The sequence below is a fragment of the Corynebacterium sp. HMSC063G05 genome (assembly GCF_001810555.1).
GTDB classification, from domain to species: domain Bacteria; phylum Actinomycetota; class Actinomycetes; order Mycobacteriales; family Mycobacteriaceae; genus Corynebacterium; species Corynebacterium jeikeium_D.
Map to the genome: position 1 here is coordinate 1 of NZ_KV801831.1, position 57,671 is coordinate 57,671.

53 protein-coding genes (1 of these 53 running past the window's edge) are annotated in these 57,671 nt (G+C 58.9%); 10 read left to right on the top strand and 43 right to left on the bottom strand.

Annotated elements, in window-relative coordinates; genetic code table 11:
- From HMPREF2751_RS00475 to mqo, 5 genes are all read right to left on the bottom strand, one after another.
- Positions 1-1,047, bottom strand: a 1,047-nt coding sequence (locus HMPREF2751_RS00475) for a cobyrinic acid a,c-diamide synthase CobB (RefSeq protein WP_070595119.1), incomplete at its 3' end; no start/stop codon positions are given.
- Positions 1,041-1,661 (bottom strand): cob(I)yrinic acid a,c-diamide adenosyltransferase, encoded by a 621-nt coding sequence (gene cobO / locus HMPREF2751_RS00480; protein WP_042389270.1) that lies wholly within the window; start codon positions 1,659-1,661, stop codon positions 1,041-1,043. The genes cobO and HMPREF2751_RS00475, both read right to left, overlap by 7 nt.
- Positions 1,642-2,319, bottom strand: a complete 678-nt coding sequence (locus HMPREF2751_RS00485; RefSeq protein WP_016422575.1) for a vWA domain-containing protein — start codon at positions 2,317-2,319, stop codon at positions 1,642-1,644. Before HMPREF2751_RS00485 ends, cobO begins: the two co-directional genes overlap by 20 nt.
- Before the next feature lie 106 nt (positions 2,320-2,425).
- Positions 2,426-3,577, bottom strand: coding sequence for a magnesium chelatase ATPase subunit I (locus tag HMPREF2751_RS00490; protein ID WP_048735587.1), 1,152 nt, complete (start codon positions 3,575-3,577; stop codon positions 2,426-2,428).
- A gap of 93 nt (positions 3,578-3,670) precedes the next feature.
- On the bottom strand, positions 3,671-5,167 hold the full coding sequence (gene mqo, locus HMPREF2751_RS00495; RefSeq protein WP_016422573.1) for a malate dehydrogenase (quinone): 1,497 nt from the start codon (positions 5,165-5,167) through the stop codon (positions 3,671-3,673).
- Between the two features lie 163 nt (positions 5,168-5,330).
- On the opposite strand from mqo, the gene HMPREF2751_RS00500 reads away from it, so the two are divergent.
- Positions 5,331-6,371 (top strand): alpha/beta hydrolase, encoded by a 1,041-nt coding sequence (locus HMPREF2751_RS00500; protein WP_070595121.1) that lies wholly within the window; start codon positions 5,331-5,333, stop codon positions 6,369-6,371.
- A 67-nt stretch (positions 6,372-6,438) separates the two neighbouring features.
- Positions 6,439-7,878: a mycothione reductase gene (gene mtr / locus HMPREF2751_RS00505; protein WP_070429299.1), complete on the top strand. Its 1,440-nt coding sequence runs from the start codon at positions 6,439-6,441 to the stop codon at positions 7,876-7,878.
- On the opposite strand, the gene HMPREF2751_RS00510 is transcribed toward mtr, so the two are convergent.
- From HMPREF2751_RS00510 to HMPREF2751_RS00525, 4 genes are all read right to left on the bottom strand, one after another.
- Positions 7,875-9,338 (bottom strand): cobyric acid synthase, encoded by a 1,464-nt coding sequence (locus HMPREF2751_RS00510; protein ID WP_069358763.1) that lies wholly within the window; start codon positions 9,336-9,338, stop codon positions 7,875-7,877. The two genes, mtr and HMPREF2751_RS00510, sit on opposite strands and share 4 nt — an antisense overlap.
- 3 nt (positions 9,339-9,341) lie before the next feature.
- Positions 9,342-10,253, bottom strand: a complete 912-nt coding sequence (map, locus tag HMPREF2751_RS00515; protein WP_070595122.1) for a type I methionyl aminopeptidase — start codon at positions 10,251-10,253, stop codon at positions 9,342-9,344.
- A gap of 68 nt (positions 10,254-10,321) precedes the next feature.
- The gene (locus HMPREF2751_RS00520; protein ID WP_070595123.1) at positions 10,322-12,169 is read right to left on the bottom strand and encodes a penicillin-binding transpeptidase domain-containing protein; all 1,848 of its coding nucleotides are present in this window, start codon (positions 12,167-12,169) and stop codon (positions 10,322-10,324) included.
- Positions 12,170-12,228: 59 nt separating this feature from the next.
- Positions 12,229-13,461, bottom strand: a complete 1,233-nt coding sequence (locus HMPREF2751_RS00525; protein ID WP_070595125.1) for a M50 family metallopeptidase — start codon at positions 13,459-13,461, stop codon at positions 12,229-12,231.
- Between the two features lie 215 nt (positions 13,462-13,676).
- Here HMPREF2751_RS00525 and HMPREF2751_RS00530 point away from each other — a divergent pair, with 215 nt between their 5' ends.
- Positions 13,677-14,078, top strand: a complete 402-nt coding sequence (locus HMPREF2751_RS00530) for a DUF2631 domain-containing protein (RefSeq protein WP_016422566.1) — start codon at positions 13,677-13,679, stop codon at positions 14,076-14,078.
- A 117-nt stretch (positions 14,079-14,195) separates the two neighbouring features.
- On the opposite strand, the gene rlmN is transcribed toward HMPREF2751_RS00530, so the two are convergent.
- Positions 14,196-15,293 carry a dual-specificity RNA methyltransferase RlmN gene (rlmN, locus tag HMPREF2751_RS00535; protein ID WP_049189669.1) on the bottom strand — a complete coding sequence of 366 codons (1,098 nt, stop codon included), beginning with the start codon at positions 15,291-15,293 and terminating at the stop codon, positions 14,196-14,198.
- A 117-nt stretch (positions 15,294-15,410) separates the two neighbouring features.
- Here rlmN and HMPREF2751_RS00540 point away from each other — a divergent pair, with 117 nt between their 5' ends.
- Positions 15,411-15,839, top strand: a complete 429-nt coding sequence (locus tag HMPREF2751_RS00540; protein WP_065421645.1) for a lipopolysaccharide assembly protein LapA domain-containing protein — start codon at positions 15,411-15,413, stop codon at positions 15,837-15,839.
- A gap of 21 nt (positions 15,840-15,860) precedes the next feature.
- On the opposite strand, the gene HMPREF2751_RS00545 is transcribed toward HMPREF2751_RS00540, so the two are convergent.
- The 5 genes from HMPREF2751_RS00545 to rpsB all read right to left on the bottom strand — a co-directional run bounded on the left by HMPREF2751_RS00545 (position 15,861) and on the right by rpsB (position 20,059).
- Positions 15,861-16,766: a phosphatidate cytidylyltransferase gene (locus HMPREF2751_RS00545; RefSeq protein ID WP_049170784.1), complete on the bottom strand. Its 906-nt coding sequence runs from the start codon at positions 16,764-16,766 to the stop codon at positions 15,861-15,863.
- A 39-nt stretch (positions 16,767-16,805) separates the two neighbouring features.
- Positions 16,806-17,363 carry a ribosome recycling factor gene (frr, locus tag HMPREF2751_RS00550; protein WP_038628675.1) on the bottom strand — a complete coding sequence of 186 codons (558 nt, stop codon included), beginning with the start codon at positions 17,361-17,363 and terminating at the stop codon, positions 16,806-16,808.
- Between the two features lie 83 nt (positions 17,364-17,446).
- A complete protein-coding gene (gene pyrH / locus HMPREF2751_RS00555) occupies positions 17,447-18,172 on the bottom strand; it encodes a UMP kinase (RefSeq protein WP_005509726.1) in 726 nt (241 codons plus the stop codon).
- Between the two features lie 182 nt (positions 18,173-18,354).
- Positions 18,355-19,182 carry a translation elongation factor Ts gene (tsf, locus tag HMPREF2751_RS00560; RefSeq protein WP_048735543.1) on the bottom strand — a complete coding sequence of 276 codons (828 nt, stop codon included), beginning with the start codon at positions 19,180-19,182 and terminating at the stop codon, positions 18,355-18,357.
- Positions 19,183-19,237: 55 nt separating this feature from the next.
- Positions 19,238-20,059 (bottom strand): 30S ribosomal protein S2, encoded by an 822-nt coding sequence (rpsB, locus tag HMPREF2751_RS00565; RefSeq protein WP_070595128.1) that lies wholly within the window; start codon positions 20,057-20,059, stop codon positions 19,238-19,240.
- 377 nt (positions 20,060-20,436) lie between these two features.
- On the opposite strand from rpsB, the gene HMPREF2751_RS00570 reads away from it, so the two are divergent.
- Positions 20,437-20,958 (top strand): murein hydrolase activator EnvC family protein, encoded by a 522-nt coding sequence (locus HMPREF2751_RS00570; protein WP_065421647.1) that lies wholly within the window; start codon positions 20,437-20,439, stop codon positions 20,956-20,958.
- A 14-nt stretch (positions 20,959-20,972) separates the two neighbouring features.
- Here HMPREF2751_RS00570 and HMPREF2751_RS00575 read toward each other — a convergent pair whose 3' ends face one another.
- The 9 genes from HMPREF2751_RS00575 to HMPREF2751_RS00615 form a co-directional block, all read right to left on the bottom strand.
- Entirely contained in the window at positions 20,973-21,827 is an 855-nt protein-coding gene (locus HMPREF2751_RS00575; protein WP_049170927.1) for a tyrosine recombinase XerC, read from the bottom strand.
- A gap of 291 nt (positions 21,828-22,118) precedes the next feature.
- Positions 22,119-23,255 (bottom strand): DNA-processing protein DprA, encoded by a 1,137-nt coding sequence (dprA, locus tag HMPREF2751_RS00580; RefSeq protein WP_049189671.1) that lies wholly within the window; start codon positions 23,253-23,255, stop codon positions 22,119-22,121.
- Positions 23,256-23,284: 29 nt separating this feature from the next.
- Positions 23,285-24,817: a YifB family Mg chelatase-like AAA ATPase gene (locus HMPREF2751_RS00585; protein ID WP_070595130.1), complete on the bottom strand. Its 1,533-nt coding sequence runs from the start codon at positions 24,815-24,817 to the stop codon at positions 23,285-23,287.
- The gene (locus HMPREF2751_RS00590; RefSeq protein WP_049194021.1) at positions 24,818-25,240 is read right to left on the bottom strand and encodes a YraN family protein; all 423 of its coding nucleotides are present in this window, start codon (positions 25,238-25,240) and stop codon (positions 24,818-24,820) included. It lies immediately after the preceding gene.
- Between the two features lie 211 nt (positions 25,241-25,451).
- On the bottom strand, positions 25,452-25,754 hold the full coding sequence (locus tag HMPREF2751_RS00595) for a DUF2469 domain-containing protein (RefSeq protein ID WP_005509529.1): 303 nt from the start codon (positions 25,752-25,754) through the stop codon (positions 25,452-25,454).
- A 54-nt stretch (positions 25,755-25,808) separates the two neighbouring features.
- Positions 25,809-26,513 carry a ribonuclease HII gene (locus HMPREF2751_RS00600; protein ID WP_224783775.1) on the bottom strand — a complete coding sequence of 235 codons (705 nt, stop codon included), beginning with the start codon at positions 26,511-26,513 and terminating at the stop codon, positions 25,809-25,811.
- On the bottom strand, positions 26,488-27,285 hold the full coding sequence (gene lepB / locus HMPREF2751_RS00605) for a signal peptidase I (RefSeq protein WP_049189674.1): 798 nt from the start codon (positions 27,283-27,285) through the stop codon (positions 26,488-26,490). The genes HMPREF2751_RS00600 and lepB overlap by 26 nt, the downstream gene beginning before the upstream one ends.
- A 74-nt stretch (positions 27,286-27,359) precedes the next feature.
- On the bottom strand, positions 27,360-27,701 hold the full coding sequence (rplS, locus tag HMPREF2751_RS00610; protein ID WP_070595132.1) for a 50S ribosomal protein L19: 342 nt from the start codon (positions 27,699-27,701) through the stop codon (positions 27,360-27,362).
- A 139-nt stretch (positions 27,702-27,840) separates the two neighbouring features.
- On the bottom strand, positions 27,841-29,250 hold the full coding sequence (locus tag HMPREF2751_RS00615; RefSeq protein WP_049170763.1) for an HNH endonuclease signature motif containing protein: 1,410 nt from the start codon (positions 29,248-29,250) through the stop codon (positions 27,841-27,843).
- Between the two features lie 342 nt (positions 29,251-29,592).
- Here HMPREF2751_RS00615 and HMPREF2751_RS00620 point away from each other — a divergent pair, with 342 nt between their 5' ends.
- On the top strand, positions 29,593-30,576 hold the full coding sequence (locus tag HMPREF2751_RS00620; RefSeq protein WP_049171516.1) for a DUF1648 domain-containing protein: 984 nt from the start codon (positions 29,593-29,595) through the stop codon (positions 30,574-30,576).
- A gap of 38 nt (positions 30,577-30,614) precedes the next feature.
- Here HMPREF2751_RS00620 and HMPREF2751_RS00625 read toward each other — a convergent pair whose 3' ends face one another.
- The gene (locus HMPREF2751_RS00625; protein ID WP_070595135.1) at positions 30,615-32,930 is read right to left on the bottom strand and encodes a Tex family protein; all 2,316 of its coding nucleotides are present in this window, start codon (positions 32,928-32,930) and stop codon (positions 30,615-30,617) included.
- A gap of 82 nt (positions 32,931-33,012) precedes the next feature.
- Between HMPREF2751_RS00625 and HMPREF2751_RS00630 the strand changes: the two genes are divergently transcribed.
- A complete protein-coding gene (locus tag HMPREF2751_RS00630; protein ID WP_049171521.1) occupies positions 33,013-33,507 on the top strand; it encodes a DUF1877 family protein in 495 nt (164 codons plus the stop codon).
- Here HMPREF2751_RS00630 and HMPREF2751_RS00635 read toward each other — a convergent pair.
- The 4 genes from HMPREF2751_RS00635 to rpsP form a co-directional block, all read right to left on the bottom strand.
- The gene (locus tag HMPREF2751_RS00635; protein ID WP_070439622.1) at positions 33,467-34,114 is read right to left on the bottom strand and encodes a phosphatase PAP2 family protein; all 648 of its coding nucleotides are present in this window, start codon (positions 34,112-34,114) and stop codon (positions 33,467-33,469) included. The two genes, HMPREF2751_RS00630 and HMPREF2751_RS00635, sit on opposite strands and share 41 nt — an antisense overlap.
- Positions 34,114-35,001, bottom strand: coding sequence for a tRNA (guanosine(37)-N1)-methyltransferase TrmD (gene trmD, locus HMPREF2751_RS00640; RefSeq protein ID WP_049171525.1), 888 nt, complete (start codon positions 34,999-35,001; stop codon positions 34,114-34,116). Before trmD ends, HMPREF2751_RS00635 begins: the two co-directional genes overlap by 1 nt.
- On the bottom strand, positions 34,998-35,492 hold the full coding sequence (gene rimM, locus HMPREF2751_RS00645) for a ribosome maturation factor RimM (protein ID WP_049171609.1): 495 nt from the start codon (positions 35,490-35,492) through the stop codon (positions 34,998-35,000). The genes trmD and rimM overlap by 4 nt, the downstream gene beginning before the upstream one ends.
- A 144-nt stretch (positions 35,493-35,636) precedes the next feature.
- Positions 35,637-36,119: a 30S ribosomal protein S16 gene (rpsP, locus tag HMPREF2751_RS00650; RefSeq protein WP_038628648.1), complete on the bottom strand. Its 483-nt coding sequence runs from the start codon at positions 36,117-36,119 to the stop codon at positions 35,637-35,639.
- Between the two features lie 298 nt (positions 36,120-36,417).
- Here rpsP and HMPREF2751_RS00655 point away from each other — a divergent pair, with 298 nt between their 5' ends.
- Positions 36,418-38,568: an acyltransferase family protein gene (locus HMPREF2751_RS00655; protein WP_070595137.1), complete on the top strand. Its 2,151-nt coding sequence runs from the start codon at positions 36,418-36,420 to the stop codon at positions 38,566-38,568.
- 16 nt (positions 38,569-38,584) lie between these two features.
- On the opposite strand, the gene ffh is transcribed toward HMPREF2751_RS00655, so the two are convergent.
- Positions 38,585-40,198 (bottom strand): signal recognition particle protein, encoded by a 1,614-nt coding sequence (gene ffh / locus HMPREF2751_RS00660; RefSeq protein WP_049189530.1) that lies wholly within the window; start codon positions 40,196-40,198, stop codon positions 38,585-38,587.
- Between the two features lie 605 nt (positions 40,199-40,803).
- Here ffh and HMPREF2751_RS00665 point away from each other — a divergent pair.
- Together HMPREF2751_RS00665 and HMPREF2751_RS00670 are read left to right on the top strand one after the other, a co-directional pair.
- Complete coding sequence (locus HMPREF2751_RS00665; protein ID WP_070595139.1) at positions 40,804-41,655, top strand: hypothetical protein; 852 nt, start codon at positions 40,804-40,806, stop codon at positions 41,653-41,655.
- Between the two features lie 479 nt (positions 41,656-42,134).
- Positions 42,135-42,884: a hypothetical protein gene (locus HMPREF2751_RS00670; RefSeq protein ID WP_048735495.1), complete on the top strand. Its 750-nt coding sequence runs from the start codon at positions 42,135-42,137 to the stop codon at positions 42,882-42,884.
- Between the two features lie 167 nt (positions 42,885-43,051).
- Here the strand turns inward: HMPREF2751_RS00670 and ftsY are convergent, their stop codons facing one another.
- From ftsY to HMPREF2751_RS00735, 13 genes are all read right to left on the bottom strand, one after another.
- Positions 43,052-44,611 (bottom strand): signal recognition particle-docking protein FtsY, encoded by a 1,560-nt coding sequence (ftsY, locus tag HMPREF2751_RS00675; RefSeq protein WP_049171536.1) that lies wholly within the window; start codon positions 44,609-44,611, stop codon positions 43,052-43,054.
- A gap of 47 nt (positions 44,612-44,658) precedes the next feature.
- Complete coding sequence (gene smc / locus HMPREF2751_RS00680) at positions 44,659-48,153, bottom strand: chromosome segregation protein SMC (protein WP_070595141.1); 3,495 nt, start codon at positions 48,151-48,153, stop codon at positions 44,659-44,661.
- A gap of 88 nt (positions 48,154-48,241) precedes the next feature.
- Positions 48,242-49,564 carry an ammonium transporter gene (locus HMPREF2751_RS00685; protein ID WP_070595143.1) on the bottom strand — a complete coding sequence of 441 codons (1,323 nt, stop codon included), beginning with the start codon at positions 49,562-49,564 and terminating at the stop codon, positions 48,242-48,244.
- A 255-nt stretch (positions 49,565-49,819) separates the two neighbouring features.
- Complete coding sequence (locus HMPREF2751_RS00690) at positions 49,820-50,101, bottom strand: acylphosphatase (protein ID WP_049171546.1); 282 nt, start codon at positions 50,099-50,101, stop codon at positions 49,820-49,822.
- On the bottom strand, positions 50,091-51,551 hold the full coding sequence (locus HMPREF2751_RS00695) for an alanine/glycine:cation symporter family protein (RefSeq protein WP_070595161.1): 1,461 nt from the start codon (positions 51,549-51,551) through the stop codon (positions 50,091-50,093). Before HMPREF2751_RS00695 ends, HMPREF2751_RS00690 begins: the two co-directional genes overlap by 11 nt.
- Positions 51,552-51,569: 18 nt before the next feature.
- On the bottom strand, positions 51,570-52,433 hold the full coding sequence (mutM, locus tag HMPREF2751_RS00700; RefSeq protein ID WP_070595145.1) for a bifunctional DNA-formamidopyrimidine glycosylase/DNA-(apurinic or apyrimidinic site) lyase: 864 nt from the start codon (positions 52,431-52,433) through the stop codon (positions 51,570-51,572).
- A complete protein-coding gene (gene rnc, locus HMPREF2751_RS00705; protein WP_038628630.1) occupies positions 52,433-53,161 on the bottom strand; it encodes a ribonuclease III in 729 nt (242 codons plus the stop codon). The genes mutM and rnc overlap by 1 nt, the downstream gene beginning before the upstream one ends.
- 42 nt (positions 53,162-53,203) lie before the next feature.
- Positions 53,204-53,764 carry a YceD family protein gene (locus HMPREF2751_RS00710; protein WP_070595147.1) on the bottom strand — a complete coding sequence of 187 codons (561 nt, stop codon included), beginning with the start codon at positions 53,762-53,764 and terminating at the stop codon, positions 53,204-53,206.
- 29 nt (positions 53,765-53,793) lie between these two features.
- Entirely contained in the window at positions 53,794-54,555 is a 762-nt protein-coding gene (locus tag HMPREF2751_RS00715) for an SPFH domain-containing protein (RefSeq protein WP_049171555.1), read from the bottom strand.
- A 10-nt stretch (positions 54,556-54,565) separates the two neighbouring features.
- Positions 54,566-55,039, bottom strand: a complete 474-nt coding sequence (gene coaD / locus HMPREF2751_RS00720) for a pantetheine-phosphate adenylyltransferase (RefSeq protein ID WP_049189535.1) — start codon at positions 55,037-55,039, stop codon at positions 54,566-54,568.
- A gap of 45 nt (positions 55,040-55,084) precedes the next feature.
- Entirely contained in the window at positions 55,085-55,651 is a 567-nt protein-coding gene (gene rsmD / locus HMPREF2751_RS00725) for a 16S rRNA (guanine(966)-N(2))-methyltransferase RsmD (RefSeq protein ID WP_049189536.1), read from the bottom strand.
- The gene (locus HMPREF2751_RS00730) at positions 55,652-55,924 is read right to left on the bottom strand and encodes an acyl-CoA carboxylase biotin carboxyl carrier protein subunit (protein WP_049171558.1); all 273 of its coding nucleotides are present in this window, start codon (positions 55,922-55,924) and stop codon (positions 55,652-55,654) included.
- Positions 55,925-55,948: 24 nt separating this feature from the next.
- On the bottom strand, positions 55,949-57,671 hold the 3' portion of the coding sequence (locus HMPREF2751_RS00735) for an ATP-dependent DNA helicase RecG (RefSeq protein ID WP_049171560.1). The gene runs 428 nt beyond the window's last position; the window shows 1,723 of its 2,151 coding nt (coding positions 429-2,151); its start codon lies off the right edge, out of view; it ends in the stop codon at positions 55,949-55,951.

Genomic DNA, 57,671 nt, shown 5'->3' on the forward strand with positions numbered 1-57,671 from the left:
ACGGCGCCCACCGAGATCTTCAAGCAGCCAGAGCAGCCCCGCGCATTCGCCGTGGATCAGCGCACCATCGTCGGCAGCCTGACGTAGATCGCGGCGAATGTCATCACGAATAGATAGCGCGTCGGCATGCTCTTCCGGGAATCCACCGGGCACGATGTAGCCTTCGGCTTCCGGCAGTTCGTCAACCAATGGGTCAAAATCCACGACCTCGGCTCCAGCGGCCTGCAATAGCTCACGGTGCTCTGCATAGGTAAACGAGAACGCAGGACCCGCCGCGACCGCCACGCGCACGCGGCGATTAAGAGCCAGCGGTGCAACGAACTGTGCAGGGGCCCATGGTTCAGCTGGATAGGGCTGCCGGGCAAGCTGGATAATCCGGTCGATGTCGATGTAGGTTTCCACCAAGTTGGCCATCGATTCAATGACCGCTTCTAGCTGCTCACCCTGCTCGACTGCAGTGACCAGCCCCAAATGCCTGCTGGGCACCTCAATATCAGTCACTCGCGGAATAGCGCCGAGCACCTCGACCCCCATGGCCTCCACAGAACGGGTAATGATGTCCGCATGCCGCGGGCTGCCCACCTGATTAATAATCACGCCACTGACACGGACGTCAGTGCGAAGCGTGGAGAAACCGTGGACAACAGCCGCCGCCGACTGCGACATATGCCGGGCATCAATCACCAACACCACCGGAAGGCCCAACAGTGAGGCAATCTCAGCCGTCGAGCCCTCCACCGATAGCGGGTCGTCACCAATGCGGCCGTCGAAAAGCCCCATAACCCCTTCGACCACCGCAATATCGCTGTCGGCAGCTCCATGTGCGTAGAGCGGCCCAATCATCTCAGGCGCGCACATAAAGGAATCCAGATTGCGCCCGGGACGACCAGCGGCTACCCCGTGATAGCCAGGATCAATATAATCGGGTCCGACTTTGAAAGGTGCCACCGCGTGACGACGCGACAGTGCACGCATCAGCCCCGTGGAGATTGTCGTCTTTCCCGTGCCTGAAGCTGTCGCCGCGATGACAATTCCAGGCGCTACCACTCGATGCCCTTTTGTCCCTTACGTCCGACATCCATCGGGTGCTTAATCTTGGTCATCTCCGTCACCAGATCCGCGACCTCCACGAGCTTCGGATCCGCATCGCGGCCAGTCATCACCACATGCTGGCGGCCGGGACGGTTCCTCAATGTCTCCACCACATCGTCGACATCAATCCAACCCCACTTGATTGGGTAGGTGAACTCGTCGAGGACGTAGAAGTCGTGCACCTCATTTTCCAGGCGCCGTTTAATCTCCTGCCATCCCTCGGCAGCAGCTGCCGCATGGTCCTCCTCAGTGCCCTGCTTACGCGACCAAGACCAACCTTCGCCCATCTTGTGCCATTCGACCGGGCCGCCTTCCCCCGTGTCGTCGTGAAGCTCGCCCAACCGGCGCATGACAGCTTCCTCGCCAACCTTCCACTTTGCCGACTTTACAAACTGGAAGACACCGATATTCATCCCCTGATTCCACGCGCGCATCGCCATACCGAATGCCGCGGTGGACTTGCCCTTACCTGGGCCCGTATGCACCGCAGTAATCGGAATCATGCGACGCTGCCTGGTGGTCAGTCCATCGTTGGGAATTGATTTGGGGTCAAGCTTTCCTTGTGCCATGGTCTCGATGATAGGCATGGACCACGCCCGCCACGGCTTCGGCATTGAGTTCGGAGAGATTTATGCAGGTCGCACCCAATTCCACGCTGAGTTCCTGTGCCAGCCCCAGCCGCACGCGAGAGCGCTCACAGTCGATAACCACCGTCGCCGCCAACGCTTGACGACGGATCTTTGCGGCCACAGCCCTCGCCTGCTGCAGGCCATTTTTACCCGTTGCTCGGCCGTCGGAGAGCAAGACCATGATTGCGCGCCGTGTGGGCTCCCTATGGGCTTCCCGAACTACCACTTCGTGTGCCTTCAGCAATCCTTCGGCCAATGGAGTTCGGCCACCAGTGCGGACATCTGCGAGGCGACGTACTGCGGTGTCGATAGACTTCGTCGGCGGTAAAACTAATTCGGCGTTATTTCCGCGGAAAGTAATGACAGCGACTTTATCGCGGCTTTGGTAGGCATCACGCAGCAGCGATGTGACCGCGCCGGTGACGGCTGCCAGACGGTCGCGTGCTGCCATGGAACCCGAGGTGTCCACGACAAAGACGACCAGATTGGACTCAGTTCCCTGTCGAATAGCGCCGTGAACGTCCTCCGGTTCCAGGGGAATCATGGAGTCGCCCATGCGGGCGCCACGATTGGCCGCCGCCAGCACTGTCGCCGGCACGTGGAGACCATGGCCTCCCCGCTCGGCACCAATGGTGCTGCCCCGCGGGCCAATGGCCTTGGAACGCCGACCGGAATCCCCTTGGCCGACACCGTCAACGCTGATTTTACGAACGGCGAAAGGGGGCGCCTTCAGCGGCGCGACCTCCCTTCGATCCCGAGGAATTCGACTGTTGTGGCTCCTGAGGTTCGGAGTTGGAGTCGAACTGGGAGACCTGCTCAGCATCGGGCTCTGGATCCGACTCCGGACTCGACTCTGGCTGATTCTGGTCATCTCGGAACTGCTCCTCTGCATCCTGCAGAGCATCGTCGAGCTGTTCCTGGTCCAGTCCTGGTTCATCAAAGGGGTCACGGCGACGACGGTGCGGCAGTGCCATTTCCGCAGCTACCTTAATGTCTTCCGCAGTGATCTCAATTGGATTGCCGGGTGCCGGCTGCGCCGACTCGTCCCCGGCTACTCGCCAGGCAGCGTGAGCGCGGGCGGTACGTGCAATGACGATGTCGGCACGCATCCCGTCCACATCAAAAGCAGCGCACACTGTGGCAATTTGACCAAGAATGTTGGGGGTCAATTCGACGTCGTCAAGCAGTGCGCGCGCGCGATCGATGCGAGCGTGTAGCGCATCGTCGTCGGCGGCGAACCGCGTGACAAAGCTCTCCGGGTCGGCGTCAAAGTCGAGGCGGCGGGCGACGATTTCCGCGCGGACAGCCGGATCCTTGGATGCGGTGACGTCGATGGCGAGACCAAAGCGGTCGAGAAGCTGGGGACGCAATTCGCCCTCTTCCGGGTTCATCGTGCCGACCAACACGAACCTGGAGGTTGCGGAGTGCGAGATGCCATCGCGTTCAACAACCACGCGACCGGTGGCTGCGGCATCGAGAACGGAGTCAACGAGATGATCCGGCAGCAGGTTAATCTCGTCGACATAGAGAATGCCACCGTCAGCCGCGCTGAGTAGTCCCGGGTTGAACTGTGCGTGTCCGGTAGTCAGGACGGTCTCCACATCGATGGAGCCTACGACTCGATCTTCCGTAGCGCCGAGTGGCAGGTTTACCAACGATCCGCTGAGAAATGGCGCCAACGCGCGGACCGTAGTGGTCTTCGCTGTGCCCTTCTCACCGCGGATGACGACACCACCAATCTCCGGGGATAGCGCGGTCAGAATCAACGCAAGCTGTAGTCGCTGCTGCCCGACGATCGCAGTAAAAGGAAAAGTGGGCTCTGTTTGTGCAGTGGTCGCTGACGTGATTTTTTCCATAAGCACAGTTCTACCCCACTGCGAACGGATGGCTCACAGCGGGGTAGAACAATGTTGGCTTAATTGAACTCTTTGAAGCTCTTCAGCGAGTTACTAGCGCTCCAACTTCAGGGCCTTCTGGGAAGCCTCCCAGACCTCCTTGAACAGAGCCGGGTCATCAGCCAGGTGCGTACCGTAGGACGGGACGAGCTCCTTCAGCTTCGGAGCCCACTTGCCCATGTGGCGACCGAAGCAGCGCTCAATCAGGCTGATCATCACGGCCGGAGCGATGGAAGCGCCCGGGGATGCACCCATCAGGCCGGCAATGGTGCCGTCCCACGAGTTGATGACCGCGGTACCGAACTCGAGGGTACCGAAGACCGGAGCCTTCATCGGCTTAATGACCTGGACGCGCTGACCAGCGACGATCAGCTCCCAGTCCTCTGGGCGAGCGTTCGGGACGTACTCACGCAGGGACTCAATACGTGCGTCGAAGTCCTTCAGAACCTCAGTAATCAGGTACTTGGTCAGCCCCATCTCCTGGACACCAACACCCATCATGGACGGCAGGTTGGCCGGACGCAGGGACTTAATCAGGTCCAGGTTGTTACCGTTCTTGAGGAACTTCATGTTCCAACCGGCGTACGGGCCAAAGAGCAGGCCGCGCTTGCCGTCGATAACACGGGTGTCCAGGTGCGGAACGGACATCGGCGGCGTGCCGACGGAAGCCTTACCGTAGACCTTGGCGTCATGCTTAGCAATGACTTCCTCGTTGGTGCAGCGCAGCCACTGACCGGAGACCGGGAAGCCACCGAAACCGCGAATCTCGTTAATACGAGCCTTCTGCAGCAGCGGCAGTGCGTCACCGCCGGCACCGACGAATACGAAGTTGGCAACCAGGGTGCGAACGTCCTTGGTGTGCAGGTTCTTCACGGTGACGATCCACTTGGAACCGTCGCGCTTCAGACCGGTGACCTCGTGTCCGTAGCGAATCTCAGTACCCATATCGGACAGTGCGGCCAGGTACTGCTTGGTCAGTGCACCGAAGTTAACGTCCGTACCATTCGGGTTACGAATAGCGGAGACCGGCTTGGAGAAGTCACGACCCTCGGACATCAGCGGAAGGTACTCAGCGAAACGGTCCGGATCCTCAATGAGCTCCTGACCGTGGAACAGTGGCTCCTTCTCAAGTGCCTCATAGCGACGACGCATGAACGCCATCTGCTCCGGACCCTGAGCGAAGGTGGTGTGATCAACTGGGTTGATGAATTCCTTCGGGTCAGTCAGGGTGCCGTTTTCAATCAGCGAGGTCCACAGCTGGCGGGAAACCTGGAACTGCTCATTAATGAGCTTAGCCTTGGTGACATCGACCTTGCCGTTCTTCTCCGGCGTGTAGTTCAGCTCACACAGAGCAGAGTGGCCGGTGCCAGCGTTGTTCCACGGGGAGGAAGACTCCTTGGCGGGCTGATCGAGACGCTCGAACAGAACCTGTGACCAGGATGGCTCGAGCTCCTTGAGCAGCACACCCAGCGTCGCACTCATTACACCTGCACCAATGAGGACGACGTCTACCTCGTCGCCACTGGAAGCAGGAAGCTTGTTATCAGCCATTTTGCTGTCAACATCCTTACTAACTTGATTAGTGATTCAAACTAGCGCTCGCTCACATGCGCGCACACAACTAAAGACGCAAAAGAGAGCTACCGTCTCAGTCCATAATCTATTGTGGCACACATTCCCACTACCCCCGGTAATCGGCGCTAGGCTTGACCCTGTGACTACCGATATTCCCGATTTCGTTACCCCCACCTTTAACCCCGATAACCTAGGCGAAGACTACAGCCAACATGTCATCGAACTCGGCCAGGACCCCGACGGTGAGGGATCCGTACACGCGGTATTGGTCCGCTACTGCCCCGACTCGTCGGCAAGCGACTTCCAAAAACGTCCGGCGGTTCTATGGATTCACGGGATGTCGGACTATTTCTTCCAGAAGCACGTAGCGGAACGGTACCACGCCGAAGGCTACGCCTTTTACGCTATTGACCTGCGTAAGTGCGGGCGCGCGCACCAACCTGGGCAGACTTGGCATGGCTGCAGCGATCTGACGAATTACTTCGAGGATCTCAACAGGGCACTCGCAGTGTTAGACCACGCCGGTCATACAACTGTCACTGTTAATGCGCACTCCACTGGTGGTCTCATTGCCGTGCTCTGGCTCGATTGGTTACGAAGCACAGGCGGCCATTGCCCGCAAGCACCCAATATTTCCGTCACGGCTGCCGTCTTGAACTCACCGTGGCTGGCTCTGCACGTTTCCCGGGCAAAGGCTCCCGTGTACTCGCTGGTGACTCGTGTTATGTCGCGGATTCGCCCCAACAGTCTTATTCCAGTGCAGTCTGCGGGCGGCTATGGAAAATCCATTAGCGCCGACCACCAGGGGCGTTGGGAGTACAACCGCACTTTCAAGCCGCTGGCTGGCCATGACAAGAACTGGCGTTGGCTCAATGCCATCATCGTCGGCCAGCAACGTGTCAGCCGCGGTATCGATACCGGCGTGCCGACGCTCGTCCTCCACTCGGACAACTACCTTCTCGGCTCCGACTACACACCGGAGCACAGCCGCGTTGACTCTGTCCTCAACACTGAGCAAATTGCCGATGCCACTGCCCACTTGGGACCGCACGCTCGCAACGTCGCGATTCCGGGTGCTCTCCATGACGTCTACCTTTCCGCACCCGAAGCACTTGACCGCGCTTTTAATGAGACCTTTCAGTTCCTTGCCACAGTCAATCCAGGAGACAGCTCAAAATAGGAGCACAGAATAGGAACTCGGAATAAATCAGCATTCAGTACGGTTGAACCAAACTAGTTTGACCAGAATGCTAGGAGTGCTTGTGACCACTGAGAATTCGCCTGAGACTACCCCACGCCACTACGACGTCATCATTATCGGAACCGGGTCCGGCAATTCCATTCCAGCCCCAGCCTACGACAATGTCCGTATCGCTCTGGTGGAGGAAGGACGCTTCGGCGGTACTTGCCTCAACGTTGGGTGTATTCCCACCAAGATGTTCGTTCTGGCCGCTGATGCCGCCCGCAACATCCGCGAGGCCAGCCGCCTGGGTGTGCACGGCACCTTCGACTCCGTTGATCTCAAGCAAATCCAGGATCGCGTTTTTGCCCAGCGCGTCGACCAGATTGCCGACGGCGGCGAGGCATACCGCCGCGGGGACGAGACTCCCAATATCGATGTCTACGACCGGCACGCAACGTTCGTCGGCCGCCGCACTATTCGCACTGGCATCGGCGAGGAAACCGTCGACATCACAGCCGACAACATCATCATCGCTGCAGGCTCCCGCCCTCACGTTCCGGGCCTCATCGCAGACTCCGGGGTCGATTACTACACCAACGAGAACATCATGCGCGTCGACAAGCTCCCGCGCGAAATGATCGTCGTCGGCGGCGGCTACATCGCTAGCGAGTTCGCGCACGTCTTCGCCTCCTTCGGTACGAAGGTGCACATGCTGGTGCGCTCCGATGTCATGCTGCGTGGCTCAGACGCCGCTATCTCCGAGCGCTTCCACGAGGTTGCCGCCCGCGACATTGACATCCGCATGAACACCTCCATCACTGAACTCTCCCAGGAGGGCGAGATCGTCACGGCCACGCTTGACGACGGCACGGAGATCGCAGCCGATGCCCTGCTCGTGGCAACCGGACGCATTCCCAACGGTGACCGTATGGACCTTGCAGCCGGTGGTGTGGAGATGCACGACGATGGTCGCATCAAGGTTGACCAGAACGGCCGCACCTCTGCCGAAGGTGTGTGGGCGCTGGGCGATGTCTCTAGCCCGTACCAGCTGAAGCATATTGCCAACCATGAGGCCAAGGTTGTCTTCCACAACGTGCTGAACCCGTCGGACCTGCGCGAATTTGACCACCGCTACATTCCGTCGGCAGTCTTCTCACATCCGCAGATTGGTCAGGTCGGTATGACCGAGGATGAAGCTCGCGCCTGGGCTGCGGAAAATGGCACGGAGATTACCGTGAAGGTACAGAACTACGGCGATGTCGCCTACGGCTGGGCGCTGGAGGATCGCGACGGCTTCGCTAAACTGATTGCGGACCGCTCCACCGGCCGCCTGCTGGGTGCGCATTTCATCGGCGAGCAGGCTGCCACCCTAGTGCAGCAGTGCATCCAGATGATGAGCTTCGAAATGGATGTGCGCGAAGTTGTCAAGGGCCAGCACTGGATCCACCCAGCACTGCCAGAGCTGATTGAAAACGCAATCCTGGGCCTGGAGTTCGATAACTAGCCCAGCTGTTCAATACCTGTGGCCTGGGCCAATGCGGGCCCAGCCAGGTACTTCTCGACTGCATTGGCCAACAGGTCGACCTGCAGCAGCCGTTCTCCGGCAAACGAAGTATTAGGACTGACCTCAAAGCCGTCCCGACCGACGGCAACTGCAACTTCCATCAGCAACTCACGGCGCGCCTGATCATTTTCCAGGTAGCCGTGGCGGTGCGTGCCCATCACCATGCCACGCCGCGCCCCTTCTTCAGGCTCAGTGATAAAAGGCGCCTCGCTGCTTCGCACAACCTGTCCATTGTGGACTTCGTAAGAGCCATCCGGGTGGCTCACCAGCGTCTTCGTCCCCGCGAATTCAATGTCGGTATCGAACACGCCAAGCCCGTTCACTGTCCCGGCTACCGACTCCACCGAGTCAGTGATGGTGGTGCAGAGCATTTGGAACCCACCGCAGATGCCAATCAGCGGCAGCCCTCGGGCGGCTCGGTTCTCCAGTACGTCGTCAAGCCCACGCTCGCGCAACCACTTGAGATCGGCGACCGTCGACTTCGTCCCGGGCAACACGACCAGGTCGGCGCGAGCAACGACCGACGGATCGACCGTCCACTGCACGTGTACCCCTGGTTCACAGGCAAGCGCTTCGATATCGGTGGCGTTGGACACGCGCGGCAAGCGAATGGCGGCCACGGACAACGTTTCCGTACCCAGCGGTGCGTTCGCCGGCCCTACCGACGCACCAGCGACTGTGCCGAGCGAATCCTCCGCATCGATCCACAGCCCCGGAATAAAAGACACTACGCCGAGTACGGGCACGCCGGTGTGCTCGCGCACCACGTCCAATCCCGGTGTCAACAGCGAAACATCGCCCCGGAACTTGTTGACGATAAAACCGGTAATCCGCGCGCGGTCTTCGGGGCTCAAAATTGCATGCGTGCCGACGAAATGTGCAAGCACCCCACCGCGGTCGATGTCGCCGGCGACCACAACCGGCAAATCAGCGAGCTCTGCCAAGCCCATGTTGGCGATGTCTGACTCTCGCAGATTGACCTCGGCAGGACTACCAGCGCCTTCGCACAAGACGACATCGAACTGCCCCCGCAGCTCTTCCAATGTCTCCGCGACTACCCCGCGCAACGCTTTTCGACGCGACCGGTACGTCAGAGCGCTCACATGCCCATCGGCTTTGCCCTTCACCACCACCTGACTAGTGTGGTCCGAGCCCGGCTTGAGAAGCACCGGGTTAAAGGAGACATCCGGCTCCAGCCCACAGGCGAGCGCCTGCAGAGCCTGCGCGCGCCCAATCTCGCCGCCGTCAAGCGTGACAGCGCAGTTGTTGGACATGTTCTGTGCTTTGAAGGGTGCGACCTTCACGCCGCGGCGCGCGAGCAGCCGACACATGCCGGCGACCAGAACCGACTTACCGGCATCTGAGGTGCAGCCGGCAATCAGAGCTGCAGGGGCCTGCACGGGTTAGGCCTCGGGCTTCCAACCAGTTTGGAACTGACCTGGCACGTTCTGCTCATCCGGCAGAGTGAGGATTTCATAGCCGTCGGAGGTCACCAGCACCGTGTGCTCGAACTGGGCGGTGAACTTGAAGTCATCATTCTGCACAGTCCAGCCATTATCCCAGATGTGGTACGGCAGCTCACCAAGGTTAATCATCGGCTCAACAGTCAAGGTCATGCCCGGCTCGAAAATGGTGTCCTGGCTCGGCTCATCGTAGTGGAGAACGATTAAACCATTGTGGAACGTGGTACCGACACCGTGACCGGTGAAGTCCCGAACGGTGTTGTATCCAAAACGCTTAGCGTAAGACTCGATTACGCGGCCGATGACATTAATCTCACGGCCCGGCTTGATGACCTTAATGCCGCGCATGGTGGCGTTGTAAGTGCGCTCCACTAGCTGGAGGTGCTCCTCCGAGACATTGCCCGCGAGGAAAGTCGCGTTGGTGTCACCGTGGACGCCGTTCTTGTATCCGGTGACGTCGACATTGACGATATCGCCGTCTTCAATAACCTGAGTGTCCGGAATACCGTGGCAGACAATCTCATTGAGAGACACACAGCACGACTTCTCGAAACCGCGGTACCCCAGCGTGGACGGGTAGGTGTCGTGATCCAACAGGTACTCGTGCACCACCCGGTCAATCTCATCCGTGGTCACGCCCGGAGCTACGGCCTTGCCGGCCTCCACCAACGCGTTGGCAGCAATGCGAGAGACCTCTCGCATATTTTCAATATCTTCCGGAGTCTGTACCAGCGGCTCGCCGACGCCTTCCTGAACCTCGTCCTTCCAGGCGTACTCCGGCCGTTCAATATGTGCCGGAACGGTGCGAATCGGAGTGGACTTTTGCTGAGTAAGTGGAGAACGCTGAGTCATGGAACATACTCTACCCCTACCCCCGGATTAGCCTTTCGGCCTGTGCCGGTTTCAAAGCCAGAAATGCTCTAGCCCTCGTCCCCCGAACCTTCATCGATATTGGCGAAGAAGGCATCGGTAATCGCCACGGCATGCTCCGAGCCACCACCGCCAACGATAAGCGTGGCAAAGGCCAAATCATCGCGGTAGCCAGTAAACCAAGCGTGGGAGCCGCCAGCGTACTCGGCCTCACCGGTCTTTGCATAGACTTCACCTCGACCGGCAATGGCCGAACCAGTACCAGAGGTCACCACCGCCCGCATGAGTGTGCGAACCTCATTCAAAACCTCAGGCGGCAGTGGCTTTGATACCTGCGACTGCCAGGTTCCCGCGCTTGGCACGAGTGACGGTGTCGGAGTGCGTCCGGCCGCCACCGTCGCGGAAACCAGGGCCATGCCAAACGGGCTGGCCAAGTCATTGCCCTGCCCATAGCCCGCATCGATACGCTCGACTTCATCACTGCCATCAGACACGCTGCCGGTAATAGTGTCGAGGCCCGCGATGTGATAGTTGATGCCGATGCCGAAGTTCTTGGACTCCTCCTTGAACTGCCCTGGCTCCAACTTGTGAGAGATGTTGCCAAACGTGGTGTTACAAGACCGCGCGAACGCATCGCTCAGCGAGGTATTCCCGACACCACTTCCGTTGTAGTTGGTGACAATACGCGGCCCGATCTCCATCGAACCTGGGCACGGCACAGTCGACCCCGCATTTAGCCCCTCGTGCTGCACACCTGCGGCGGCAGTGACAATCTTGTACGTCGATCCCGGCGGGAACTGTCCCATCAGCGCAAGGTCGCCGTCCTTATCTGCTTCCGCCGTCTGTGCTACCGCCAGAATCTTGCCCGTAGACGGCTGCACAGCCACCAGCATTGCCTTAGCATCTTGCCGCGTATCGACGGCCTTTTGCGCTGCGTCCTGCACCTTTTTACTAATTGATGCCTGCACCGCCGGCGCTACATCCGGAGACACCTCATAGAGCGTGCCGACGACGGCTCCGCCCTCGTTGGCCGCCACGATATTCCAGCCATCGGCACCGTGATCACCGGTGTCCACTAGTCTTTCCACGCGGCTCATCAAATCGGGCGCGAACCCCGGGTCGGGTCGCACCATAGCGGCTTCATCGTTAACCGAAATTCCATCAATGTCAGCGAGATCATCTTTGACACGCTGTGGCGTGGATGCCGGCAGCACAATCAGTGAAAAGTTACCCTTCCCACCAGCTGCCTGCTCCCCTATAGCGCGCGCGTCAAGCTTCGGACCATCTTCCGGCATTTCATTATTGATGACCGTCGCCGCCCGGTTAATCGACGACTGCACATTCTCCGCCCCATCACGATTGAGAATTACCCGGTGCACAGTCCCCGGCTCAAGCAAGGCCGCACCGTCCGAACCAACCACAGACGGACGTGGAGCTGCGATAGTGCGCAATTCTGGGTGCTGATTACGCCCCAGCTGTGGATGCAGGGATGCTGGCGACCAGCGCAACGCCCAATCCCGTTGCCCAGCCTCAGTCTTGGTCAGCGTGAAAGTGGTGTCATATCCCCAGCGTCGCTGATGCGGCAGCTGCCAATTCATGGTGACTTCGGCCGAGGACTGATTCGAGCTGGAATCGATACCCGCAATCTCATACTCAAGCCCCTCCGGCTGGAGTCCGGCAGTGGCCGCCTTCAGATCTCCTTCAGCGGAGTCCGGGTGATCAGTCAGTGCCGCCGCCTTAGCAACGTCCCCTCCCGCCAGCGCCCCCAGGAATTCCTCGAGCACCTCGCGCCCGGTGTCAGGCCGCGGCGTACACGCGGCGGATGACAACACCAGACCCGTGATTGCCACAGCCGAGATACTGCGAAGCAGGGGCTTGCGGCGCGAAGTTTGTTCCATGTGGGCTGACGTTAGCACCGCTTTGCTTTACGACGACGCTGGCACGCCGCAACCTGCTATCAGCGGTTCAGCACAATTGGATTGACCACGTCAGCGGCCATGACCAGAACGCCGAATACCAGCAAAACCGCGGTAAAGGCCATAGTAACTGGCATGAGTTTGGTGTAATCGGCAGGCCCAAGCGCTGGCTTACCGAATGCCTTGCGAATCACGTCTCGAATGCGTTCATAAATAACAACGGCGATGTGGCCACCGTCGAGTGGCGGCAACGGCACGAGGTTGAACACGGCCAGGAAGTAATTGAGGTTGGCCAGCAATAGGAAGAACGACGGCCACTGGTTCATCTCCACCAATTCACCGCCGGCACGCGAAGCGCCGACGACGCTCATTGGGCTGGCCGGGTCACGCTGAGCACCGAAGATGGACGCAACCACACCGGGAACCTTCTCCGGGATGGAGAGCAGCCCATTCCAAACCGCCCCAAAAAGACTGCCTGTGAAGCTGGCCGCACCACCGATGGCAGTCACTGCGTTGTACTCGTGGAGGATGGTCTCTGGGCGCTGGAAGGCGATACCAATTGCTGGCTGGTCGATGTCCTGCCCGTCGTTAGTCTTGCGCTTGACGACTTCCGGGGTGACCGTGACCGTCTGGGTGCTGCCATTGCGGTCGATGGTCATTTTGATGTCGCCACCTGCAGAGCTACCGATGAGAGACACAGCCTCGGGGTAGGACGTGATCTTGGTGCCATTGATCTTCTCAATCACATCTCCGGCACGTAGCCCTGCGCGCTCTGCAGGACCGGAACCAGTGCAGGGCTCCAGCGTGCCGTCGGCACGCTGTGCCGGCGAGACGCACTGCACCGCCTGAATGCGTGGCGCCATTTCCTTACCCATGTTGGGCAAACCCCACGTCACGGCAATGAAGTAAAGAATGATGAATCCAACGATGAGGTTCATTGCCACCCCACCGAGCATCACGATAATGCGCTGCCACCACGGCTTCTTGTACATGGCGTAGGGTTCTTCGGCAGGAGCGATGGGATCCATTGCTGTCATGCCTGCGATGTCGCAGAATCCGCCAAAGGGAATTGCCTTTATTCCATACTCGGTGTCATGCCCACCTGCCGCAGCGTGATGCCGCTTGAAGGAAAACAGCGTTGGGCCGAAGCCAATGAAGTATCGACGCACTCGCATTCCACACAGGCGAGCTGCGGTGAGATGGCCCCATTCGTGAAGGGCGATTGTCACCGCGATGCCGATTGCGAAGAGTAAAACTCCAAGAAGAAATGTCACGAGTGCTCACCCTACCCCCACTTTGGGCAAACGAGCACACCGGCGAACAGTTTCCGGCCGGGCTAAGTCCCAATTTCAGCAAGTTCTAAGGTATCCTTACACCCGATACTCAAGATTGTCTGAAAATGCGCTCAGTCGCTTTCAGCAAAACCGCAGATAGACTGAAGTGCATATAGAGTGCAATTCGCCGAAAGTGTTAACAGGAGGACTTTCAAGTGAGCAACCACGAGCCAAAGGAAGAAATTTACCGCGGCGTCAGCACCCTCGACGAGCCGTCGGCGAAGTGGGGCTGGCACGGCATTAGCAAGAGCGCTATGCAGAAGGCCGGCTGGATTTCCGTAATCTTCCTGCTGGGCATGACCATTGGTAACCACAAGGGCAACGTCGAGAACTGGTGGCTGGTCGTCATCGCCGCCCTGATTGCTATTGGCCTGCTGTTGCAATTGTTCGCCCCGCAGGGTTCTCAGGTTCGCACCGTTACCGGTCACAACAAGCCGGAAGGCCACATTGAGCCGGAGTGGGCACGCGACCAGGTTAACGGCACTGGCGTCTACGCTAACCTGACCGACTCTCAGCTGCGCTCCTGGAACCGCCTGCCGGAAGGCCAGAACCAGTAGAGTTAGCCACTTTTGCAGAAAGTCTGGCCTAACAGCTCTATAGCAACAGCTCTATAGCGCTACAGCGCACAAGAAAATCCGCACCGAATTCGGTGCGGATTTTTTGCTATTTGTCGGCTAAACCTCTTCGGCCGCCAGCTGACCACACGCTGCCGCAATCTCGTTGCCACGGGTATCGCGGACCGTGCACGGTACCCCCTGCGCCTGTACGCGGCGGACGAACTCCTCCTGCTGCTTCTTCGGAGAGGCGTCCCACTTCGACCCCGGAGTCGGGTTGAGCGGAATCAGGTTGACGTGGACACGTGAGCCCAGAGCATTGTGGAGCTTCTTACCCAACAAGTCTGCACGCCAATCCTGGTCGTTAATATCGCGAATCAAAGCGTACTCAATAGATACGCGACGGCCTGTCTTGTCTGCGTAGTAGCGAGCTGCATCAAGCACCTCAGCTACTGTAAAGCGATTGTTGATCGGTACCAGCTCATCGCGAAGCTCGTCATCCGGAGTGTGCAGAGACACCGCGAGGGTGACTGACAAGTCCTCGTCGGCAAGCCGTCGGATGTTCGGCGCGAAACCGACCGTAGAGACGGTGACATTGCGCATCGAGATGCCGAATCCCTCCGGCGACGGCCGCGTGATGCGATGGACGGCGGCGAGAACGCGATTGTAGTTCGCGAGCGGCTCACCCATGCCCATGAATACGATGTTGGTCAGGCGACCGCCCTCGGCTGCCATAGTGGCAGCGGCCTCACGAACTTGGTCGACAATCTCCGCGGTGGAGAGATTACGCTGCAGACCGCCCTGACCCGTCGCACAGAATGGGCATGCCATACCGCAACCGGCCTGTGAGGAAATACAGAGGGTCGCACGCCCCGGGTACTTCATCAGCACGGATTCCAGCAGCGTACCGTCACCTGCACGCCACAGCGTCTTACGGGTTTCGCCGTCGTCACAGGTGATGTGGCGAACGGGAGTCAACAAAGGTGGGAAGAGACTGTCTTTGACCTTTTGACGGTCTGCTTCCGGCAGATCAGTCATCGTCATAGGGTCAGCCTCAAGCCGACCGTAATAGTGCCGGGCAATCTGATCGGCGCGGAAGGCCGGCAGGCCCAGTTCCTTGACCGCAGCCTTCCGTTCCTCAACATCGAGGTCCGCAAAATGGGTCGCGGGCATGCCGCGACGTGGAGCTTTAAGAACGATTGGAAGTGAAGATGCCATGATGGCACCCATTTTCGCATGTAATAACGGTTTTGGCCTAATGAGCGACTAGGCAGCCGCAACTAAGTGGACCTTTACAAGTGGTACATACCTGCCAAAACGTGTTGAATGATAGGTATGACTAACGCTAATCAGCCGAATAACGACAGTCCGCTTTTCGACGATACTCCGTCGTACTCTCCAAATGATTCCGTGGCTCCTGCACCAGAGCAGGACAACCTTCCAGAGCCAGTCGTTGACGCGCCCGCAGAGAAGGACTCCACACCGGAGCCAGCGCCCGCTCCTGGCCGGCGCAAGGTGAAAAAGACTACCGCGGGCTCGATGTGGGTTGGCCTGGTCATCAGTGCAGTTTTGCTGATCGTATTGCTTGTATTCATTCTGCAGAATCAGCAGGAGACCACACTAAACCTGTTCGGCTGGGCCTGGAACTTCCCGGTCGGTGTCGGAATGCTGTTCGCTGCTATCCTCGGCGCCCTCATCACTGCGCTAATCGGTGGCTGGCGAATGTTTGATCTGCGCCGCCAGATTCGTAAGGGCGACAACTAAAGCCCGACTGAACCAGCCAAATTAAACCAGGCTGAAAAGCTGCAATATCAGCCACGTCATCGCGGCTGATGGCAGCATGCCATCCAGGCGGTCCATCAGACCGCCGTGGCCCGGCAATATCGAGGACATATCCTTAATCCCCAGATCGCGTTTGAACTGGGACTCCATCAGGTCACCAAGCGTGGCGGAGATAACCAAGGCAATGCCCAGCACGATGCCCTGCCACCACGGCGCGTGCAACATAAAGATTGCACAGAGCGCTCCAGTAATAGTGGCGAGTACGAGAGAGCCGCCGAACCCTTCCCAGGATTTTTTAGGGCTTACCTTTGGGGCCATCGGATGCTTTCCGAACATGACACCGGCGGCATAGCCTCCGACGTCATTGGAAATCACCCCGATCATGAAGGTCACAATGACCAGACGGGGATCGACTTCCCAGGGATTGTCCATGTGCACCAGCTGCACAGCTAGCGCCGCAAAGAACGGAATCCACATCACCACGAAAACTCCGACTGCGACATCCCGCAGCCAGTTCCGTGGTGCTTCAGCCATCCCGTGCAAAAACAGACGGGTGACTAGTAAAAGCATCAGGGTAACAGTCAGGCCCATGACCAGACCGTCAATCCCCCAGTAGGCGGACAGCCACACCATCAGCTGTCCGCCGAAAATCAGAACCGGGCGAGGGACCTGCCAATCGGACTCGCGGAGCCGCTCGCAGACCTCCCAGGTTGCAAGGCCAACCGCCGCGGCGACCAGAACGGTCCAGGCGAGCGCCCCCAGCAGCAAGCCGATGATGACGACTGCACCAAGTGCTACGCCCACCGTAATTGCAACCGGCAGGTTCCGACCTGCCGAGTTACGCGGCTTAATAAGCCGTAGCTCGTCTAGAACACGTTCCTTATTGGACGCTGGCTTCGACGTTGGCATTGGCGCCTCAAATCCCCTCTCCCGGTTGAATATGAAGGCCTAAACCTCCATCAGTTCCGCTTCCTTGCGCTCAACCAAGGAGTCCACCTGCTCGACGTAGTTCTTGGTGACCTGGTCCAGCTCCTTTTCGCCTGCCTGCACCTCGTCCTCGCCAGCGTCGCCGTCCTTCTGAATCTTCTTCAGAGTTTCCATGCCCTTACGACGGACATTGCGAATCGCAATCTTGGCGTCTTCACCCTTCGAACGTGCGACCTTGACCATCTCACGACGGCGCTCCTCGGTCAGCTGCGGGATAGTTACGCGCAGAACCTGGCCGTCATTAGTCGGGTTCACGCCCAGGTCGGAGTTGCGAATCGCGTTTTCGATGTCGCCCATAACGCTCAGCTCATACGGCTTAATTAGCAGCATGCGCGGCTCCGGAACCGAAATGGTAGCCATCTGGGTAATCGGAGTCGGAACACCGTAGTACTCCGCAATAACGCCATTGAACATCGCCGGGTTCGCACGACCAGTGCGAATGTGCGTCAGCTCCTCGCGGCAGTGCTCTACGGAGCTACCGTACTTTTCTTCACAGTCAAGCAGGACTTCATCAATCATTGTGTTTTTAACCTCGGGTTTCTACTCGGGTTCTAGATAGTTCTAGAGCGCTCTGTGGAAAGAACGTATTACGAACAAATTTATCAGCTGTGGACGAGAGTACCGATTTGCTCACCGGCTACCGCGCGCGCAATGTTTCCGTCGGTAAGCAGATTAAACACGAGAATCGGCATGTTGTTGTCCATGCACAGGGAGAAGGCGGTGGCATCAGCAACGCGCAGGTCCCGTTCCAGAACCTCACGGTGGGTGATGTCATCGAACAGCTCTGCGTCCGGCACCTCACGTGGGTCGGCCGAGTAGACACCGTCAACGGCCTTGGCCATCAGCAGCACCTCGCAGCCGATCTCCAGGGCACGCTGGGCCGCGGTGGTGTCGGTGGAGAAGTACGGCATACCCATACCTGCACCAAAGATGACCACGCGGCCCTTCTCCAGGTGGCGCTTAGCACGCAACGGCAGGTACGGCTCCGAGACCTGTGCCATGTTGATTGCAGTTTGAACGCGGCAGTCCACGCCCTCCTGCTCGAGGAAGTCCTGCAGAGCCAGGCAGTTCATGACCGTGCCCAGCATGCCCATGTAGTCAGAGCGTGCGCGGTCCATGCCGCGCTGCTGAAGCTGTGCGCCACGGAAGAAGTTACCTCCGCCAATGACGACACAGACCTCGACGCCCTTTCGGGAAACTTCCGCAATCTGTCGGGCAACGTTTTGCACCACGTCCGGGTCAACGCCAACCTTGCCGCCACCGAACATCTCACCACCGAGCTTGAGCATCACACGTTTGAAGCCATTGCGCTCGACAGATTCTGCCATGACCATGCACCTTTCTCACACCGTTTAAAAAGTCGCAGACGAGTCTACCCGGTCACGACAGCAAGGCACACTTGACGCTCCGCATTGTCTGCAACATGGCAGCAAAATGCCCCACCCGAAGCAATCGGATGGGGCATTCACACTAGCTAGCAGCTAGAGGTTAGAGCACAAATTACAGCGAATTAGTGCTGACCAACCTCGAAGCGGACGAAACCGGTCAGGGTAACGCCAGCCTCTTCCATGAGCTGCTTAACGGTCTTCTTGCTGTCAGCGACGGACGGCTGCTCCAGCAGAACAACGTCCTTGTAGAAGCCGTTCAGACGGCCCTCGACGATCTTGGCGATAGCCTGCTCCGGCTTGCCCTCTTCGCGAGTAATCTTCTCGTAGACAGCGCGCTCTGCCTCGACGCGGTCAGCCGGGACATCCTCGCGGGACAGGTACTGAGCCTTCAGAGCGGCAACCTGCATAGCTGCTGCGTGAGCAGTCTCTGCAGCGCCCTCTCCCTCACCGGTGTAAGCAACCAGAACACCGACAGCTGCCGGCAGGTCTGCTGCACGGCGGTGCAGGTAGACAGCGATGTTGTCGCCCTCGAGAGTAGCAGCGCGACGCAGCTCCAGCTTCTCACCGATCTTTGCGGAGAGCTCCTGGGTAGCCTCAGCTGCGGTCTGACCGTCGAGGTCAGCTGCTGCGAGCTCTTCCGGGGAGTTTGCCTTGACTGCTGCGGCAGCGTCGGCGACCTTGTTGGCGAAGTCGATGAACTCCTGGTTCTTGGCAACGAAGTCGGTCTCGGAGTTGACCTCGACCATGGTGTTACCAGAAACAGCAATCAGGCCCTCGGCAGCGGTGCGCTCTGCACGCTTGCCGACGTCCTTTGCGCCCTTAATGCGCAGGATCTCGACAGCCTTGTCGAAATCGCCGTCGGTCTCGACGAGTGCGTCCTTACAAGCCTTCATGCCGGAGCCGGTCAGCTCACGGAGCTTCTTGACGTCAGCAGCAGTGAAATTCGCCATGCTGGGCGTTCCTCCTTGTGGTGGTTAGAACTTGTGGTGGTTAGAAAGTTCAGCTTTACTCAGCGGATGCCGTCTCAGTTGCAGCGGAGCCCTCGGCGTCCATCTCTGCAGCCTGGTCGGTGTTCTCAGCGGCGGACTCGATCGGAGCGTCGCCTGCTGCTTCGCGAGCAGCGTTGGCCTCGCGCTCAGCGCGAGCCTTGCGGCCCTCTTCAACAGCGGTGGAGATGATGCGGGTCAGCACGGAAGCAGCGCGGATTGCGTCGTCGTTGCCCGGGATCGGGAAGTCAACGTCATCCGGGTCGCAGTTGGTGTCCAGGATGGCAACAACCGGAATGCCCAGCTTCTTAGCCTCGGCGACAGCGATGTGCTCCTTGTTGGTGTCAACAATCCACAGTGCGGACGGAACCTTGGACATGTCGCGAATGCCGCCCAGGGTGCGCTCCAGCTTGGTGCGCTCACGGGTCAGCATCAGGATTTCCTTCTTGCCGCGACCCTCGTAGCCGTTCTCAGCAGCGTCCATTGCCTGAAGCTCCTTCAGGCGAGCCAGGCGCTTGGAAACGGTGGCGAAGTTGGTCAGCATACCGCCGAGCCAGCGGTGGTTGACGTATGGCATGTCAACGCGCTCTGCCTCGTTCTGAACGGCTTCCTGAGCCTGCTTCTTGGTACCGACGAACAGGACGTTGCCACCGTGAGCGACAGTCTCCTTGACGAACTCGAAAGCCTCGTCGATGTAGGTCAGGGTCTGCTGCAGGTCGATGATGTAGATGCCATTGCGCTCGGTGAAGATGAAACGCTTCATCTTCGGGTTCCAACGACGGGTCTGGTGACCGAAGTGGACACCTGCATCGAGCAGTTCTCGCATGGATACAACAGCCATGTCATATTCAGGGAAGATCCTCGCGTCCAGCCTGACTAGGGCTGCGGCTGCTTCCCTTCCTTTCTTATCCGATATAGGTGGTTACAGTTCACGCACAGGCTTTCCCTGTGCCCTAGCGCTCCCCCGCTGCCTCACACCCGACAGATATCCTTGCCGAGCACCCGTGAACCAGCCGGAATGGGTCGCGCGCGTAGTCTTTGTGCTAATGACCGCCCATTAAGGCAGACACCGCGAGCGTCATCTTATCTGATACATCGCACAGGTCGCAATATCTGACACGCCCTGCTATCCACAGGACAAAAAGTCATCCACAGCTAGAACCGTTTGCAATGCACTGCCGCTTGTCGACGAGTGCAGCGTCCGCCACACTATCGCGCATGACGACCAAGCAGAGTTTCAAGCGCTCGCTAATGCGCACATTAGCGCTATTCGTGCTCGCTGTCGCGCTAACAACACCCCCAAGCCCACCTGCAGCTACCGGCGAGCCAATATCCGCTATTACGCATACTTTCCCTGTGCACGGCAAAGTTCTACGCTTCTACACCCCACCGGAAAAACGCTGGCAGCCTGGACATCGCGGAGTAGACCTGAACGCCTCCCCGGGCCAGCCAATCCGCGCCTCAGCTCCCGGTGTGGTGCATTTCGCCGGTTCGATCGCCGGAATGACTTCCGTGTCAATCATGCACGCCGATGGCATCCGCACAACCTATCAGCCCATAGATACCGCGTTAGAAAAGGGAGACCACGTGGCCGCTGGCCAGGTGATTGGTCATCTTGTGGTCAACGCCAAACATCCCGAACCGGGCCTGCATTGGGGCGCACTGCGCGGCAAAGACTATCTCAACCCACTGGATTTGATACAGCGGAGACCAATCGTGCTCAAGCCTGTACGCAATTAGACAACCCTGCGCAATTAAGCGCGCGGATGTGCCCGCTTATGTACTTCACGGAGACGATCCGCTGAGACGTGGGTATAAATCTGCGTGGTCGCCAGACTCGAATGACCGAGCATCTCCTGCACCACACGCAAGTCAGCGCCACCTTCCACCATGGCCGTGGCCGCAGAATGTCGGAGAGCATGCGGTGAAACATCAGCCCATTTATGAATAACTCGGCGCGCCTGACGAGGATTCAATCTACCTCCACGCACACCGAGAAAAAGCGCATGTTCGGCCTGTGCGGAAGCATGAAAGCTTCCACGCACCTGGAGCCAGCCTTTGAGTGCCGCCTCCGCTGGTGCACCGAAGGGCACGATGCGCTGCTTGTTCCCCTTACCCACTACCGAGATGATGTGGCGGGAAAAGTCCACATCTGAGACGTCGGCCTTGCACAGCTCTTCTACACGCATCCCGGTGGCATACAACAGTTCCACAATGGCCAAGTCGCGAGCCGCAACTGCGCTGTCCTCGGATGAGACTTTCTCGATTGCCTCCTCAACCCTCTCCGGCGAGAGCACTTCCGGAAGATGCTGATGTTTCTTCGGCGTTGACAGCCGCAGCGACGGATCAGCATCGAGAATTTGCCGAGCTACGAGCCAACTACAGAACTGGCGAATGGACGTCGTTAAGCGAGCCAGCGATGACCGCGCAGCACCCTCCGCATGCTTCGCGCCGAGGTGCGCACGGATGACAGGGGTGGAGAGTTCACTGATGTGGTCCAGGCCGGCGAGGAGGGGGATGAGATCGGCTCGATAGGCACGGACGGTTGCGTCAGAGAGTCTGCGGGAATAAGTCAGCTCATCGAGAAAATCCATGAGCACGGCCTCAATATTGGCGGATAACCCGAGATCCAGCTCAGTCCTGTCGTCGTTATTGGTTGCGCGCTTCACGGTTCTGACCTTAGTAGATGCACACCGCGAGACCTCACCAGACAGCGGAAAAAGGCAGTGACTCCGACTTTCGCCAGAGCCACTGCCCTATTGCCTCACCCATGTCACAAGCCCGTTTCCGTAACAGTTACTTAGGCTTGCCTTGCCTATATTACTGAGCGTACAGAGAATTGCAATACCTAATTCAAGATTTTTTCGAGATTCTCTGCAGAAGGCTTTATTAGCGCCTCACTAACGCTTCTGTTCCTGGCGCAACCACCCACCCTCCACCCGACTGGTCAGCCCCTGTCCCTGCAGCTCCAGCAACAAATGTGTCGTAAGCGCCACGGCCAATCCCGCCTGCGCTGCGACTTCTCCCACCGGCGTTGGCTCCGCAGAATTCAGAGAGTCGTAGACAGCGAGCTCGTTTCGAGAAAGCTTCTGCACCGCCGACTTTTCCCACAACAATTCAAGCTGAGCATCCTCGTTCACTGTGCCAACTGACCGATACAGCGACCGCACATTATCGGCACTACACACCAGGACAGCCTCGCCACTGCGGATTAGGTCATGACAGCCAGAGGTAGTTTGCAGCGTCACCGGTCCCGGCACTGCTCCCAAGGGCTTGTTTAGCCTCACTGCCCAGTGCGCTGTGTTGCGCGCCCCTGAACGCCAGCCCGCCTCGACGATTGTGGTTGCTCGCGATAGGGCCGCTACCAGACGATTCCTAGTCAAAAACCGATGCCGCGCAGGTCGCACCCCCAGTGGATACTCCGTAATCAGCGCACCCCGCTCTGCAATCCCGTCGAAGAGTTCTGCATGCGCCCGCGGATAGTCAACCCCTACACCACCGGCTCCGACCACAACCGTAGTGCCGCCAGCGTCGAGCGCAGCTCGATGCGCCGCGGCATCAATACCCAACGCACCACCACTGATGACACTAACCCCCGCATTCGCGAACTGCCCCGCGAATTGGGCCGCCACCTGTGTCCCGTAGCTGCTGGCCATCCGCGTTCCGACAATCGCCACCGCTTCACTGACCACGTCCCGCAAGTCACGGCCACGCACCCACAGCGCAAGTGGTGGTGCATCGGCGCGGTCACGGACTTCGAGCGTCGTAAAGCAGGACAGCAGCTCCCCCGGCCACTCTGGGTGCCCCGGATAAATAAGACGCCACCCCATCGCTGCCGCCAGCTCCAAATCGTGGCCGCTCTGGTCAACGTCGGCCCGTGCCTGCGTCGTATTGAGCAGACCTTCCGGCAGCCCGGCGCGAGCCTTGATCCTCTCTGCTACCTCTACCGGCCCAAACTCCGTCACGAGCCGCACAATCTGCGGATGCGTCGCCTCTATCACACGATTCAGGTAAGCCCACGCGTGAATTTCGTCCATTTCTCCCCCTTGATAGTGGTTCGGTTGTATTAGCCGCCCTCGCGGTCATGCAGCTGGCAGGCACGTTGCACGTGCTCGAAGGTAAACGCGTCTACTCCCCCGAGGTCTGCGAGCGTCCACGCCACTGCGATTACTTTGTCCACTCCCCGCTGGGTAATCTCTCCGTTCCTCAACTGGAAGTCCAATAACGCCATCGCTTCTTCGTCTAAGCCCGCGTGACGACGGAGAAGCGAGCGTGGCACACTCGCGTTGGTGACGGCTGCTTCGTCGGCAAGCCCCAGGGCCTGCCACCTATGTCGGGCACGGTCACGTGCGGCCTGTACCCGATCGCGAACGGCCGCGGAGGGCTCATTGTGTGCTTTGTTTTTAATTCCCAGCTTGGCCCCGGCAGGACTGAGCGTGACGTTGAGATCCATGCGATCGCGTAGCGGGCCCGATAATGCGCGACCATGCTTGGCTCGCTCGGTACTAGAACAGGTGCATTCGCTGGCATACGCCGCCCCACACCGACAGGGATTGGTCGCCATGACTAGTTGTGTTCTCGCCGGAAAGGTCACTCGATGGTGCGTACGCAGGTGGACGACCACCCCGTTTTCCATCGGCATCCGCAACGCATCCAATACCGCCGGGCGCATGAGGGTGATTTCGTCCAAGAACAGCACCCCATGGTGGGCAAGGCTAATCGCGCCGGGCTTGGGCACAGCACCGCCGCCGACTAACGCTGCCACAGTCGCGCTGTGATGTGGAGCCACAAACGGCGGATGTTGAATAAGAGTGTCCGCAGTATCGAGCGCTCCGGCCACCGAATGCAGCGCGGTGACCTCCAGCTGCTGCCACTTCTGCAATGGCGGCAGAATTGTGGGCAAGCGCTCAGCGAGCATGGACTTCCCAGTTCCCGGAGAACCCTGCATGAACAGATTGTGCCCACCTGCTGCGGCTACCTCGAGGGCGAAGCGGGCCTCAGGTTGGCCATCGACATCGGCCAGGTCTACCGAGAAGGCTTGTTCGCTGGGGTCGTCGTTAAGCGCGGTCGTCAAACCTGAGCCGGTGAGTACCCAGCCCCATAGCTGTGTGAGGTCGGCTGCGGTGCAGACTGCGATGCCGTCGACGAGCGCGGCCTCGGCGGCGTTGGCGGCGGGGACGACAACCCAATGGGCACCTGCCTCGCGGGCGGCAAGGACCTGCGGCAGCACTCCACGCACCGGGCGAATGGAACCGTCGAGCCCAAGTTCGCCAATGAGAACCGTGTGGCGGAGACGACCTCGGGCCTCCATGTCATCGCTGGTTGCGATAAGGATGGCGCAGACGATGGCGAGGTCAAAGCTAGTGCCGTGCTTGCGGATATGCGCCGGCGACAGACTCACCACGACTTTTGTCTTCGGCCAGGGCAACTGCGAGTTAGCAACCGCCGTGCGCACGCGATGTTTGGCTTCTCCGACGGCGGCATCGCCGAGCCCACCGATATACATTCCCGGCAAGCCACGCCCAACATCGGCTTCCACCTGCACAATAGTTCCTTCAATGCCGCTGAGGCTGACTGCAAGAGCTGTACCGACAGTCATCTAGCAGTCCCACATGATTGCGTCGCTGATTGCGGGAATGTACGTAACTGCAACGACTGGAGGACCGGACGAAGGGCTGGACACTGTGACTTCTGCGCAGTCGATAACTACGGACTCTAACCAGTAGGTAGAACTCTCTGACAGCCACTGTCCCGCCGCCTTGCGCAAATGACGAAGCTTGGCTGCTGTGATGGACTCTCTGCCGTCCCCAAACTGACTACTTCGCGAGCTGCGCCGCGTTTTTACCTCCACAAAATGCAGCCTGCCGTCAACATCTTCAGCAATAAGATCGAGCTCATAGCGCCCCACCCGCTCATTCCGAGCAATAACTTCCCACCCCTGATCCTCCAACATCTCAGCAACGAAATCCTCCCCAAACGCGCCGAGCTGTCTTGTGGTTAGTTCTTCAAAGCTCTGTGTCATAGCCCCGGTCCCCCTGGTTCCCCGTTGAATTGTGCCTTGGCGGTTTACTGCCTAGACTTTTGCCGCCTTGGCGGTTCGGAAACACTCTTGCACAGCGGGCATGACAAAGGCCCTCCGATAAATGCTCAGAGGGCCCTAACTGTGGATAATTTTTCGACTGTGGATAACTGTTAGCAGCTAGCCATAACATGCGATGACAGGCGACGATAACCTACGGCAGTCGCAAGTCCGGCTTATCCAGTTCCTCGATATTGACATCCTTGAAAGTGATAACGCGCACGTAGCGGACAAACCGAGCCGGGCGATGGACATCCCACACCCACGCATCCGACATCCGCAGCTCGAAATAGACCTCGTTTTCGCTGTTGTGCGGAATCAGCTCCACAGCATTAGCAAGGTAGAACCTGCGCTCCGTCTCAACAACGTACGAAAACTGACTAACGACATCGCGGAACTCCTTGTACAGGGATAGTTCAACGTCGGCCTCGTAGTTTTCTAGATCTTCTGCGCTCACGACCGCGACGGCTCCTTCGAGTGTTTACATGTTGCTCTTTTTGTACATGTTGGTCTATTCGGGGTGCTCAAGATACTCCGCGTGTGCCAAGCGCACATTGCGGTATGACCACCGATGCTCCGGGGTTGCGCCATGGCGTGAAATCGCTTCCATATGCGATGACGTGCCGTAGCCCTTATGCCCCGCCAGACCATAGTCCGGATACTTCTCCGATAGGTCAACCATAATGCGGTCGCGGGTGACTTTGGCTAAGACACTCGCAGCAGCAATACATCGGCAAGCGGAATCACCACCAATCACGGGCAAATAGGGTGCCGTGAAGCCAGACACCTTGAGTGCGTCGGTAAGCACGTAGCCAGGACGCTGCCCCAACCCGGCTACCGCGCGGCGCATTCCAGTGACATTCGCGTCCTGGATGCCGAATTGGTCGATGTAGGACGCGGGAATCGTCGTCACGCAAAAAGAGGTGGCGAAGCGTTGGATGAGCGGAAAGAGCCGTTCACGTGCGGCCGGCGTGAGCTTTTTAGAATCGGTGAGCTTATCCAGCTCTGCGATAGGGCGTTCTGGAAGGCAGCAGGCGGCGATAACTATCGGGCCTGCACAGGCGCCGCGACCAGCCTCGTCGACCCCGGCTACAGGTCCAAAGCCGCGCTTTGCCAGCGCGACCTCTATCGTGCGCGACTGCTTCAGCCTCCGCAGTTTCGGCGCCGGCGGCGTGAGCAGACTGTGCTGACTAGTTGTGCTGGATGTCCGGATCATCGACGCCACCGATGCGGTTAAACGGCAGGATGATTGCCTGCACCTTGCCGACGACGTTATCCAGCGGCACAGTACCCTGCAGCTCGTCGCCCATGTGATAGCGAGAGTCCGCAGAGTTGGTGCGGTTATCACCCATGACCCACAGATTCCCCTCCGGCACTGTTACCGGCCCGAAGTACGGGCCACCACACTGCTCTGAGCCAAGATTATCCACCACCGGCTTGTCTGCCGGAGTTTTAATGAAATCCTGGTCTGTCATCTTGCCGTCAACCATGATGCCGGGATCTCCTGGGCGACACTGCACAGTCTGCCCACCCGTGGCAATCACACGCTTGACTAACGCATTTTCATCCGGGGCGACAAGGCCAATCCAGGAACCAACCGTCTGCAGCGAGTTTGCCACCGGGTTAGTAGAACGCTGTGACACGTAGTTACTATTCCAGGACTCCGGGCCATTAAAGACGACAACATCGCCGGGCTTGGGATCTGAGAACTGGTAGGAAACCTTATCCACCCAAATGCGGTCACCGGTGCACCCGACACATCCGTTGAGCGTCGGCTGCATCGACTCGGATGGAATCACGTAGACACGGCCGATAAAGGACTGCACACCAGCACTGATGAGCAGGGCAATCACGATAATGATTGGAATCTCGATGTACCACGGAGTGTGCTTTTCAGGCTCCTCGTCAAGTTTCCGGAAGCCTTTCAAGCCTTCAGTACGGTCTTCTTTTTGGCCGTCAGTCTGTTCGCGAGAATCGTCGTCGGTCATGGGAAAAGACTATACGCGATAGAAAAATCCCCACCGAGCTCAACACTCGATGGGGATTATTTTGCGCCAAAAGACTAGCGGCGCTCCTTGATGCGTGCAGCCTTACCGCGCAGGTTGCGCAGGTAGTACAGCTTCGCACGGCGAACGTCGCCCTTGAAGACAACGCGAATCTCGTCGATGTTCGGGGAGTGCACCGGGAAGGTACGCTCAACAGCGATACCGAAGGATACCTTGCGGACGGTGAAGGTCTCGCGGACGCCGCCGCCCTGACGACGGATAACGACGCCCTTGAAGACCTGAATACGCTCGGTCTTACCCTCGACAATCTTTACGTCGACCTCGATGGTGTCACCAGCGCGGAACTCCGGAATGTCGTCGCGCAGGTATGCTGCATCAACCTTGTCAAGAATGTTCATGGAAACTTATTCCTTTACTTTTTGCATAGACAGAGGACCCTGGCGGCGCTTTCCCACAGAGGGACGCTCGGCCGGTTCATGCCCGAAACAGGTAAAGCTGCCTATAAAGACAACCTGGAAATTATTACACACCCCCTGGTCAGAAACCAAACTCTTCCATGTTCGGCGGGTCTTGCGGGTCTTGGGGAGCTTCCGAGTCTTGGGGGTCTTGCGGGTTGGGAGTATCGGTGTCTTCTCCCCTGCGCGCTTCCTCGACCAGCTTCCGTGATTGCTCTATCAGCTCCTGGCGATACTCGTTATATTCTGCCAGCGCCTGCGTCATCCGCAGTCCCCGTTTGTCGAAAGTGTAGCGCCCGTGCCCGGCAAGCGGCCCGTCTTCCAGGCTCACCGCCTTTTTGCCCGTGCTTGACGACGTCCACAGTTCCACCCCATCCCGATCACGTGCAACATTCCACAGACCAGCTGTTTTCATGTTGTGGTGCCGGCGGCAGAGGCAGTGGAGGTTCGGCGTTTCTGTTGCCCCGCCCTCCTCTGGGTGCTCTTTGTCGTACGGCTCAATATGGTCAATGTCGCAGAGCTCCGCGGGTACATCACACCCCGGAAAGCGACACGTTCCGTCCCGACCTTTAACGAAGGCTCTCTGACTTTCGGTTGGGGCGTAGCCCTCCGCGGTTTCGTCGGCAAGCATACGAATATGCGTGACCTTATCAATCCACGCCTGCGTAGCTAACTGCGAGATCCAGCCAACGCCGCCAAGCCAGGCGGTGCGGGGACGCTCCTCTGTGGCAGGACAGTATAGGTTGAGTACGATTTTTGCCTCGGCGGTGCCGCGGATGAGGTGTGTCAAAGCTTCGACTCGAGTGCAGCCAGCTGAGCTGGAGATGGACTCGAGGGTGGTTTTGAATTCGAGAGCGCGGGTCTTTTCCAGCTCCATAAAAACTTCCGCGAAGTTGTCGCTCTCTTCAAAACCGATACTCTCTCCTACTATTTCGCGTTCTCCTGCAGGAAGCAGCGGATCGACATCACCCGGAAGGTTTTTGGGGCGAAGCTGAGGTTCAATTTCTTCGATAACCCGTTGCAGGAATTTATGTAGGCTGCGAACTCCCCGGAGTGCCTCGCCATGCTTTCGGGGAATGACAAAGCGGGCAATTTCTTCTTCAACAGCTGCACGCACCTCTGGATCGTGGAGCGGCGCTGTCGCGCGAGCAATGGTGATCAGATGCGCAAAGGGCAAATGAGCTCGAGCTTTAATAAAGGCACCCAGCCGGGGCATACGCGCTAACTGAATGCCGACCTCTACATACTCGAGCGCCTTACCGCGGGAAATACCCAACTCGGGTGCGATTTCAGCAATGTATGCATCCACATCAATCTCAAGCGACTTCGGCGTGCAACCGCAAGCTATACCCAGTTCCAGGCGATTGCGTTGGATACCCGCCACCGCCAACTGGTTCGTGGATGACTCGTGGAAAAACTGCGGCGCTTCAGGCAGCAGAGCCGCTTGGTAAACATCGGACGGTTGTTTGGCCGGACTATCTTTTTCAGACATTGTTCCCCCAAAGCCCCAACCCCGCTCAGTGTCGATAACCAGTGAATACCACTAGCCCAACGCCAAGAAGAGAAGCTCAAGCACTTTGTTCTTGATGCCTCCATTTTAGCACACCCATTCGATTGCGCAACCCCTTTAATAAAACTTTTTCGCTTGTACATTCGAGTGAATTGTTGAGCGTGTTATCAAATGTCACGAGGTGCATCTTCTGGCGAAACTCCGCGCACACTAAGACGGCACGCTACAACCGCTCGCTACAACGTCACGCTGATACAGCACTCCAATAACGACCGCTGCCGACCGTTGCTACAAAGCCCCCCCCCCAACTGCTAGATTGTCTCCATGCAGCAGATTCCACGCTTTGACCCCTGGATTGTTCGAGGAACAATCATCGCCCCGTGCGTTCTGGCGATTGCACAGCTTCTGTGGGTAATTGCCATTTCCGACCGACTACCGGAGCAGTTAGCAACGCATTGGAGCGGTAGCGGCACTCCCAACGGTTTCATGCCGCCAATTCAAAGCACATTGATTATGGCCATCATCGTCATCGCATGTGCGCAGATCGGTTGGCTCGGTGCAAAGACCAGCACGCCGCTTGTCGTGCGCAAGCCAATTGCAATAACCAACCTCGCCCTCTGCGGCTTCTTAATCGGCATTGAATTCGCGATTATCATCCCGCAGATCGGCACGACGGACCCTACGACCGCCCGAATCGGCTGGATCTATGCAATAGCCGGCGTCATCATCGGCCTAGTAGCGGCCCTGCTCGTGACGCGCCGCCTCAAGGACTACTCCTCGCTTACCGACGCCACGGTCACCGAGCCGACATCGCCACAGTTGCCCCATCGAGAAGGAGCCCCGACTCCCATCGATGTCAGTGTGGCCATCTCTAAGGGGGTCAAGGTCACCCTCGCAGTCTGGTGCGTGGTGTCTGTAGCGCTCGCAGTGTTCCTGCCAAGCCTCGGCATTGTTTTTCTGCTGTGCACGCCGCTATTCCTCATCGCATATGAAACCGGCATGACACTAGACACGGACCCGAAGACAGATTCCATTACCGTTTTTAACGGCTGTGGACCGCTGAAGATGAAACACCCCATTGAGCTTCGAACCATCAAATATGCGAAGCCGGCCACTTATAACTGGGCCGACGGTGGCGGTATTGGGCTTCGACTTGGCAATGATGGCCGCATCACCGTGGCGGCACGGTCAGGCGAGGCAGTCAAGATTGAGACCTCGGGGTCCGATTACACCATCGTCGTACCGGATGGAATGGCTGCGGCTGTCGCGGGTGAGATCAACAGCCGCATCGACGCTATGCGCCAATAGGCTATGCGCTAATAAATCAAGCGCTAACAGATCAGGAGCTAAAAGCCTGCCCTGCGCAGCGCGTCAGCCATGGAACCGCCGCCTCCACCGCGGTTGGCTCCACCGCGCTTCTTATTCTGGGAACCACGCTTTCGGCCGCCTCCACGGCCTTCTCCGCGACCGCCGTCACGCTTTGGCTTGGCATCCGAGGCGTCGTCGTCAAGCCTGAGCGATAGACCGATGCGGTTGCGTTCGACGTCAACGTCGAGAACCTTCACCTTGACCACCTCGCCCGAGCGGACGACCTCGTGCGGGTCGGAGACGAAACCGCGGGCCATGTTGGAGACGTGGACGAGGCCGTCCTGGTGGACTCCGACGTCGACGAAGGCGCCGAAGGCCACGACGTTGGTGACGGTGCCCTCGAGAATCATGCCGGGCTGAAGATCGGAGACCTTCTCCACGCCTTCCTTGAAGGTGGCGGTGACGAACTCGGGACGCGGATCGCGGCCGGGCTTGTCCAGCTCGGTCAAGATGTCCTGGACGGTGGGCAGGCCGATACCTGCGGACTCGTCGACGAAGTCTGCAGCACGCACCTTGGACAGGACACGGGAGTTGCCGATGAGCTCCTGGACACTAACGCCGGTCGAAGCGGCGATGGCATCGACGACGCGGTAGGACTCCGGGTGCACGGCGGAGGCATCCAGCGGGTTGTTAGCGCCGTGGATGCGAAGGAAGCCGGCGCACTGCTCGAAGGCCTTCGGGCCAAGACGCGGAACCTTCAGCAGCTCCTTGCGGGAGGTGAAAGCGCCGTTTTCGTCTCGGTAAGCGACGATGTTGTCCGCAACAGTCGAGGACACGCCAGCAACGCGACCGAGCAGCGGCGCAGAGGCGGTGTTGACCTCCACGCCGACAGCGTTGACGGCATCCTCGACCACGGCATCGAGAGAGTGCTCGAGCTTGGTCTGGGAAACGTCGTGCTGGTACTGGCCGACACCGATGGACTTCGGATCGATTTTGACGAGCTCAGCAAGCGGGTCCTGCAGGCGGCGGGCAATCGATACGGCACCGCGGAGAGATACATCCATGTCCGGGAACTCAGCTGCTGCCAGGGACGATGCGGAGTAGACGGAAGCACCGGCCTCAGAAACCACCACAGGGGTCGGCTTCTTGCCACCGGCCTGAGCTATCAGGTCAGCGATTTCGCGGGCCAGGGTTTCGGTCTCGCGGGAAGCGGTGCCGTTGCCGATGGCCATGAGCTCCACGCGGTGCGTGGCGCAGAGAGTGGCCAGTTGCTCCTTGGCGCCGGACCAGTCATTGCGCGGCTGGTGCGGGTAGACGATGGCAGTGTCGAGCACCTTGCCAGTGGAGTCGACAACGGCGCACTTAACACCATTGCGGTATCCCGGGTCCAGGCCGAGAGTGGCGCGCTGGCCAGCCGGTGCGGCCAGCAGCAGGTCACGCAGGTTACGGGCGAAGACATCCACGGCTTCGGCCTCGGCGCGCTCCTTCAGTCGAGTGCGGGCATCGAGGGCAGCGGACACCTCCAACTTGGTGCGCCAACCGAAACGAACGGCCTGGTCAATCCACTTGGAGGTACCGCCGTCGGGAAGCTCAAAGGCCTCACGGATCATGTGCTCGTAGGTCTCATCCTCACCCGCATCGATGTTGAGCGTCAGGATGCCCTCGGCCTCACCGCGCAGCACGGCCAACACGCGGTGGCTAGGCATGGTGTCCAGAGGTTCGTTGTGCTCGAAGTAGTCACGGTACTTCGCACCCGCAGTCTCCTTGCCCTCCACCACGGCAGCGGCGGCGGAACCGGAGGACCACACCTGCTCACGGACAGAGCCAACCAAATCAGCATCGGTAGCGAAGCGATCGACCAAGATGGCACGGGCACCGGTCAGAGCGTCCTTCGCATCCTTACCAGCTGCCTCGCCGTACTTAGTGGCCAGAGTCTCGGGGTCCGCGGCTGGGTCGGCCAGCAGCTCCTCCACCAGCGGTTCGTACCCGGCCTCACGTGCAATATCGGCCTTGGTCTTGCGCTTCTTCTTGTACGGCAGGTAGAGATCCTCCAACCGCGCCTTAGTGTCGCAGGCGAGGATGGCGGCCTTGAGATCGTCGTTAAGCTTTCCCTGCTCTTCAATGGCGGCGAGAATCGTTTGCTTGCGCTCTTCTAGTTCGCGCAGGTAGACGACGCGTTCCTCGATGAAACGCAGCTGTGTGTCATCGAGCCCGCCGGTTACTTCCTTGCGATAGCGGGCGATGAAAGGCACGGTGTTGCCTTCGTCGAGAAGCTTGATAGCGGCGGCGACGGCACTTTCGGCAACGTCCGCACCAGTGGCGGCGAGTTCTCGGGCAATTACTGATGAAATCACCCGGGCAACTTTACTATCGTGGAAGTACCAATTGGCGAACGCCCCACAGAAGGCTCGCAGTAATCACCGGAAAAGGAGCCCCATGAAGCAGAAACTCTGTGCCGAATACCTGCGCATCTCCGACGAGGAGGCAGCGCGGTTAGTTGAGGTCGCAGCACCTGCGGCGACCAGCGACGGCGGCACGGCGGGGCTTGTTACCGACGGCGCGGAGAAGATTATCCTGCAGCACTTCGTCGACGTTCCGGACGAAGATGCCCTGGACATCGACACGGACTGGGAGTCCCTGCTGCGCACGTTGACCGGCAATCCCATCGACGGCCAGGCACTCGGCGACCCGCTGGCGGAGGCCATCCTCGGTGCCGACCGCGTCTGCCGCAAGCCGCTGTCCGCAGTCATCCGCGCCGATCGCGTCGGCGACGTGCACCAGACGCTGGCAAGCATCGATCTTGCCGCCCGCATCACGGACAATGGTTCGCTTATCGACGAAGCCACTGCGACACAGCGGTACCGCGAACTCGTGGCCTTCTACGAGGAGACTAAGGCAGCGCGTAGCGCCGTGCTCGTGGCCATCTCCTAAGAACTAGCAGCGCAACTGCTAAGCCGATAACTCCGGCGATGAGGCCGCCGATAACATCGGTGAGCCAGTGCGCCCCGACCCACACGCGCGACAGTGCCACAGCGCCGATAAGCGCGATGATGGCCAGGTCGAGCAGCTTGCGGGCTGTGCGGCGCAATACGGGGATGGCAAGCTGCATCGCGGCCATGCCACTGGAGGTAACCGCTGCCACATGTGCAGAAGGAAACGCCGCATCGTGCAGGTTGACCAGTGAGAACTCCTCTCCCGGTCGGTCGCGGTCCAAAAACCACTTCATGGCATAAGTCACCGCAATTGACGAACCGAATGACGCCGGCAATAGCAACGCCCACGCACGGAAGCGGAACCACAGGAGTGCCGCAGCAACAAGCGTGACCGGCGCGACGTAAATCGGCCGGATAATCTCGCTCAAGGCCAGCATCACACTATCGACGCGGCCATCCCGCGCCCCATGCAGGTCACTGACCCAACCCGCAAACGACTGATCCATACTCCCCGCCAGCTGCGTCTGAGTGAACCACGCCAGCGCCCCAAGGACAGCTAGCCAACCAATGACGTGCCGAGGTCGCGCAATTCGAACACGTGCCACTAGCAGTTCTCCTCGGTTACTTCCCCAATGACTCCCTGGATTATTTCCCGGTCACGGGCGCTGAGGTCGACGTCGGCAAGCAAATCGGGACGACGTTCGGCCGTGCGGATGAGCGATTGGTCGCGCCGCCAACGGTCCACCAGCGCGTGATTGCCGCTGAGGAGAACGTCCGGCACTGTCAGTCCACGCCACTCGCGCGGCTTGGTGTAGGACGGCCCTTCGAGCAGACCGTCAGAGAAAGAGTCCTCCTCGTGGCTTTTGCGATTGCCCAACACACCCGGGATCAACCGCACGACGGACTCCGCAATCACCAGCACCGCCACTTCCCCGCCGATCAGCACATAGTCCCCAATAGAGACCTCACGCACGCGGTAACGATTAGCGGCATCATCAATAACTCGCTGGTCGATGCCCTCGTAGCGCCCGCACGCGAACACAATGTGCTCCTCGTGTGAGAACTCCTGCGCCATCTGCTGCGTAAACGGCTCGCCCGCCGGGGTCGGGACGATCAGCAGGGGCTTCGCTGAATCTTCTTCGCTTAACGACGGCACTTCCGCTGCAGCATAGGAAGATTCCTCGACCAAGCCCAGTTTCTGATCATGGCGGACATTGTCCAAATGTGGCACCGCGGACGTGAGCGACTGCTCCGCTTTCAGCGTCGCCACCTCGTCGAGGGCGGGGCCCCAGACATCCGGCTTCATAACCATGCCGGGGCCACCGCCGTAGGGCGAGTCATCCACGGCTTGATGTACACCTGGCGCCCAGTCGCGCAGGTTGTGCACTCCGACACTCAAAATGCCCTGCTCAATTGCCTTGCCCAGCAGCGCATGACGCAGTGGCTCGAGGTACTCCGGGAAGATTGTGACTACATCGAGACGTAAGCTCACAGCTCCAACAGTCCTTCCGGCGGGGTGATGGTGACAGTAGAATTCTCAAGGTCAACTTCCGGAACGATGTCCTCTACCAGAGGGATGAGTACCTCCCGGGCCCCGTCGTCAAGCGTGACTTCAAGGAGACGATGAGCGGGCGCGCGGACGATAGAAGTGACCTCGCCTATATCGGTGCCGTTATGGACTACGCGCAGGCCTTCAAGTTCAAAGTCATAAAAGTCCTCGTCTTCGAAGACGGGCTCGGCATAAAACTTCATACCCCGATGACGCTCGGCCTCATTGCGGCCCGGAATCTCCTCGAAGCGAATCAGCAAACGCCCCTGGTGCGGGCGTGCCGTTTTCACAGTCAGCTGTTCCTCACGGCCGGCCTGTACACCCAACAGCGTGGCCCCGACTGCGAAACGCCCTTCCGGATCATCCGTTGTCGCATCGACGACGACTTCCCCGCGCACACCGTGGGGCTTGATCACTCGGCCAATAAGCACCATGTCAGCTACCGACACGCGCACACTCCCTCTCTTATAAAGGCTCTGTAAAACACCCCGCGTAAAGCAAAAAGGCGCCACCCAACACTTCGTCTTGAAGTATAAGGTAGCGCCCGGATTAGCTAAGCGGCGTACTCAGCGTCCTTATTACTCGGCGTCCTCGGAAGCCTCGGACTCAGCAGCCTCAGCCTCGGCAGCCTTTGCGGCCTCCTCAGCTTCCTTAGCAGCCTTAGCTGCTTCCTTGGCCTCGCGGCGCTTAGCGGTGATGGCCTCAGCGGACGGGCCATTGTTGGCCTCTTCCAGAGCCTTGTTGAACAGCTCGAGCTTGGTCGGCTTCGGCTCAGCAACCTTCAGAGTGCCCTCTGCACCCTCGAGACCCTTGAACTTCTGCCAGTCGCCGGTGACCTTCAGCAGAGCCAGAACCGGCTCGGTCGGCTGTGCACCGACGCCCAGCCAGTACTGAACGCGCTCGGAGTCAATCTTGATGATCGACGGCTCTTCCTTCGGCTGGTAGATGCCCAGGTTCTCAATGACCGCACCGTTGCGACGGGTACGAGCATCAGCAACGACGACGCGGTACTGAGCAGTACGAATCTTACCCAGGCGCTGCAGCTTAATCTTGACTGCCATGAGGAGTTCCTCTTTCTTCTATGTCACTGGACAATACTTATGCATCCGAGCTCACGAGTAATTACTAACGAAGTGCCTCGGACCGGTTTTGCCCTTGGGATATTTACACTGCGCGTGACCACCGGGCGGCCGTGGCCGGATCCGATGAATTCGCAGTCGTGCCTCAGCTGAGGATTCTCATTGAGACAACTCGAGGTATGTTACCAGCAGTTTTTGGAAATTAACAAAACTGCGCACTCGAAACGCTGCATACCCACTAAAGCTGAACGTCGTTGACAGTGCGGTAACGTAACATTCTATGAAAACCACCGGCACCCAATATAGGTATGACTTGGACGGACTACGGGGCATTTCGATTGCCCTCGTAGTCCTTTTCCATGTTTACGTCGGCCGCGTTTCCGGTGGTGTGGACGTATTCCTCTTGCTCTCCGGGTTTTTCTTCTTCGGCGCGCAGTACCGCAATGCCATCAATCCCCGGCAGTCCATCAATCCATGGTGGAGCATCTGGCGCACGCTGCGTCGCCTAATCCCGACACTAGTGCTGGTCCTCTTTGCGACAACCCTGTTTGTCATTTACTTCATTCCATCGCTTCGCACGATCGACATTGCCCAGCAACTCCGCGCCAGCCTGCTCTACTACCAAAATTATGAACTGGCACTCCAGGGCTCGGACTACGCAGCCGCAGAGAGCGAAACCTCCCCACTGCAGCACCTGTGGTCAATGTCGGTACAGGGCGAGTTTTATCTCGGCTCCATTTTGCTCATCTCCCTACTCGCCTGGATGACGCGCTCACCCCAGATTGTCGGCGCGGTTACCTCACCGGTGGAGGCGAAGCGCACCGACGCTACCGGCGGTAAACTCCGCCGAATCCTCACTCCGTTGCTGGCAGTTATCACTCTCGGCTCGATTGCCTATGCCTTCTATATGCACTCCGAGAACCAGGGGTGGAACTACTACTCCACTGTCAGCCGCCTCTGGGAACTCTGCCTCGGCGCACTACTCGGACTGATTCTTGTCCGGGGATCCATCCCCATGCCCAAGCCACTTCGAGTGCTGTTAGCCAGCATCGGCCTCGCACTGGTAGTCTCCACCGGTTTCATCTTCGACGGCGCCGCACAGTTCCCAGGCCCTTGGACCCTATGGCCCCTCGGTGGTGCTGCGCTGATTATTATCGCCGGCCCTGAGGCGGGCTGGATCTCCAAGTTCCTGGCCAGCCGCCCAATGCGCGAAGTAGGCCAGAGCGCCTACGCGCTCTACCTGTGGCACTGGCCTCTTCTCATCCTGGCCATAAACTACCTCAACCGCGATACTCCGGGGCTGAAGCTTGGCACCGCAGTGATCGTCGTTTCCTTTATTTTGGCCAAACTCACCAACAAGTATGTCGAGCTGCCGCTGGCTCAATCGACTCGCCGACCGACCCGGACTCAGCCCGTCGTCGGCGATGCAATCCACGCAATGAAGCATCGTCGCCCGGCTCGTCGTCTAGCGGCAGTCGGCACTGTTGTCGTCATTGCGTTGGTCGGCATGTCCAGCCTTGTCAACGTGCAACAGGTGCGCGTCGATCGCGCCTCCGCCACCAGCCTAGATCCAGAGGTCTATCCAGGTGCACTCGCGCTTACCGACGGGTACGAGGTCCCCAAGGCAGCCACAAAGCCGAATACCGATTTCATCACGGACCTTTGGCCGGAACCTGCCCTCGATGGCTGCCTTGCGACAGGCGGTGAGGACGTCGGATACTTCCCGCCGAATCGCCGTTGGCGCGATGAGACCCAGCCGTGTGTCTACGGTGATCCAGATGCTAGTGACTCGATTGTCATCGTCGGCGGCTCGCACATGGAACATTGGTTTGCCCCGATTGATGCCTACGGCAAAAACAACGGGTACCGAGTGGTGGTTCTTCTCCGACAAGGCTGTCCAGCGACCTTAGAACCGATCCACGGAGTCGGCGATATCTGCGTGGCCTGGACTTTCGAGGCTCTGCAGAAAATTGACGAGATTCAGCCAGAGATGGTTTTCACCACTTCAACCAGACCCCTGTTCCAGGCGGACCCACCGCAGCCCGGCGACTACACACCGGATGGTTACGTTTCGTTTTTCGCTGCTCTACAAGAACGCGGAATTGATTTCTTCGCCATCCGCGATAACCCATGGGCGCTACGGGAGGACTTGGACCAATTCTCCCCCAGCGTATGCGAAGAAGCGGAAGAAGACTGCACTATCCACCGCAAAACTGCCCTAAATGCAGAAAATCCCGCTGAGGAGATTCTTGCGAACTTCCCCAACGGGCACAGTCTAGATTTCTCCGACATCTTCTGCGGTCCGACCACCTGCCGTAAAGTTATTGGCAATATCTACGTCTACCGCGACAGCAATCACATCACCGATGAACTAGCGGCCACTTTCAGTCCTGAAATGGACCGCCAGATTCAGAAGGCTCTGCGGGACTAGCTACTTCTAGTCCCCGCTACTTCTTGCCCTGTCCGAAGTCGAGATTGTTGAGGTCAAAGTCCTCCATACCTTCTGGCAGCTGATTACCCATCTGCTTCTGCAGCTTCTGCAGTTCAGCCATGCTAGGCATACCCGGTATGCCCTGCATACCTGGCATTCCAGGCATACCGGGCATTCCGCCACCGCGCATTGCCTTCGGCGGCGTTGGACCACGGTTAGCGCCCTTGCGCTTATTCTTGCCCTTGCCCTTTCGACCACGCTTGGCCTTGCGGTTCGATGGGCGACCACCGCCCATACCAAATCGGCCGGCCATCTGCGCCATCATCTTCCGCGCCTCATTGAAACGCTCGATGAGCTGGTTAACCTCTGAAACGGACACACCGGAACCGTTGGCGATACGACGACGTCGTGAAGCATTCAGAATCTTCGGATTCTCGCGCTCTTCCGGAGTCATACCGCGGATAATCGCCTCGATGCGGTCAAGCTGCTTTTCGTCGACCATTTCCGCGGCCTTGGACATTTCCGCGCCGCCGGGGAGCATCTTGAGGATGTTGCCGATTGGGCCCATCTTGCGGACCATCATCATCTGCTCGAGGAAGTCCTCGAGAGTCAGCTCACCGGAACCAATCTTCTGGGCGGACTTGGCAGCCTGCTCATGATCGATTTCCTTGGAAGCGACCTCAACCAACGTCTTTAGGTCACCCATCCCCAGGATGCGGCTGGCCATACGGTCTGGGTGGAAGACGTCAAAGTCCTCCAACTTCTCGCCCGTGGAGGCGAACAGAATCGGCTTACCGGTGACCTCACGGATAGACAGTGCAGCGCCACCGCGCGCGTCGCCATCGAGCTTGGTCAGTACAACGCCGGTGAAGTCAACGCCGTCTCGGAAGGCCTTGGCGGTCTCTACCGCGTCCTGACCAATCATGGAGTCGATGACAAACAGAACTTCATGCGGGTTGATGGCATCGCGAATGTCGCGGGCCTGCTTCATCAGAACCTCATCGATACCCAGGCGACCTGCGGTATCGATAATCACCACATCGTGGCGATGCTGGCGAGCATAAGCGAGGCCACGGAACGCGGCGTCAACTGGATTGTCCTCGCTGGTGCCCATTTCATGGGTGGAATCGAGGCTGGTGCCCGGGAACGGTGCGAAGCACGGCACGCCTGCACGCTCAGCGACAATTTCCAGCTGCTGCACCGCGCCCGGACGCTGCAGGTCACAGGCGACGAGGACCGGGGTGTGCCCCTGATCCGTGAGGTACCTGGCCAATTTACCGGCCAAGGTGGTCTTACCAGCGCCCTGCAGACCGGCCAGCATGATAACCGTTGGTGGCTGCTTCGACATATTCAGCCGTCGAGTCTCGCCACCGAGGATGTTAATCAGTTCCTCATTGACGACCTCAATAATCTGGTTTGCCGGGTTGACAGTCTGGCTGCCAATAATTTCGTTAGCGCGTTCCTTGATGCGCTTGATGAAGGTACGGACAACCTCGAGGGAGACATCGGCTTCCAGAAGAGCCAGCCGAATCTCGCGGGCGGTGGCGTTAATATCCGCCTCAGTCAGGCGGCCCTTCCCGCCCAGCCCCCGCAGGGCACCCGTCAAACGATCGGAAAGAGACTCAAACAAGTTTCCAGCTCCCCTTTTGCCTTGTTTTTTCTTAACTGTTCTACCGTACCCGCTGGATACTCCATTTGGCACATATCTACAGCTTCGCCTATCGACAACGATTGCAGCCCACCCACCCTAAATGCCCCGATTCGGGTGTAACCAATAGGAAGTAAGAAATAGCAATAGGATGAAGCTCTTTTGTACTCAAGGACGTTAGATTACTGTTCGTTATTTTAATGTGACAATTAAACGAGCCTCCAGATATGAATGCCCTACTGCATAAAGAACGTTTATCCAACCCAGTTACCACCAGCTAGGTAACAGAAAGATAACGCCAGTGGCTAGCTTTTGCTAAGGCCACCCTTAGTAAGAACCTCCCCCGGAATGGTGTAAGCCAAATAGCAAACCGGCGGCATTGCAGCAGGTCAAAGCACGCCACTGCGCACCTGATGTTATTCCTATAACTACCTCCAATACCGTTCATATATCAACCAGTTTATGGTTAATCATGAACCTAGTTAACCGCAGTTGGCCTGGTTTTATTTTCCGCCGTGCACGATGAGGGATGAACGGCGAAATCATATTCATTGGTCTCTGACCGTTTGACTCCTTGAGAGGTTTTCATGAAGAAGTTCACCACGGCTATCGCCGCCGCTGCCTTCTCCGCCAGCATGATTGCAAGCGCAGGCACCGCTACTGCACAGATTCCGGACTCAATGCCGACCGAGTGCCCCGCCGGCCAGCACTTTGAGAACGTCGGAGGCACTTTCCAGTGCGTCGCAGACCAGCCTGAGCAGGATTCCACTGACGGAATTCCGGCCCCAATGCCGGACAAGTGCCCAGACGGCCAGCACTTTGAGAACGTCGGCGGAACCTTCCAGTGCGTCGCGGACCAGGAAGCTCCTAAGCCCGAAACACCGGGCGACAATGAGTCCCAGCCGGGCGACCCCGGAAACCCAGGCATTTCTGATAAGCAGTGCCCGGAGGGCGAGCACTTCGACATGAGCAAGCCAGTTCCAGGCAACCCGAATGTCTTCGGTGTCTGCGTCAAGGACGAGGCGAAGCCGGACACTGACAAGCCAGGCACGGACAAGCCGGACACCGAGAAGCCAGGCAAGGACGGCAAGGACGGTAAGCCGGGCAAGGACGGCAAGGATGTCAAGGTAAACGTTGACATCAAGATCTCTGCTGAGTGCAAGAACGAAAACAAGTGCACGAAGGAAGAGAAGAAGGCCAAGGAAAAGGCCGAGAAGAAGGCTTCCGAGTCCAAGAAGACGACCTCTTCCGAGAATATAAAGAAGGTTTCGGACTCCAAGAAGTCTGAGCAGAATACCTCGGAGTCCAAGAAGGCTTCTTCGACTCAGAGCACTGGCCTGGCAGCCACCGGCGTTGACGCCACCACCCTGGGCGGAGCCGCTCTGGTTCTCCTTGTCGGCGGTGTCGCCGCTACCCGCATCGCCCGCAAGAACCGCTAAGAAGCTTGGGGTTCTACCCCGGTAACGAAACATAAAATGCTCCTGATGCCTATTTAGCATCGGGAGCATTTTTGTGCGCCATACCTCCGAAAAGTCATAGCTCCTATAGCCCGAAGCATAAAACCTCACAGGCACCGATTTTTTACCGAACCTCTACGCCCCATCCACCTTTCACCACCCGACACAATCAGGTACCACGCTTCGCTAGCGAAGACAGAAAAGCCCCCTACCGAGTCGACAGTGACTGGTTCTATAAACGCCCTACCCACAACGGGTGTACACACTCAGCGTTGTAAATATAAGTTCCCACTTCCCCTTACTGGGGTTTGGACAAGTCAACAATTTCTCTTTACCCCCCCCCTTCCCAAACCCATACCACCAAAGACTGTAATTAGTTATTCGAATCAAAAGTGTGAACAGTGTTCCCCCTTAAGTCCTTTGATTGCAGGGCTTTCCTATAGACATTGTGAGGTTTCCAAATGAAGAAGCTCTCTTCGACCATGGTGGCCGCTGCCGCTTCAGCCGGCATGCTCATCGGCGTTGGCGCCGCCACCGCACAGATTCCTGACCCCGCCCCGTCGGAATGCCCCGCCGGTCAACATTTTGAAAATGTTGGCGGTACTTTCCAGTGTGTAGATGACGCTGCAAATCCGGATCCAGGAGGTTCATCGAACGATGGCATTCCACCGGGCGTTGAGGACACCCAGACCTGTCCCGACGGTTCCCCGCGTGACATGAGTAAGATTGACCCGGCAACCGGGGCTTACGGTGCTTGTGGCACTTCAGATGATTCCGGCCCAACTCCGGAGCCTGATGAAGATGCCCCAGAAAATGACGGAATTCCGCCGGGAGTTGATGACACCGCAACGTGCCCCGACGGTTCCCCGCGTGATATGAGCAAGATCGACCCGGCAACCGGAGTCTACGGCTACTGTCCGACCTCCGATGACGAAACTCCGGGCGACGATGAGAACCCAGGCGATGACGCTCCGGGCGACGATGAAAACCCAGGTGACGAACAGCCCGGGGAGGACGAGAATCCTGGGGAGGAAAATCCAGGCGACAAGCCCGACACCCCTAAGAATGACGGTAAGCAAACCGGGACCAAGAACACTGGGCTAGCAGTCACTGGTGTTCAGGCGACTGCCCTCGGCGGTGCCGCTCTTGCACTCTTGGTCGGTGGCGTGGCAGCTACCCGCCTCGCACGCAAGAATTCTAAGGATTCCTAGCACAACTCTCCGCTAGATTCCTAGCACCTCAACATTAAAGGCCCCGGAGCCCCGCGTATCCTCTACAGAAATCTACGCGGTGGCTCCGAGGCCTTTATTTTTGCCGGGGGCAACGGGCGACGCTGTACTCACCAATCGATGGAAAATTCACTCATCGATGTTAGTTACTATTTGCGGCCGCCGAGCAGTGCGTCTACGAAGCTCTCCGGCTCAAACGGCGCCAGGTGGTCAGCACCTTCACCAAGGCCAACCAACTTCACCGGCACACCGAGCTCGTTTTGCACCTGGAATACAATGCCGCCCTTCGCGGTACCGTCCAGCTTGGTCAGGGCAACGCCGGTGATGTCTACTACATCCCGGAACGTACGAGCTTGCAGTAGACCATTTTGGCCAACCGTCGCGTCCAAAACCAGGATGACTTCGTCAACCTGAGCCTTCTTCTCCACCACGCGCTTAATCTTGTCCAGTTGGTCCATCAGACCGACCTTGGTGTGCAGGCGGCCGGCGGTGTCGATGAGCACCACATCAGCGCCGGACTCGATACCGTGAGCAACTGCCTCAAATGCAATAGAAGCAGGATCGGCGCCTTCAGCGCCGCGAACGGTCTCCGCGCCAACGCGTCGCCCCCAGGTCTCCAGCTGGTCGGCTGCAGCAGCACGGAAGGTATCCGCTGCGCCGAGAACAACACGGTGGCCACCGGCGACCAGTACACGAGCCAGCTTGCCCGTCGTCGTGGTCTTACCTGTGCCGTTGACACCGACTACCAGAATCACTGCGGGCTTGCCCTCGTGCGGAAGTGCGCGGATGGAGCGGTCCATCTCAGGCTTGCACTCCTCAATCAACACCTCACGCAGCAGGGCGCGCACTTGCTCTTCCGTGCTCACCTTCTGGCTGGCAATACGCTCGCGCAGCTTATCGACGACACGCTGCGTCGCAGCCGCACCGAGGTCAGCCATAACCAGGATGTCTTCAACCTCTTCCCACGCGTCCTCATCAAGGTCACCCGCGCCCAAGATGCCGAGCACAGACTGGCCAATTGCATTCTGCGACCGTGACAGACGACCGCGCAGGCGGCCCAGACGTCCCTCAGCCGGGTCGATGGAGTCAATCTGCTGTTCTGCTTCTGGCTCTGGCGTCGGCTCCGGCGCAGCTTCCGGCTCCGGCTCTGGCGTCGGTTCTGGTTCGGGAGTCGGCTCCGGCTCCAGCTCCGGTTCAGGAGCAGGAACTACCTCTACCTCAGGCTCTGCTTCGGGCTCTGGTTGTGGTTCCGGCTCGGGCTCTGATTCCTCTTCCCCGGCCGTTGGCAAATCGATTGGGATTTCCCGCATTACGCGGTCATAATCCCCCTCCATTTCGGTGGGGTTATCCGGAATAACCAGTCGACCTTCTGGTTTCAGCAGTGAACCGTCCGGCTGATCGGCAGGTATATCAGCCTGCTTTTCCTCTGGCTCCGGGGCCTGCTTTTCAATCGGCTTTTCCGCCGGTTTCGGCATCGGTTTTTCAACCGGCTGCTTCTCGCGGGTATCAGTCCCACCACCGGCCGGAGCGAAGTTAAAACCACTAGTGGCCTGGTAATTTCCAGACTTCTCCTGCTGGGTGAGTTCCTTAGTATCTTCCTTCGCAAAGGAAATGCGCTGGTTCTTCCTGCGGACATAGCCCACAACAAAGAGCAGCGCGATAATAACGACAATCGCGACGACAAGGAGTATCCACTGAGTTGGAGTCATAACTCTCATTATGCAGTATCAACGACTCTTCCTCACTTACTCCGCGCTTACTCCGCTCCTGTCGACGGAGTTGCGGATGCCGGTGACATTCGCTGCGAGATTACTCGAGTCACACCATCGCCCCGCATGGTCACGCCGTAGAGCACATTCGCAACGTCCATTGTTGGCTTCTGGTGCGTAATGACAATCAGCTGACTGGTCGCGCGGAGTTCCTCGAGCAGCGCAATAAGGCGACGCAGGTTAACGTCGTCAAGCGCGGCTTCCACCTCGTCGAGTACGTAAAAGGGACTCGGGCGCGCGCGGAAAATAGCGACGAGCATTGCCAGCGCCGTCAGCGACTTCTCGCCGCCGGAGAGCAACGACAGCCGCTTAACCTTTTTGCCCGGCGGGCGGGCTTCAACCTCGATACCTGTCGTGAGCAGGTTGTCCGGCTCGGTGAGAACCAGTCGTCCGTCGCCGCCCGGGAAAAGCGTTTGAAAGACTGCGGGGAATTCTGCCTCGACATCGTTCCACGCGTCTGTGAAGAGCTGCAGGATCGTGGCATCGACTTCCTCGACAACATCGGTGAGGTCCTGGCGGGCCTTGAGGACATCATCGAGCTGCGTGGATAGGAAAGAGTAGCGCTCCTCCATCGCCTTATACTCCTCCAGCGCCAACGGGTTGACGCGGCCGAGCACACGCAGATCCTTCTCCGCCTGTTTGAGCTGCTTCGTCACGGCTGCGCGGTCGAAGTTCTCATCAGGAGCAAAGTCCGCGAGCAGGTCATCGACAGACAGCCCCAACTGGTCGACGATGCGCTCTGCAGCCTCGGTCACGCGGACCTGCGCCTGCGCACGGGCGATGTCGCCCTGGTGCGCGGAATCCGTTAGCTGTGCCAGCTCACGTTGCGCCGCATTTGCCTCCGTCCGGGCCGCTGATAGTGCCTGCGACACTGTCTTCTTCTGCGCCTCGGCATCGTCGCGATCGGCCTCTGCCCGCGCCAACGACACGTTGACCTTCGCATGCAAATCCTCAGCCAGCTCCGCGACAACTTCTGCCAATTCGCGCTGGGCAACCTTCGCCATCTGCGCCTGCTCATGGCGGGCCTTCGCTACGCGCTCCGATGCAGCCTGGCGACGGAGCCGCTCGGCCTTGCCTCGTACACTCGACAGTCGCTCCTCTGCCGTACGCAGCGACAGACGCGCCTCTGTTTCCATGGCGCGCACAGCCGTCAGCGCCTCCGAGGCACGGTCACGTTCGCTTGTCGACGGTTCCCCCTCCTCGGGGTCACGGTCAACGCGAGCTAAGCGGTCTGCGACCACCGCCAACTCCTTCTGGAGCTTCGTTACTCGGTCCGCGGCTTCGGCTCCGCGCTGCTCAGCGCGTTCGGCATCATGCACCACGCCGGACAGCTGCGCTGTGGCCCGAGTTCGGGCATCCGTGAGGACCTTCATACGACTCTGGTGTTCACGCAGCGCAGCACGGGCGGCCGCCGCGTCCGTGCGGCGGTCCTCTTCTTCGGCCTGTGCACCGGAGAGCACACCACCGAGGTCACTCAAACGCACCTGTGCTTCTGCTAGTTCTTCGCGAGTCTTAGCAATGTCGGCGGCGATTTCCACACCTGATGCAGTGCCACCAGCACCGCCAGCTACCCAACCAGAGCCACGCAGCACACCATCGCGGTCAACAACGCGCAGTCGAGTATCCTGGGTCACCAGCTCACGGGCGACGTGCTCGTCGTCGCAGGCCACGACGTCAACGAGCAGAGAGGTCAACGAACCCGAAAGCTCCGCGGGCACTGTCACATGATCGAGCAGCCAGGATGCCTGTGCGGGCAGAGTGATGTCCAAGCGCCAAGAGTCGGATGCATCCGCAGAATTGATAACAACGGCACTGCCCTTGCCCGTGGCCACAAGCTCGTCGATAAGCGAATCTCCACTGCCCTCGCTGACCAGTGCTTCGGCGGCCGCGCCGAGGGCGGCAGTGAGCGCTTTTTCCCAGCCAGCGTCGACATCGATGACTTCAGAGAGAACGCCGAGTTCGTGTTTTTCACGTAGCCACGCGGTGCCGTCGTTGGCAGCGGCGGTGCGGGCGGTCTCCAGAGCTTCGATGCGGGCGGACAGACCTGAGACGCTGCGCTCGAGGTCGCGCTCGTCAGCGCGGAGTTCTTTCAACCGTGTAGAGGCCAGCTCTGCTTCCCGGTTGGCCTGTTCATAAGCACTCTGCAGCTCGGGACCTTCGAATTCTGCCTCGGCTAGCTCCTGCGCGGCGTTTTCCACAGCTTCGGTGGCATCGGCACGGCGTTCGTCGGCCTCATTGGTTTGCTCGGCAAGGCGTGCAGCTTCGGCCTCGGCGGCTTCCAAGCGGGTGCGCAGAGATTCTTCTGCGGAAATGAGACGAACCACGCCTTCGCGACGGTCGGCGATTGCGCGAACGGCCGCGAGGTGCTCCGCTTCGGCTTCGCGGAAAGTCTCCTCGGCATCGAAGAGCGTTTCGCGGATTTCCTCCAGTTTTTCGCGGGCCTCTGCCTCAGCCTCAGCGAGCGTGGCTTCTTCGGTGGCGGCGTCGTCGGCACGCTGCTCCAGGAAGTCCGGGTCTGGGCCTACCCACGGAGCGACGGAGTGGTCGGCCGCGCGATCGGCGGCGATGCGGGCCGTCGCTTGAATACGCTCACCGAGTGCGGAGAGACGAAACCACAAATCACGGGCAGCATCGGCAGCTGGAGTGATGTCCTCCAGTTCGGCTTCGAGTTCTGCAGTGCGCTCAGCGGCAATCTCGGCTCGCTCCGTGGCGGCCTCCACCTTTTCCTCAATGAGCTTGGCTTGACCAGCAATGTCATTGAGGCTGTCCTGCAAATCCACGAAGTCCGCGGCAGCCAAACGCAACTTGGCGTCGCGCAGGTCTGCCTGCACAGTCTGGGCGCGAGAGGCGGCCTCAGCCTGACGCTTCAGCGGTTTGAGCTGACGGGCAAGCTCACCTGTCAGATCCTGCAGACGGTCGAGATTGGCCTGCATCGACTGGAGTTTGCGCTGCGCTTTCTCCTTGCGGCGGCGGTGCTTGAGCACACCCGCTGCTTCTTCGATAAACGCACGACGCTCCTCTGGCCGCGACTCCAGAATCTGCGAAAGCCGACCCTGGCCGACGATGATGTGCATCTCGCGGCCAATGCCGGTGTCGCTGAGGAGCTCTTGGACATCCATGAGGCGGACGCGAGAACCGTTGATTTCGTACTCACTTGCGCCGTCGCGGTACATGCGACGCGTGACAGAGACTTCCTTATATTGAATGGGAAGTGCCCCATCGGAATTGTCGATGGTAAGAGTGACCTCCGCGCGCCCCAAAGGCTTTCGCCCGGAGGTTCCCGCGAAGATGACATCTTCCATTTTGCCGCCACGGAGGGTCTTGGCGGAATGCTCACCCATAACCCACGCGAGGGCATCGACGACATTCGACTTACCAGATCCATTCGGGCCGACAACTGCGCAGATGCCGGGCTCGAATTTCATCGTCGTCGCCGAAGCGAAGGATTTAAAGCCCTTCAGAGTCAGCGATTTCAAATACATGGGGCAATATCTTACCCGTAGTTACGGTTTGGAGCTGAATTACCCCAAGCACGCACCCTGTTACACAAGATTGTTTACACAGCGTTGTTTACACCACTGCCTGCTTAGTTGACGCGTAGGCCGACTCACCGTGCTGAGCGACGTCGATACCAGAATGCTCCTGCTCGCCGTGGATACGCCAACCGACGGTTGCCTTCAGGACTCGGGCAATGATGTACGTCAGCACGCCTGAGAACACCGCTGCGACGACAGCAATAATGACCTGGATGGCAAACAACTTCAGGCCGTCGATGCCACCGCCGGTAAGCAGTCCGCGATCATTAGCCAGCAGGCCAACACCAATCGTTCCCCACATAGCTGCAACCAGATGCAGACCAACCACATCCAGGGTGTCATCGAAGTTGAATTTGTACTTCAAGCCCACTCCCCAGCAACCCAGCGCACCGCCGATATAGCCCAGAATGATTGAGGTCACTGGGTTCATATCTCCTGCGGCCGGAGTAATAGTCACAAGCCCTGCGATGACACCCGAAGCGGCGCCCAGCGAGGTGGGATGCCCATCACGAATACGCTCGAGTGAAATCCAGCCGAGCATCCCCACGCACGCTGCCACCGTCGTATTCAGCCATGCCAGACCAGCGACACCGTCGGCCGCAAATGCCGAACCGCCGTTGAAGCCGAACCAGCCGAACCACAGCAGTGCAGCACCCAGCATGACGAGTGGCAGATTGTGCGGGCGATGCTGGCTGCCATCGATGGACTTGCGCTTACCGACGATAATCGCCAGCACCAAAGCGGCAGTACCAGCAGCAATGTGCACAACCGTACCGCCAGCGAAGTCAATTGGAGCGATCAATGCTTCACCGTCAGCGGTACCGAACAGCTTTGCCGACAGCCCCTCTGCCGAGTGGCTCAGCAGGCCACCGCCCCAGACCATGAAGGCCATTGGGAAGTACACCAGCGTCGTCCAGAAGCCGACGAAAATCAACCAGGTGGAGAACTTCACGCGTTCGGCCAGCGCCCCAGAGATCAGCGCTACAGAAATCGAGCAGAACGTGAGCTGGAACCCAATGTCGATGATGTTTGGGTAACCGTTCGCACTCGCAATGTAGTTGCCGTCGCCATCCGTGATTGAGTTACGCAGACCGAAGAACTCGAATGGGTTGGCAAAAACACCACCGATCGACTGCGATCCGTAGGACATCGACCAGCCCCACAGCACGTAAATGGCACCGACAACGCCGACAGCACCAAAGCTCATCATCATCATCATCATGTTGAGCACCGACTTCTGTCGCGACATGCCGCCATAGAACAGCGCGAGCGCCGGTGTCATCAGCAAAACCAACGAAGCCGAAATCAGCATCCACGCTGAGTTTCCAGACTGTGCAATTACTTCTTCAGGCGTCATATGTGCCTCCCCTGCCTGTCAGTAGGTAGTTATTAACTTAATCCACTCGCCTTTCGTATTTACGTATTCTTTTTCCCGGTTGCGTAGGTTTTTAGCGCTCTGAGACCTCTACAACGCACCAATCGACTACCTCAAGACACGAAAAATCCCCCGCCAACTGCGCAAAAACAATGACATAGAGCGAGGGATAGAACGTATTCGAATTTTTCGGATTCCTACACCGACATGGGGGGGAGGAAGGCAGTTGGCACCCGCTTAACGACGGTCAAACGTGCTCAATGCACCCTTCGGTTCCTGCCATAACGGCACCACTGCCGTCACATCGCCCGGAGTATTCGGCCCCTCAAGCCAAGCGAGCAAACTCTCACAGTCTGCCCGTGGCCCTTCAGCAACAACTAACACCCGACCATCCGGGTAGTTCTGGGCGTAACCAACCAACCCCAACTCCAGAGCCGTCGCGCGGGTGTACCAGCGAAAACCAACACCTTGAACACGACCGTGTACCCACGCGGTGAGGCGGACGTCGTTAAGCAACATCGGACTCACGCACTGTCATCGGGTCGGAACCGTCCCAGCACTCAATCTTGTCGTGGCCGCGGACGTTAGGCAGATCATCGCGGTGGAATACCGGATTAAGCCCCTTGGACTTCTGCTCGGAGTAATTCTTTAGTAGGGCGACAGCTACGCCGCCCAGCGGCAGAATGGCGATGATATTGATGGTGGCCATGAGTGCGGAGAAAGTATCTGCAAGCGACCAGACGAGCGGCACGGAACCGACAGCTCCGCCAATCACGCACAGGATGACCAGGACACGCACGGTGTTCAGGACAGCCTTGCTCTTTGACAGGAACGGGATATTCGCCTCGGCGTAGTAGTAGTTACCCACCAGCGAGGAGAACGCGAGGAAGAAGATGATAACCGTGACCGCGTGGATGGCCCACGTACCCACCTGCGCCGACAGCGCAGCCTGAGTTAACGCGGTGCCCTCCGCATCGCCGCCGAAGGTCGGATCGGACAACAGGATGATAACTGCGGTGATAGTACAGACGACCCAGGTGTCGAAGTAGACGCCCATCGTCTGGATGAGGCCCTGTTTGACCGGGTGCGACACCGACGCCGTAGCCGCCGCATTTGGTGTGGAACCCATACCGGCCTCGTTGGAGAACAGACCACGGCGAATACCCTGCATCATGGCGGTACCGACAGCGGCACCAGCGATCTCACGGATACCGAAGGCGTGCTCGAAGATGAGCTTGATCATGCCCGGCACTTCAGTGATATTGAGAGCCAGCACAATCAGACCGAGGATGATGTAGGCCACGGCCATGATCGGTACGACAATTTGCGTCACCGCCGAAATGCGCTGCACACCACCGAAGATGATGACGCCGGCCAAGATTGCCAGCACAATGCCGACGCAGAATTTAAAGATCGGCGTTCCCTGACCAGTCGACTCAGCCACAGCCGCCGTGATTGAGTTGGACTGCACCGCATTGAACACAAAACCGTAGGTCACCGTGATAGCGATGACGAAGAGCGACGCCATCCAGCGCCAGTTCTCTCCCAGCCCCTTGGTGATGTAGTACGCGGGCCCTCCTCGGTAAGAGTCCTTATCCCGCACCTTGTACAGCTGTGCCAGCGTAGACTCCACGAAGCTGGTTGCGCCACCAATCGCGGCGAGCAGCCACATCCAAAACACCGCGCCAGGGCCACCGGTGGTGATCGCCACCGCCACACCTGCGACGTTTCCGGTACCCACGCGTGAGGCTGCCGAAATTGTAAAGGCCTTAAAGGCCGAGATGCCCTTGACGCCCTCAGAAATATCAGAGGGCTTTTCAGTGATGGCCCTGAACATCTCCGGGATGTACCGGATCTGCACCATGATGGTCCGCCAACAGAAGTACAAACCTGTACCAATCAGCAGAACAATCATGAGCAGCCAGTACTTGTCATTCCAAGCATTTACCCAGTCGGTTGCTTGCTCCATGAAACTCATAAGGAAATTCTAGCGCTGACAGGTGGGACACAGATAACTCGATCTATTCCCAAATGGCAGACGGACAATTGCGCGCCCACACCTCGGGCACGGCTCCCCCGCTTGTCCATAGGCGTTCAAGCTCCGCTCAAAATAGCCGCTTTCGCCGTTGACATGCACATATAACGCATCGAAGCTCGTGCCGCCGGCCGCTAGCGCCCGTTCGAGCACGGATTGTCCCTCGCGCAAAAGCTTCGCTAAACGACGGACCGAAAGGTCACACGCCGGCACGCGACCATCGACCTTCGCCGCCCAAAGCATTTCGTCGGCATAGATGTTGCCGATACCCGACACAATGTTCTGGTTGAGCAATACGGCCTTGATCGGTGAACGCGACTTCATCATGCGGTGTGCAAGTGCAACCACATCGACGGTGGGCTCCAATAGATCGGGCGCGATCTTGGCTGCGGGTTCCGGAACCACGCGTCCATGGGATTCGACCATTTCACAGGCCCAGACCCAACCAAAGGTGCGCTGATCGTTGAAGTTGATTAGGTGCCGAGCGCCGTCCGGCAGGGCGATGTCGAAAGCGGCTCGGGTGTGACGGCCAGGCAGCGTATCGGGAGTGTACGGAGCTTCCACGCGCAATTGGCCGCTCATGCCCAGGTGGATGGCGATTGCGGAGTCGTCGTCAAGCGTGAGCCACATGAACTTGCCACGACGATCCGTAGCGACAACCGTCCGCCCGCGCGTACGACCGGTAAACTCTGCGGCACCACCGGGTTGGCGCCGCACGGCACGAGCGTTGTAGACGAAGGAATCGTCGATGCGGCCACCGACGACGTAAGTGTCGAGACCGCGGCGTACGGACTCGACTTCAGGAAGCTCGGGCATTATGCCAGTGCAGTATGTGCCTGATGCGCGGCGTGCATCTCGGCTTCCTTCTTCGTGGCGCCGGTACCGCTGCCCTTAACCACGCCGTCAACCAGCACGTCGACGTAGAAAGTTAGGTCATGGTCGGGGCCGGTGGTGCGCACAGTGTACTCGGCAGCCGGTAGTTGCTTGGCCGCCAGGCGCTCCTGCAACAGCGTCTTCCAGTCCCGACCGCGAGACTCCGTCGGGGCATCGTCAATCATCTGGTTGAACAGGCGAAGCACGGTCTCGCGGGCAACCTCAAAGCCATGCTGCAGGTATATGGCACCCAGCAGCGCCTCGGTGGTGTCAGCGAGAATCGAGTGCTTATCCGCGCCACCGGTGGCCTTCTCACCGCGACCGAGGAGAATGTGCTCCCCCAACCCGATACTGCGGGCCAGGTCAGCCAGCGCGTACATGTTCACGACACCTGCGCGCATCTTGGAAATATCCTGCTCAGCACGGTCCGGGAAGCGACGGTAGAGTTCTTCAGCAACGCACATGCCCAGCACGGCGTCGCCCAGGAACTCTAGACGCTCGTTATTGGTCAGCATGCCATTTTCATTTGCGAAACTGCGGTGGGTCAGAGCGAGCTTCAGGGACTCCTCTGGTAGTTCAACACCGAGTTTTTCCAGCAGCGGGGCGTGATCGACGGCCTCAAAGGCCGCCTTTCTAGCGGCTTCACCGGTTAGCCGACGCTTGCGGCTCATCCGTTATATCTCCTTTAAAGTCTTCGTCTAAGTCGTCGTCGATTACTTATCGTCCCCGAGCGAGCCAAACTTTTCCGCCAGGCCAGCCCAACGCGGATCAATGCGCTCCTCTTCACCCGAGATGCCGTCTGGCTCCGGCACTTCTGAGTCCGACTCAGCACAGCTGGAATCGAAATCCAGACAGGTCGGATTGAAGGGCAGATTCAAGCCCGCCTCATCGATGACGGCTTGAGTGATATCCACCGTATTGTCGACGATCTGGCCAACTTCGTCCTCAAGGTCTTCTTCCTCGGCATCGTCGCCTGTGATGAAGTCCTCGTTGTTGGAAAAGACAGCCGAAATGTGGAAGCTGAGCTCCGGATTCAGCGGGGCTAGGCAGCGGACACACTCGCCGGTGGCCTTGGCAGTCACAGTCGCGTCAACCATGACACCACTGCCGAGGTTCGTGACAATGCCGTCAACGACAACCTCCTCGCCAGCGGCGATGCCAATCATCTCGACACCAACGCGGACGGGGCTATCGCCTACCTTGCGGAACTGCTCGGGCATGCCGCCCTGCAGACATGTCGAAACGTCCAGAACAAATGGGGATGAGTCAGTCATGATAGACCTCAGTCTACCCCGAAGATGCGCTAACGCTCGTACCGGCGGCGTTCCTGCCCCTCGGAGAAGGAAGACGGCGCGCTCTGTGCCCCTGCACCACCGCCGACGGCACCGGCCCCCGAACGCAGTACCGAGCGATTGCGACCGACATTACGCAGGGTCTCCTGGAGAGTCTGTTCAAACTCGGCGAGCTTGGAATCAACGTAGCGGTCACACTCTTCACGGAGGCGAGAGGAATCCGCGTGTGCGTCGGAAAGCAGACGATTCGCCTCGTCGTTGGCTTCGCGGACGACCGTTGACTCAGCGACCAGGCGAGCCTGCTCCTCGCGGCCTTCCGCAACGGAACGCTCGTAGGATTCGTTACCAGCGTGAATCAGGCGATCGGACTCGGCAGAAGCACGATCCACAATGCTGTCGTACTCGTGCTGAGCATCCTCGCGGAGGCGACGGGCGTCGTCCTCAGCGGCCGCGACGGTGCCAGCTGCGTGGGCATTGGCATCCTCGACGGTGTGGTTAGCGCGGGCCTCGGCCTCGTCGACAATGCGATGGGCTTCTTCATCCGCAGTCGAAATGGTGTTGTTCGCCCGGGCTTCAGCATCGTTGATAATCTCATCCCGCTGGTCCAAGACATCCTGCGCGTCATCGAGCTCAGCCGGGAAAGCATCCCTCAGCTCATCGAGCAACTCGAGAACACGCTGACGCGGAACCATACAATTGGCCGACAGTGGCACGCCGTGTGCCTCTTCTAGGATCTGGACCAGTTCATCAAGAGATTCGAAGACGCGAAACATGACTTACATGCTACTTCAGTCGGCGCTGCAGGGCGTGCAAGACAGGCTCAGGAACTAGCCCTTCCACCGAACCGCCGTAGCGAACAACTTCCTTCATCAGTGTCGACGACACATGACCGTACTTCGGATCAGCTTCCACAAAGAGAGTCTCAATGCCCGTCATGCGCCGATTCATCTGCGCCATGGGAGCCTCGTACTCGTAGTCCGCCGCCGAGCGCAGCCCCTTGACCAGGCAGGAGATGCCCTGCGCGGAGGTGTAGTCAACCAACAGCTTCGACCAGGAGTCCACCTGCACATTGTCCAAGTGCTGCGTGCACTGCCGAATGAGGTCCATGCGCTCTTCGACATTGAACATGCCCTGCTTATTCGGGTTGTGGGTAACCAGCACGGTCACCTGATCGAATTGGCGCGCGGCACGCTCAATCACATCGAGGTGACCAGAGGTCATGGGATCGTAGGAACCGGGGCAGCATGCGTGAGTCATAGAGGTCAAACCACCTTTGGCCGTCGTAAAGCGTAAAGAAGAACGTTAAGCGTTGTAGATAGCGGTGTCGAAGCGCGCCAAACCGTGAATGCGACGCTTCAGCTTCTGCTGGAGCTGTTCGTAGCCCTCGGGCCACTGCGTCTCCTCGTCATCGCGGTGACGCTCCACAGTCACGACCGCGCCCGGCGCGAGGAAGCTACGCAGCGCCTCGAGCATCTCTGTAACGGCCTCCCCCACCAACTCATAGGGCGGATCCGCGATGACGCGGTCAAAAGGCTCGCCCGGCGCGCCCGCAAGGTACGACGACACTTTCATCGGAGACAGGGCCACATCGGGATGCCCCACGGTGCGAATGTTCTTTTCAATAGCGGCAATGGCGTTCGGATCGTTTTCCACCAACACGACGGAACGCGCGCCGCGAGAAGCCGCTTCCAAACCGAGCGCACCCGAGCCAGCAAACAGGTCGAGAACGCGAGTTCCCTCTAGCCCAAAGCGTGTGGACCAGGAGGAAAAGATGGCTTCCTTCGCGCGGTCACTAGTTGGCCGAGTGGTCTCTCCCTTAGGCGCGACTAGCCTACGACCGCGTGCCTCACCTGCAATAATGCGGGTCATCTACTTCCCTTCGTGCGATGTGTTCTCGTTGCCGTTGTGCTGTGCCGTGGCGCTGTGAGTTGCTGGCGTGATTCTTGCCAGCAGCTGACCGCCTTCGACATCCACAAATTGATCTGCCGCCACCTCCGCGACCGTGCCCGGGCAGGGCGCTAAAACCGGCGCTTCTAGCTTGACGGCCTCCACGACCGCAATAACCTGACCGGTCGTCACCGAGTCTTTCTCGGCGACCTCCCAGCGGACTACTCCTGCAAAAGGTGCACAGACATCTACCATGCCCAACAGTCTACTTTGGTCTTACTAGGAGCGGTCCAAGTAGTTCGACTGCTCTTCATCGATATCGGAGATAAGCTCTCCCACAAGCCTCTCATCAACATCGAGAAGAGCCATGGCATCATGTCGGGTGCGCTCGATGATTTCGCCGTCGGTGGTGAGGTCCACCAGGCCGAGGCCGGTTGCCAGTCCCGATTGGTCATCGCCGAGCAGATCGCCGAAACTACGCGTGGCCAGGTCCAGCTCCGCCAGTTGAATGCCGTCGGTGGTGGCGGCAATGCGGTCCAGCCGGGTGCGCTCCGGTGTCTGCGAATGCGTGTGTGTACATAGGAAGCACAGGCCACCACGGTCACCACGGCCGACACGACCGCGCAGCTGGTGAATCTGCGAGATACCGTAGCTCTCGGCGCGGCGAATCATCATGATCGTGGCCTCTGGTACATCCACGCCGACTTCGATAACTGTGGTGGACACCAGCACATCCAGCTGTCCTGTGGCAAAGGCCTGCATCACGCGGTCTTTGTCCTCCGGTGCCATATTGCCGTGCAACTGACTGATACGTACACCGGGCAGTTTTTTCCTCGCTCGGTCGAACACCGCCTCCACGGACTCGTCGAGGAACTGTTCCTCATCGCGGGTAATGCGGGGACAGACAATGAAGGCGCGGTTGCCCTTGGCCACTTCTTCCCCAATCCGCTCCCAGGTTCGTGCCTCCCAGCGCGGCTTTTCCAGCGTCGGTACGACAAAAGATTGGATCTCCTGACGTCCCCGTGGCAATTCCGTCAACTGCGAAACTGCGAGGTCGCCAAAAATGGTCATCGCTACCGTGCGCGGAATCGGGGTTGCCGACATCACCAACAGATGCGGTGTCATTCCACCCCGTCCCCTGCTTCGCAGCTGATCGCGCTGGCGCACACCAAAGCGGTGCTGCTCATCGACGACCACCAGCCCGAGATCGAAGAACTCCACGCCCTCACTGAGCAGGGCATGCGTGCCGACGACAATGTCAGCCTCCCCGTTGACTGCCTCCAACAGGGTTGCCCGGCGCTCCTTCGTCGACATCGATCCCGTCAACAGTCGTACAGTCACTGCTACTCCGGCTTGCTCCAGCATCGCTGTCAGCGATCGGTAGTGCTGTTGGGCCAGGACTTCCGTCGGCGCCAGCATCGCGCACTGCCTGCTGGAATCGACTGCTTGCAGCATTCCCAGCAGGGCCACCACGGTTTTACCCGAGCCAACTTCACCTGCTAGCAGGCGGTTCATCGGGTTAGACCTCGCTATATCCTGCGCGATATCGGCTGCGACCGCGACCTGACCGTCGGTAAGCGAAAACGGCAACCCCCGGCGTAGCTCGTCGCGAAGTCCCCCGGCGACTTCCATGCAGGCCGGAGCGGTGAGACTCGCTTGAGTACGCTTGCGTGCACCAACGGCGAGCTGGAGCTCAAGCGCTTCGTCGTACTTCAGTCGGGCAAGCGCGATGTCGGGGCCCGCGATGGAGGGAAAGTGTGCGCCACGCAGTGCGGAGTCGAAATCGGTAAGTCCCTCCGGCGTGGCGGGCAATGGGTCTGGCTGCAGCGGTAACCATTCGAGGATGCGCTGCATGTACAGAGCCAGGTGAATACCCGCTACTCCTTTACGGCCACGGTAAATGGGCAGATAGGGGCGCGTGAGCAGCCGCTGCATCTCCGCAATCCCCTTGGCTGTCTTCGTCAGTGTGGCCAGCTTGCCAGTGGCTGCGCCTACCGAACCA

What these genes read in the sequence shown, in the direction of transcription:
- cobO (WP_042389270.1), bottom strand. Translation starts at nt 1,661, where the DNA reads ATGGCACAAGGAAAGCTTGACCCCAAATCAATTCCCAACGATGGACTG.
- HMPREF2751_RS00490 (WP_048735587.1), bottom strand. Translation starts at nt 3,577, where the DNA reads ATGGAAAAAATCACGTCAGCGACCACTGCACAAACAGAGCCCACTTTT.
- mqo (WP_016422573.1), bottom strand. Translation starts at nt 5,167, where the DNA reads ATGGCTGATAACAAGCTTCCTGCTTCCAGTGGCGACGAGGTAGACGTC.
- mtr (WP_070429299.1), top strand. Translation starts at nt 6,439, where the DNA reads ATGCTAGGAGTGCTTGTGACCACTGAGAATTCGCCTGAGACTACCCCA.
- map (WP_070595122.1), bottom strand. Translation starts at nt 10,253, where the DNA reads ATGACTCAGCGTTCTCCACTTACTCAGCAAAAGTCCACTCCGATTCGC.
- HMPREF2751_RS00520 (WP_070595123.1), bottom strand. Translation starts at nt 12,169, where the DNA reads ATGGAACAAACTTCGCGCCGCAAGCCCCTGCTTCGCAGTATCTCGGCT.
- rlmN (WP_049189669.1), bottom strand. Translation starts at nt 15,293, where the DNA reads ATGGCATCTTCACTTCCAATCGTTCTTAAAGCTCCACGTCGCGGCATG.
- HMPREF2751_RS00540 (WP_065421645.1), top strand. Translation starts at nt 15,411, where the DNA reads ATGACTAACGCTAATCAGCCGAATAACGACAGTCCGCTTTTCGACGAT.
- HMPREF2751_RS00545 (WP_049170784.1), bottom strand. Translation starts at nt 16,766, where the DNA reads ATGCCAACGTCGAAGCCAGCGTCCAATAAGGAACGTGTTCTAGACGAG.
- frr (WP_038628675.1), bottom strand. Translation starts at nt 17,363, where the DNA reads ATGATTGATGAAGTCCTGCTTGACTGTGAAGAAAAGTACGGTAGCTCC.
- pyrH (WP_005509726.1), bottom strand. Translation starts at nt 18,172, where the DNA reads ATGGCAGAATCTGTCGAGCGCAATGGCTTCAAACGTGTGATGCTCAAG.
- tsf (WP_048735543.1), bottom strand. Translation starts at nt 19,182, where the DNA reads ATGGCGAATTTCACTGCTGCTGACGTCAAGAAGCTCCGTGAGCTGACC.
- rpsB (WP_070595128.1), bottom strand. Translation starts at nt 20,059, where the DNA reads ATGGCTGTTGTATCCATGCGAGAACTGCTCGATGCAGGTGTCCACTTC.
- HMPREF2751_RS00570 (WP_065421647.1), top strand. Translation starts at nt 20,437, where the DNA reads ATGACGACCAAGCAGAGTTTCAAGCGCTCGCTAATGCGCACATTAGCG.
- dprA (WP_049189671.1), bottom strand. Translation starts at nt 23,255, where the DNA reads ATGGACGAAATTCACGCGTGGGCTTACCTGAATCGTGTGATAGAGGCG.
- HMPREF2751_RS00585 (WP_070595130.1), bottom strand. Translation starts at nt 24,817, where the DNA reads ATGACTGTCGGTACAGCTCTTGCAGTCAGCCTCAGCGGCATTGAAGGA.
- HMPREF2751_RS00590 (WP_049194021.1), bottom strand. Translation starts at nt 25,240, where the DNA reads ATGACACAGAGCTTTGAAGAACTAACCACAAGACAGCTCGGCGCGTTT.
- HMPREF2751_RS00600 (WP_224783775.1), bottom strand. Translation starts at nt 26,513, where the DNA reads ATGATCCGGACATCCAGCACAACTAGTCAGCACAGTCTGCTCACGCCG.
- lepB (WP_049189674.1), bottom strand. Translation starts at nt 27,285, where the DNA reads ATGACCGACGACGATTCTCGCGAACAGACTGACGGCCAAAAAGAAGAC.
- rplS (WP_070595132.1), bottom strand. Translation starts at nt 27,701, where the DNA reads ATGAACATTCTTGACAAGGTTGATGCAGCATACCTGCGCGACGACATT.
- HMPREF2751_RS00615 (WP_049170763.1), bottom strand. Translation starts at nt 29,250, where the DNA reads ATGTCTGAAAAAGATAGTCCGGCCAAACAACCGTCCGATGTTTACCAA.
- HMPREF2751_RS00620 (WP_049171516.1), top strand. Translation starts at nt 29,593, where the DNA reads ATGCAGCAGATTCCACGCTTTGACCCCTGGATTGTTCGAGGAACAATC.
- HMPREF2751_RS00630 (WP_049171521.1), top strand. Translation starts at nt 33,013, where the DNA reads ATGAAGCAGAAACTCTGTGCCGAATACCTGCGCATCTCCGACGAGGAG.
- rimM (WP_049171609.1), bottom strand. Translation starts at nt 35,492, where the DNA reads ATGGTGCTTATTGGCCGAGTGATCAAGCCCCACGGTGTGCGCGGGGAA.
- rpsP (WP_038628648.1), bottom strand. Translation starts at nt 36,119, where the DNA reads ATGGCAGTCAAGATTAAGCTGCAGCGCCTGGGTAAGATTCGTACTGCT.
- HMPREF2751_RS00655 (WP_070595137.1), top strand. Translation starts at nt 36,418, where the DNA reads ATGAAAACCACCGGCACCCAATATAGGTATGACTTGGACGGACTACGG.
- HMPREF2751_RS00665 (WP_070595139.1), top strand. Translation starts at nt 40,804, where the DNA reads ATGAAGAAGTTCACCACGGCTATCGCCGCCGCTGCCTTCTCCGCCAGC.
- HMPREF2751_RS00670 (WP_048735495.1), top strand. Translation starts at nt 42,135, where the DNA reads ATGAAGAAGCTCTCTTCGACCATGGTGGCCGCTGCCGCTTCAGCCGGC.
- ftsY (WP_049171536.1), bottom strand. Translation starts at nt 44,611, where the DNA reads ATGACTCCAACTCAGTGGATACTCCTTGTCGTCGCGATTGTCGTTATT.
- smc (WP_070595141.1), bottom strand. Translation starts at nt 48,153, where the DNA reads ATGTATTTGAAATCGCTGACTCTGAAGGGCTTTAAATCCTTCGCTTCG.
- HMPREF2751_RS00685 (WP_070595143.1), bottom strand. Translation starts at nt 49,564, where the DNA reads ATGACGCCTGAAGAAGTAATTGCACAGTCTGGAAACTCAGCGTGGATG.
- HMPREF2751_RS00690 (WP_049171546.1), bottom strand. Translation starts at nt 50,101, where the DNA reads ATGTTGCTTAACGACGTCCGCCTCACCGCGTGGGTACACGGTCGTGTT.
- HMPREF2751_RS00695 (WP_070595161.1), bottom strand. Translation starts at nt 51,551, where the DNA reads ATGGAGCAAGCAACCGACTGGGTAAATGCTTGGAATGACAAGTACTGG.
- mutM (WP_070595145.1), bottom strand. Translation starts at nt 52,433, where the DNA reads ATGCCCGAGCTTCCTGAAGTCGAGTCCGTACGCCGCGGTCTCGACACT.
- rnc (WP_038628630.1), bottom strand. Translation starts at nt 53,161, where the DNA reads ATGAGCCGCAAGCGTCGGCTAACCGGTGAAGCCGCTAGAAAGGCGGCC.
- HMPREF2751_RS00710 (WP_070595147.1), bottom strand. Translation starts at nt 53,764, where the DNA reads ATGACTGACTCATCCCCATTTGTTCTGGACGTTTCGACATGTCTGCAG.
- HMPREF2751_RS00715 (WP_049171555.1), bottom strand. Translation starts at nt 54,555, where the DNA reads ATGTTTCGCGTCTTCGAATCTCTTGATGAACTGGTCCAGATCCTAGAA.
- coaD (WP_049189535.1), bottom strand. Translation starts at nt 55,039, where the DNA reads ATGACTCACGCATGCTGCCCCGGTTCCTACGATCCCATGACCTCTGGT.
- rsmD (WP_049189536.1), bottom strand. Translation starts at nt 55,651, where the DNA reads ATGACCCGCATTATTGCAGGTGAGGCACGCGGTCGTAGGCTAGTCGCG.
- HMPREF2751_RS00730 (WP_049171558.1), bottom strand. Translation starts at nt 55,924, where the DNA reads ATGGTAGATGTCTGTGCACCTTTTGCAGGAGTAGTCCGCTGGGAGGTC.